General features: G+C 60.2%; 41 protein-coding genes (1 of these 41 cut by a window edge). 26 read left to right on the forward strand and 15 right to left on the reverse strand.

All coding sequences use genetic code 11. The features are described 5' to 3' along the window. Positions 1-936, reverse strand: partial view of an XdhC family protein gene (locus QMX89_RS05035; RefSeq protein ID WP_282347252.1) — the 5' portion only. 33 nt of this gene lie to the left of the window's left edge; 936 of the gene's 969 nt are visible here — the first part of the coding sequence; it begins with the start codon at positions 934-936; the stop codon falls past the left edge of the window. A 270-nt stretch (positions 937-1,206) separates the two neighbouring features. Here QMX89_RS05035 and QMX89_RS05040 point away from each other — a divergent pair, with 270 nt between their 5' ends. The 5 genes from QMX89_RS05040 (at position 1,207) to QMX89_RS05060 (ending at position 7,597) form a co-directional block, all read left to right on the forward strand. Then, positions 1,207-2,265, forward strand: coding sequence for an AraC family transcriptional regulator (locus tag QMX89_RS05040; RefSeq protein WP_282347253.1), 1,059 nt, complete (start codon positions 1,207-1,209; stop codon positions 2,263-2,265). Between the two features lie 108 nt (positions 2,266-2,373). Continuing rightward, positions 2,374-3,468 carry an NADH:flavin oxidoreductase/NADH oxidase gene (locus QMX89_RS05045; protein ID WP_282347254.1) on the forward strand — a complete coding sequence of 365 codons (1,095 nt, stop codon included), beginning with the start codon at positions 2,374-2,376 and terminating at the stop codon, positions 3,466-3,468. A 291-nt stretch (positions 3,469-3,759) separates the two neighbouring features. Beyond that, the gene (locus QMX89_RS05050) at positions 3,760-5,862 is read left to right on the forward strand and encodes an EAL domain-containing protein (RefSeq protein WP_282347255.1); all 2,103 of its coding nucleotides are present in this window, start codon (positions 3,760-3,762) and stop codon (positions 5,860-5,862) included. Positions 5,863-5,963: 101 nt separating this feature from the next. Next, on the forward strand, positions 5,964-6,722 hold the full coding sequence (locus QMX89_RS05055; protein ID WP_282347256.1) for an alpha/beta hydrolase: 759 nt from the start codon (positions 5,964-5,966) through the stop codon (positions 6,720-6,722). A 77-nt stretch (positions 6,723-6,799) separates the two neighbouring features. Beyond that, positions 6,800-7,597: an SDR family oxidoreductase gene (locus QMX89_RS05060; RefSeq protein WP_090358151.1), complete on the forward strand. Its 798-nt coding sequence runs from the start codon at positions 6,800-6,802 to the stop codon at positions 7,595-7,597. A 95-nt stretch (positions 7,598-7,692) separates the two neighbouring features. On the opposite strand, the gene dmeF is transcribed toward QMX89_RS05060, so the two are convergent. From dmeF to QMX89_RS05075, 3 genes are all read right to left on the reverse strand, one after another. Continuing rightward, a complete protein-coding gene (dmeF, locus tag QMX89_RS05065; protein ID WP_282347258.1) occupies positions 7,693-8,640 on the reverse strand; it encodes a CDF family Co(II)/Ni(II) efflux transporter DmeF in 948 nt (315 codons plus the stop codon). 7 nt (positions 8,641-8,647) lie between these two features. Beyond that, entirely contained in the window at positions 8,648-8,923 is a 276-nt protein-coding gene (locus QMX89_RS05070; protein WP_282347259.1) for a metal/formaldehyde-sensitive transcriptional repressor, read from the reverse strand. A gap of 121 nt (positions 8,924-9,044) precedes the next feature. Next, on the reverse strand, positions 9,045-9,974 hold the full coding sequence (locus QMX89_RS05075; RefSeq protein WP_049859681.1) for a LysR family transcriptional regulator: 930 nt from the start codon (positions 9,972-9,974) through the stop codon (positions 9,045-9,047). Between the two features lie 103 nt (positions 9,975-10,077). Here QMX89_RS05075 and araD1 point away from each other — a divergent pair, with 103 nt between their 5' ends. The 4 genes from araD1 (at position 10,078) to QMX89_RS05095 (ending at position 15,766) form a co-directional block, all read left to right on the forward strand. Beyond that, positions 10,078-11,076: an AraD1 family protein gene (gene araD1, locus QMX89_RS05080; protein WP_282347260.1), complete on the forward strand. Its 999-nt coding sequence runs from the start codon at positions 10,078-10,080 to the stop codon at positions 11,074-11,076. Between the two features lie 71 nt (positions 11,077-11,147). Beyond that, entirely contained in the window at positions 11,148-12,467 is a 1,320-nt protein-coding gene (locus QMX89_RS05085; protein ID WP_282347261.1) for an MFS transporter, read from the forward strand. A gap of 55 nt (positions 12,468-12,522) precedes the next feature. Beyond that, the gene (locus QMX89_RS05090; protein WP_282347262.1) at positions 12,523-14,076 is read left to right on the forward strand and encodes an altronate dehydratase family protein; all 1,554 of its coding nucleotides are present in this window, start codon (positions 12,523-12,525) and stop codon (positions 14,074-14,076) included. A gap of 109 nt (positions 14,077-14,185) precedes the next feature. Next, positions 14,186-15,766, forward strand: coding sequence for an aldehyde dehydrogenase (NADP(+)) (locus QMX89_RS05095; RefSeq protein WP_282347263.1), 1,581 nt, complete (start codon positions 14,186-14,188; stop codon positions 15,764-15,766). 65 nt (positions 15,767-15,831) lie between these two features. Here QMX89_RS05095 and QMX89_RS05100 read toward each other — a convergent pair whose 3' ends face one another. Continuing rightward, complete coding sequence (locus tag QMX89_RS05100; protein ID WP_282347264.1) at positions 15,832-18,018, reverse strand: beta-glucosidase; 2,187 nt, start codon at positions 18,016-18,018, stop codon at positions 15,832-15,834. Between the two features lie 518 nt (positions 18,019-18,536). On the opposite strand from QMX89_RS05100, the gene QMX89_RS05105 reads away from it, so the two are divergent. Both QMX89_RS05105 and QMX89_RS05110 read left to right on the forward strand, forming a co-directional pair. Further along, on the forward strand, positions 18,537-19,370 hold the full coding sequence (locus tag QMX89_RS05105; protein WP_282347265.1) for an enoyl-CoA hydratase/isomerase family protein: 834 nt from the start codon (positions 18,537-18,539) through the stop codon (positions 19,368-19,370). A 64-nt stretch (positions 19,371-19,434) separates the two neighbouring features. Continuing rightward, positions 19,435-19,728, forward strand: a complete 294-nt coding sequence (locus QMX89_RS05110) for a DUF1330 domain-containing protein (RefSeq protein ID WP_282347266.1) — start codon at positions 19,435-19,437, stop codon at positions 19,726-19,728. A 63-nt stretch (positions 19,729-19,791) separates the two neighbouring features. Here QMX89_RS05110 and QMX89_RS05115 read toward each other — a convergent pair whose 3' ends face one another. Continuing rightward, positions 19,792-20,625 (reverse strand): SDR family NAD(P)-dependent oxidoreductase, encoded by an 834-nt coding sequence (locus QMX89_RS05115; protein ID WP_282347267.1) that lies wholly within the window; start codon positions 20,623-20,625, stop codon positions 19,792-19,794. Between the two features lie 173 nt (positions 20,626-20,798). Here QMX89_RS05115 and QMX89_RS05120 point away from each other — a divergent pair, with 173 nt between their 5' ends. The 3 genes from QMX89_RS05120 to QMX89_RS05130 all read left to right on the forward strand — a co-directional run bounded on the left by QMX89_RS05120 (position 20,799) and on the right by QMX89_RS05130 (position 24,542). Further along, complete coding sequence (locus QMX89_RS05120; protein ID WP_282347269.1) at positions 20,799-21,707, forward strand: LysR family transcriptional regulator; 909 nt, start codon at positions 20,799-20,801, stop codon at positions 21,705-21,707. A gap of 169 nt (positions 21,708-21,876) precedes the next feature. Further along, positions 21,877-23,445, forward strand: coding sequence for a hypothetical protein (locus tag QMX89_RS05125; RefSeq protein WP_282347270.1), 1,569 nt, complete (start codon positions 21,877-21,879; stop codon positions 23,443-23,445). Continuing rightward, positions 23,442-24,542, forward strand: coding sequence for an HlyD family secretion protein (locus QMX89_RS05130; protein ID WP_282347271.1), 1,101 nt, complete (start codon positions 23,442-23,444; stop codon positions 24,540-24,542). The genes QMX89_RS05125 and QMX89_RS05130 overlap by 4 nt, the downstream gene beginning before the upstream one ends. Positions 24,543-24,616: 74 nt before the next feature. Here the strand turns inward: QMX89_RS05130 and QMX89_RS05135 are convergent, their stop codons facing one another. Continuing rightward, a complete protein-coding gene (locus QMX89_RS05135) occupies positions 24,617-25,390 on the reverse strand; it encodes an L-iditol 2-dehydrogenase (protein WP_282347272.1) in 774 nt (257 codons plus the stop codon). A gap of 161 nt (positions 25,391-25,551) precedes the next feature. Continuing rightward, on the reverse strand, positions 25,552-26,862 hold the full coding sequence (locus tag QMX89_RS05140) for a sugar ABC transporter substrate-binding protein (protein ID WP_282347273.1): 1,311 nt from the start codon (positions 26,860-26,862) through the stop codon (positions 25,552-25,554). Between the two features lie 306 nt (positions 26,863-27,168). Between QMX89_RS05140 and QMX89_RS05145 the strand changes: the two genes are divergently transcribed. Next, complete coding sequence (locus QMX89_RS05145; RefSeq protein ID WP_282347274.1) at positions 27,169-28,071, forward strand: AraC family transcriptional regulator; 903 nt, start codon at positions 27,169-27,171, stop codon at positions 28,069-28,071. On the opposite strand, the gene QMX89_RS05150 is transcribed toward QMX89_RS05145, so the two are convergent. After that, complete coding sequence (locus QMX89_RS05150; protein WP_282347275.1) at positions 28,066-28,650, reverse strand: AAA family ATPase; 585 nt, start codon at positions 28,648-28,650, stop codon at positions 28,066-28,068. The genes QMX89_RS05145 and QMX89_RS05150 overlap by 6 nt on opposite strands. A gap of 206 nt (positions 28,651-28,856) precedes the next feature. Continuing rightward, complete coding sequence (locus QMX89_RS05155; protein ID WP_282347276.1) at positions 28,857-29,735, reverse strand: MBL fold metallo-hydrolase; 879 nt, start codon at positions 29,733-29,735, stop codon at positions 28,857-28,859. A 104-nt stretch (positions 29,736-29,839) separates the two neighbouring features. Between QMX89_RS05155 and QMX89_RS05160 the strand changes: the two genes are divergently transcribed. From QMX89_RS05160 to QMX89_RS05185, 6 genes are all read left to right on the forward strand, one after another. Beyond that, on the forward strand, positions 29,840-30,754 hold the full coding sequence (locus QMX89_RS05160; protein ID WP_282347277.1) for a LysR family transcriptional regulator: 915 nt from the start codon (positions 29,840-29,842) through the stop codon (positions 30,752-30,754). Positions 30,755-31,033: 279 nt separating this feature from the next. Then, positions 31,034-31,960: a homocysteine S-methyltransferase family protein gene (locus tag QMX89_RS05165; protein ID WP_282347279.1), complete on the forward strand. Its 927-nt coding sequence runs from the start codon at positions 31,034-31,036 to the stop codon at positions 31,958-31,960. Continuing rightward, complete coding sequence (locus tag QMX89_RS05170) at positions 31,953-33,497, forward strand: ABC transporter substrate-binding protein (protein ID WP_282347280.1); 1,545 nt, start codon at positions 31,953-31,955, stop codon at positions 33,495-33,497. The genes QMX89_RS05165 and QMX89_RS05170 overlap by 8 nt, the downstream gene beginning before the upstream one ends. A gap of 5 nt (positions 33,498-33,502) precedes the next feature. Continuing rightward, positions 33,503-34,498 (forward strand): ABC transporter permease, encoded by a 996-nt coding sequence (locus QMX89_RS05175; protein WP_282347281.1) that lies wholly within the window; start codon positions 33,503-33,505, stop codon positions 34,496-34,498. A gap of 3 nt (positions 34,499-34,501) precedes the next feature. Continuing rightward, entirely contained in the window at positions 34,502-35,323 is an 822-nt protein-coding gene (locus QMX89_RS05180) for an ABC transporter permease (protein ID WP_282347282.1), read from the forward strand. Further along, a complete protein-coding gene (locus QMX89_RS05185) occupies positions 35,316-36,929 on the forward strand; it encodes an ABC transporter ATP-binding protein (protein ID WP_282347283.1) in 1,614 nt (537 codons plus the stop codon). Before QMX89_RS05180 ends, QMX89_RS05185 begins: the two co-directional genes overlap by 8 nt. Before the next feature lie 14 nt (positions 36,930-36,943). Here the strand turns inward: QMX89_RS05185 and QMX89_RS05190 are convergent, their stop codons facing one another. From QMX89_RS05190 to QMX89_RS05200, 3 genes are read right to left on the reverse strand one after another with little or no spacing between them, the layout of a single operon-like run. Further along, complete coding sequence (locus QMX89_RS05190) at positions 36,944-38,167, reverse strand: nucleoside permease (protein WP_282347284.1); 1,224 nt, start codon at positions 38,165-38,167, stop codon at positions 36,944-36,946. 52 nt (positions 38,168-38,219) lie between these two features. Then, positions 38,220-39,299 carry a sugar phosphate isomerase/epimerase gene (locus tag QMX89_RS05195; protein ID WP_282347285.1) on the reverse strand — a complete coding sequence of 360 codons (1,080 nt, stop codon included), beginning with the start codon at positions 39,297-39,299 and terminating at the stop codon, positions 38,220-38,222. Then, positions 39,296-40,468 carry a Gfo/Idh/MocA family oxidoreductase gene (locus tag QMX89_RS05200; protein ID WP_282347286.1) on the reverse strand — a complete coding sequence of 391 codons (1,173 nt, stop codon included), beginning with the start codon at positions 40,466-40,468 and terminating at the stop codon, positions 39,296-39,298. The genes QMX89_RS05195 and QMX89_RS05200 overlap by 4 nt, the downstream gene beginning before the upstream one ends. A gap of 193 nt (positions 40,469-40,661) precedes the next feature. Here QMX89_RS05200 and QMX89_RS05205 point away from each other — a divergent pair, with 193 nt between their 5' ends. Continuing rightward, on the forward strand, positions 40,662-41,663 hold the full coding sequence (locus tag QMX89_RS05205) for a LacI family DNA-binding transcriptional regulator (RefSeq protein ID WP_282347287.1): 1,002 nt from the start codon (positions 40,662-40,664) through the stop codon (positions 41,661-41,663). 9 nt (positions 41,664-41,672) lie between these two features. Here QMX89_RS05205 and QMX89_RS05210 read toward each other — a convergent pair whose 3' ends face one another. Beyond that, positions 41,673-41,825 carry a DUF2256 domain-containing protein gene (locus QMX89_RS05210; protein ID WP_282347288.1) on the reverse strand — a complete coding sequence of 51 codons (153 nt, stop codon included), beginning with the start codon at positions 41,823-41,825 and terminating at the stop codon, positions 41,673-41,675. 115 nt (positions 41,826-41,940) lie between these two features. Here QMX89_RS05210 and QMX89_RS05215 point away from each other — a divergent pair, with 115 nt between their 5' ends. The 3 genes from QMX89_RS05215 to QMX89_RS05225 all read left to right on the forward strand — a co-directional run bounded on the left by QMX89_RS05215 (position 41,941) and on the right by QMX89_RS05225 (position 44,549). Continuing rightward, positions 41,941-42,900 carry a DNA replication terminus site-binding protein gene (locus tag QMX89_RS05215; RefSeq protein ID WP_282347289.1) on the forward strand — a complete coding sequence of 320 codons (960 nt, stop codon included), beginning with the start codon at positions 41,941-41,943 and terminating at the stop codon, positions 42,898-42,900. Between the two features lie 308 nt (positions 42,901-43,208). After that, positions 43,209-43,523, forward strand: a complete 315-nt coding sequence (locus QMX89_RS05220; protein ID WP_282347290.1) for a hypothetical protein — start codon at positions 43,209-43,211, stop codon at positions 43,521-43,523. Positions 43,524-43,643: 120 nt separating this feature from the next. After that, on the forward strand, positions 43,644-44,549 hold the full coding sequence (locus QMX89_RS05225; protein WP_282347292.1) for a sensor domain-containing diguanylate cyclase: 906 nt from the start codon (positions 43,644-43,646) through the stop codon (positions 44,547-44,549). A gap of 106 nt (positions 44,550-44,655) precedes the next feature. Here the strand turns inward: QMX89_RS05225 and QMX89_RS05230 are convergent, their stop codons facing one another. Continuing rightward, positions 44,656-45,960 carry a PAS domain-containing protein gene (locus QMX89_RS05230; RefSeq protein WP_282347294.1) on the reverse strand — a complete coding sequence of 435 codons (1,305 nt, stop codon included), beginning with the start codon at positions 45,958-45,960 and terminating at the stop codon, positions 44,656-44,658. A 325-nt stretch (positions 45,961-46,285) separates the two neighbouring features. Here QMX89_RS05230 and QMX89_RS05235 point away from each other — a divergent pair, with 325 nt between their 5' ends. Continuing rightward, entirely contained in the window at positions 46,286-47,203 is a 918-nt protein-coding gene (locus QMX89_RS05235) for a carbohydrate kinase (protein WP_282347295.1), read from the forward strand. The last annotated feature ends 59 nt before the right edge of the window (positions 47,204-47,262 follow it).

A 47,262-nucleotide genomic window follows, 5' to 3' on the forward strand; every position in this document is an offset into this window, starting at 1 on the left:
CCGAACAATGTCAGCCATCACGGCCAAGGCAATCTCCGCCGGGGTCTTGCTACCTAGCCGCAAGCCCACCGGCGCGCTGATCCGCTCGATCGCCTCATCATCCAGGCCGCCGATGCGGCGCACGCGTTCCAGGCGTTTCTCGCTGGTGCGCTGCGAGCCCATGGCGCCGATGTAGAACGCCGGCGTTCTCACCGCCTCAAGTAGAGTCAGGTCGTCCAGGCGGGGATCGTGGGTCAGCGCGACGACGGCGGTACTGGCGTGGCAGCCGCCATTGGCGATGAAGGTCGCCGGGAGCTGCTCGATAACTTTGACCCCTTCAAGGTCAAAGCCAGCAAGCAACTCGGTGCGAGGGTCACAGACGATCACATCATAACCCAGAGAAACGGCAAAGCTTGCGCAGAACTCTGCGACGGGCGAGAGTCCCGCTATCAATAGCCGCCGGGCTGCGCCGATGCGAATCGCGATTTGCCGCTCGGACACCTCGACCGTTGAACCCTGTGCAGAGCAGATGTCGAGCGTCCGGTTAAGGGTGTCCAGAGAAACCGCGCGGATGATCCGCTGCTGACCTTGGAGCGCCTGCAACATCAGGGAAAAATGTTCGAGCGCCTCGCAGCCGGGGACGAACTGCTCAACCAGGACGTCCAGGACGCCACCGCAGGGTAGTTTCAAAGACGGCGCCAAACCCCCTTCCCCATAGCGAACGACCTGGTTGTCAGGCCCGAATTCGTTACGGCCAAGACGTTCCAGGAAATCATCTTCCACGCACCCACCGGACAGCGATCCGCAGAAACGCCCATCTGCCAAGGCAACCAGCATCGCACCCGGCCCGCGCGGCGCGGAGCCATACGTCGACAGAACGGTACACAGGCACACGGATTGTCCCTGCTCGAGCCATTGCTGTGCTTGCTGGACGACTTGGAGGTCGAGACTGTTCATGGGAGTTACGGTCCGCTGTGTTGGCAACATCCCCTGGCGAATGGGGCGTAATTACCCGGTTTAGTATGAGGGACAGTCGCCTCGCAGAATTGCCTGATCTACGCGGGTTCTTGCCTATTCCTTGGGACCTGGGGTCTGAGCTGACACCTCGTTGGGTCGGGCTTTACTATTCCGGTCTATGCTCGGAATAGGCAAAAAAGACGTCTGTTCAGGCAATTTGCCCCTCGATTGCCCTGCAATACTGGCGTCGATGAAACCCAGTCGTGCAACGTGGGCCTGATCCGTTTAGATGCTCTTGAACCAGCTGCGTTAATCAGGGCGTTCTGGCGCTTTCTTCAGCCTCTTTCCAGACCAAGCATGGAGGAAGAGCTTGTGGCTCACCGTGAACACCCCACCGATTGTATCGAGCTGCAAAGCAGCTCCTCCGGCAATGCCGAGCCGCTCGTGGCCAACGATACCCGCAGGCTGGCCCAGGCCCTTAGCCGGTGGGCACGCAACGACGGCGATCACGAAACGCCCGTACCTGGCCTCACGCTGCACCGCCGCCATAAACTCACCATGCCCCTGCACTGTATCTACGGTCTGGGCCTGGGCCTGACCGTGCAAGGGCGCAAACAGGTGATCGTCGGCGAAGATCTGATGACCTATGGGCCAGGGCAATCGATGGTCACCAGCATCGATATGCCGGTGATTTCCAATGTCATCCAGGCCAGCGTTGCACAGCCTTTTCTAGGCATGATGCTGACCTTCGAAAATGCGCTGGTCGTCGAAATCGCCGAGCGGCTGCAGTTGTCGCAGAGGCTCAAGGACGGGGCCTTCAAACCCTTGTCCGTGAATGATCTGGACAGCGGTGTGCTGGATGCGCTCGAACGCCTGATTGCACTGTTCGATCAGCCCGAACTGCTTAAATCACTGGCGCCATTGATCAAGGAAGAGATCATTATCAGGCTGATGAATGGCGCTCATGGGCCTCATATGCTCCATGTCGTCAGCGCAGGGTCGCCCAGCCAGAACATCGCCAAGGCCGTCGCCTGGCTCAAACTTCATTACAGCGAGGCGCTGCGCATGGATGATCTGGCGACCATTGCCCATATGAGCCCTTCCACTTTCCGACAGCACTTTCGTACCGTCACGGGAATGAGCCCCTTGCAGTATCAGAAACAACTGCGCCTGCAGGCCGCACGCCAGTTGATGTACAGCGAAAACATCGATGCCAGTAGCGCAGGCGGTCTGGTGGGCTATGAAAGTTCTTCCCAATTCAGTCGCGAATACAGCCGTCTGTTCGGCCATCCACCGCAGCGCGATATCAAGCGCATGCGGGTTCAATAAGTTCACGAATCGAAATAAATCGTTTTAGGCAATCATGACCCTGAATAGGGCAAGCCCGATTTCGTGATTCCTTCTAACGTGGGCTACCCCTTTATCGGAGCCCCTGTCATGGCCTCACTTTTCGATCCGCTCGCCGTAAATGGCGTCACGCTGCGTAACCGTATCGTCGCCTCGCCCATGTGCCAGTACCAGGCACGGGATGGACTGCTCAACGAATGGCACCAAGCCCACTACACGATGCTGGCACGTGGCGGTGCGGGGCTGGTGATCGTCGAAGCCACCGCCGTAACCCCCGAAGGTCGAATCACGCCAGGCGATGCGGGCTTGTGGAGCAACGAGCACGTACCCGGTTCTGCAGCCGTCGCCGCGTCGATCAAGGCGGCCGGCAGCGTTCCCGGCATTCAGATCGGGCATGCAGGCCGCAAGGCAGGCTGCACACCCCCTTGGGAAAGAGGCGCGCCGCTGGAACGCTCCGATCCGCAGGCATGGACACCGGTAGCCCCCAGCGCCCTGCCCTATGTGCCTGGCTCGGATTACGTACCGGCGGAACTGACTCAGGAACAGATCCTGGTGACTCAGCAAGACTTCGTCGACGCGGCCGTTCGTGCACGACAAGCCGGTTTCGAGTGGCTTGAACTGCACTTCGCACACGGCTTTCTCGGGCAAACGTTCCTGTCACCGCAATCGAACGTCCGTGAGGATCAGTACGGCGGTCCGTTGGAAAACCGTGCCCGGTTTCTGCTCGAAACCCTGAAAGCGGTGCGGGAGGTGTGGCCGGAACATCTGCCGTTGACCATGCGCCTGGGCGTGACCGAATTCGGCGAAAACACACATCAGTCGTTTTCCGAATCCCTGCAGCTTCTGAAGTGGGCAAAGGAAGCGGGGTTGGACCTGGTCGACGTAGGACTGGCCCTCACCAGCGCCAATGATCCGGTACCTTGGGGCCCCAACTTCATGGTCCCGTACGCTGAACGCGTGCGGCTGGAGACAGGCCTGCTGGTTGCGACGAGCTGGATGATCACTGACCCGAAAGAAGCTGACGCTTTCGTCCGTGAGCACAAGCTGGACCTGGTGTTCTTCGCTCGTACGCTACTGGCCAACCCACATTGGCCCTTCCATGCTGCTCGGGAGCTGGGGATAGAGAAACCCGAAGCGGTGCTGCCCACGCCCTATGCGTTCTGGTTGCAGAACTGGTCGGCCTGAGTGCGGTTCGAAAGCCCTGATGCCGTTGGGATCGGGGCTTTTTTGTTCCGTGACTTCAATGAATCAGGCGTTTGCTGCGACCGTCATCTCACGTGTCATGTCTGTGACCGTGATGCGCCCCGCCATGGATAATACGAAAGGCTCGCTCATCCAAGCCTCAATCCGAAATTGCCTATCTATTTAGCTCGGGAGGTGAGATGTTGTTGAAATGTGCGTCCCACCCTGCGTCGTATCCTGCCGCACAGGCATTTCTGATTTCATGCTTTTGAAATCGTGACGGGGCAAGGATGCATGACTATCTCAATCGTTATTCTTTGTGGAGCTCGAGAAAACACTCGATTTCTTCAACAGTTTTGCGATGCCGGCGAAGACTGGCAGATAAGCTTTTTCGACAATACCGCGTCGGTCGTCAGCTACCTGAAAGAGCATTCGGTCGAACTCATTATCGTCAGCATGACTCGCGGACGATTCAGAGATCTCGTAGGATTCGCTGCGTTTTATGAATTGGTGTCGGCCACACCCATCTTGATGAGTGGAACGGGAGCCCAGCGCATAGCCGCCGAGGCTTTCGTCGCTATGGGTGCGCAGGGTTTCAGCTCCACTGAGCCGAAAGAACAGGGTATCGGCGTCCAGCTGATTCGCGATCTGGTCTTGCGCTTTCGCATGCTCAGGCAAATGGAGCTGCGCGCGGTGCGAGCCGAGGTCACGCTCAATGCCATCAGCGATGGCGTGATCGGCGCCGATGCCAACGGCAACGTCGATTTCATGAATCCGGCTGCGGAAGTGCTGACTGGCTGGTCCAGCGCCGAGGCCAAAGGACAATCCATCACCAAAGTGATGTCCATTGATATCAACGACCCGCTTGGAGATGAGCTACATCCTGTGCAATTGGCTATGCAGCAGCGTTCGGCAGCGGGTCTGAGTGCGGGGGCGGTACTGATAAAACGTAATGGCAACCGGGTGGATATCGAAGATTCAGCTGCTCCAATCATTGATGATCGGGGTGATTTGACTGGCGCCGTGGTGGTGTTTCATGACGTCTCCGAGGCGCGCGCCATGAAAGTGAAAATGACGTACTTGGCCGAGCACGACTACCTGACTCGGTTGCCCAACCGAGTGTTGTTCCAGGATCGTCTGGAACAAGCCGTCCGCACCGCGCGGCGCGATAATCAGCGCTTGGCCGTGATGTTTATCGACCTCGACAATTTCAAGTACATCAACGATTCGCTCGGCCATACGGTAGGCGACCAACTTCTGTTCGCTGTGGCGACCGCCATGACCCGCAGCGTTCGGGCTTCGGATACCGTAAGTCGTCAGGGCGGCGATGAGTTTGTGGTGTTACTGCCAGCCTTGCAGGTGGACGATAACGTCGAAGTCATTGCCAAGAAGATTTTGGAAGCCATCAATGCGGGGCATCAGATAAACCAAAGTACGCTCCATATATCCGCCAGTATCGGTATCAGCTTTTTCCCCACCGATGCTTCCAACGTTGAAGACCTGATCAAGCATGCCGACACCGCGCTTTACGATGCCAAAGTAAAAGGCCGTAATCGCTATCAATTTTTCCAACCTACCATGAATGCCAATGTTGTGCAGCGTCAGGCCATCGAAGCTGACTTGCGCAATGCCCTGCGGCTTGACCAGTTCATGCTTTATTACCAACCCAAAGTGGATCTGAGTACAGGCCAAATAACTGGGGTGGAGGCCTTGTTGCGCTGGTCACATCCGCGCGAGGGCATAATCGCCCCTTCACGCTTCATCGCTATTGCCGAAGACAGCAGGTTGATCATTCCCATCGGTAACTGGGTGGTAAAGACGGCGTGTCGGCAAATTCGCCGATGGGAGCAGCAGGGGCTGAAAAATGTTTGCATTGCCGTCAACGTGTCGACGATCGAGTTGTCGCACGCCGGTTATGTGAATGACATCCAGTCGATTCTCCAGGAAACGGGGATCGCCCAAGGTACGCTGCAACTTGAGTTGACCGAAAGCGTGCTGATGTCTGACCTGCCCTTCAATCGCCGAATATTGGCGAGTCTCAAGAGCGCTGGCCTGAGTCTGGCGCTGGACGACTTTGGCACCGGTTACTCCAGCCTGGCGTATCTCACTCAACTGCCGTTCGACGTCTTGAAGATTGATCAATCCTTCATTCGACATGTTGATTCGCGCTCAGATAACGCTGCAGTGGTCGCCGCGATTCTCGCCATGGGCACGAGCCTGCAGCACTGTGTAGTAGCGGAGGGTATCGAGGATGTCCTGGAACTCGGTTTCTTGCAGCGCAATGGCTGTCATGAAGGGCAAGGCTATCTGTTCAGCCGGCCACTGAACGAGCTCCAGATGACCACGTTACTCATCGCCGGCAGCATAGACATGCCGTCGGCTCTCGACAGCCATTGATAATGCGTATCTGATTTTCCTGCTCTGGCGTGCCCTCGCAATCCGACTGAACTTTGCTTTCTTCGCCCCCCTCAATTGGCAAACCCTCACGAGTCATATCCATGCTTCCACACAGCAGACAAGGCCACGGGGCGCCCACCTTCGTGCTGATGCATTACCTGGGCGGGTCCCACCGTACCTGGTTTCCTACCCTTCCCTATCTCGACGGCGAACATGAGTGCATAGCGATCAACACGCCGGGATTCGGCGATGCGGCGCAGGTCGAGGGGTATAGCGTCGAAGCAATGGTCACGCACGTGGATCAATGCATCCGGGAACTGGGCCTGACGAACTGCGTGTTGGTGGGTCATTCGATGACAGGCAAGGTCGCCGTGGTGCTGGCGTCACGCCGGCCCGACTACCTGAGCGGGCTTGTACTGGTCGCGCCCTCGCCCCCCGGCCCACAGCCGATGAGCGATGCCGACCGAGACCAGCAACGCGCTTATGCCAAGACGCGTCCCGAGGCTGAAGCCTTCGTCGATGAATCCAGCACGTTGCGCCTACCTGACGACGTTCGCGAAGTCGCCATCGCCGATGCCCAACGGCTGAACCTCGATGCCTGGCGCGCTTGGGTCGATCACGGCAGTCGTGAAGACTGGACTGCCCGATTGGGGACGATCGATTACCCGGTGCTACTGGTCTGTGGCGAGCTCGATGAGCAGGTGCCGGGGCCCGAAGAGCAGCGCCTCACCACGCTGGCGGCCTTTACGCGCAGTACGTTGGAAGTCATTCCGAACGCGGGTCATCTGATGCCGATGCAGACGCCTCAAGCACTGGCGAAGTTGATGCTGACGTTCGCGAAGGAAAAGTGCAGCAAATGATCATCCTCTAGCTACACCCGGTTTGAAACATGCATTTGAACGCCGCCATGTCGGCATAATCGTTGAGCGAGGTGAATATGGATCTGGGAATCAAAGGCCGCGTTGCACTCATTACCGGTGCCAGCGGCGGCGTTGGCTTGGCGACTGCCAGACAGCTGCACGAAGAAGGCGTGCAACTGGTGTTGAGTGACATGGACCAGAAGAAGTTGGAAGAGGCTTACACCTGGTTGAAAGCCGACAGCGTGTTCGTGGCCGCCGACATGACTCAGCAGGACCAGGTCGCGCGCGTCGTCGAGGCTGGTCGAGACAAGTTCGGCAAGATCGACATCGTCGTTCACACCGCCGGCGTGACGGGTGCCAAGGGTGATCCGCTGGAGCTCTCGGACGAGGACTACCTGGAAGCCTGGAACACGGACTTCTTCTCTGCCGTGCGCGTCGCTCGGGCAACCATCCCTGATATGCGCACCCGCAACTGGGGCCGCTTCGTCTGCATCACGTCCGAAAACGCCGTGCAGCCGTACTGGGAAGAAGCGGTCTACAACACCGCCAAGGCCTCGCTGGGTGCGTTCATCAAGAACCTGTCGTACAAGGAAGCCGCTCACGGCGTGCTGTGCAATACCGTGGCTCCAGCGTTCATCGAGACACCCATGACCGACGGGATGATGAAGAAGCGCGCGGAAGAACTGGGCGTGTCCTTCGAAGAAGCCATTGAAAGCTTCCTCGAAGAAGAGCGTCCTGGCATCGTCCAGAAACGCCGTGGCAAGCCAGAAGAAGTGGCCGCCGCCATCGCGTTGCTGGTGTCTGAACGCGCGTCCTTCATCAACGGCAGCAACCTTCGTGTCGACGGCGGTTCGGTGCAGGCGCTGCAGAACTGACCGAGGTTGGATCGCTGGTTTAGTTCAGGACCGGATTCAGTAGCCCGCCAAGCGGGCTATGAATTCAAGTAGACGAAATCTGCGCCGCCCAGGTGTCATGCCAGTCGATATTCAACTGTCAGGTGACTGATCTCATGCACAGACTTCAGTGCGGCCCGAACGTCATCTGCAGAGCGTCCAGAATCGCCGTGCACGCTGACAATCGCCGCTCGCGCCTGCGGACCGACCCGCCAGACGTGCAGGTCAGTGATGTCAAAGCCTTCGCCCTGCTGCAGCAGTTCACGAATCTCCTGCGCCACCTGTTCATCTGTCCTGTCCAGCAGGACAGCCGCGGTGTCCCTCATCAATGAATACGCCCAACGGGCGATGACCACGGCACCTACCAGACCGATCAATGGGTCAAGCCACACCCAACCCAGGAACTTGCCGGCCAGCAATGCAGCGATGGCCAGCACCGACGTGACTGCATCAGCCATGACGTGCACGTAAGCCGAGCGCAGGTTGTTGTCCGTACCATGGGCCGGTTCGTGGTGATGATGATGATCATCGTGACCATGACCATGACCATGACCATGACCATGGCTGTTACCGCCGGCCGATAGCAGTAGCGCACTGATGATATTGACGATCAAGCCGACAACCGCAATAAGCGTCGCGGTGCCAAACTGAACCGACGTCGGTTGGAACAGGCGCATGACTGACTCGACGCCGATACCCGCCGAAACCAGACCCAGGACGAGCGCTGAGGCGAACCCACCGAGATCCCCTACCTTGCCCGTGCCGAAACTGAAGGCATCGTTGGCCGCGTGTTTGCGCGCAAATCCGTAGGCTGCCGCAGATATTCCCAAAGCAGCTGCATGGGTAGCCATATGGAAACCGTCGGCAAGCAATGCCATCGAACCGGTGACGTAGCCAGCTGCGATTTCGCCGATCATCATGACCACGGTGAGTGCCACAACCCACAGCGTACGCCGAGCGTTGTGATCATGGTCGACGCCGAGGAAGTCATGACTGTGGCTGTGCTGGAGCGAGGCATTGGTCATGGCGATGTCATTTCACATAGCGGCGAACGGCTTCGAGCAGTTCCTCGGTGCCTTTGGCTCGTTCTTCATCGCTCAAGCCAGGCTTGGCAACGTGCTCCCAGGCATGGTCTTCGAGGATTTCGTCAAGCAAACCGTTCATGGCGCCGCGGGTGGCTGCCACCAAATGAAGGGTCTTGGCACACTCGGCGTCGTCCTCGAGTGCCCGTTCGATGGCCTGGACCTGGCCAGCGATACGTTTGACCCGTTTGAGCAACTGTTCTTTCGCCGCTTTGGTGTGCGCCATACCCTACCCCCCTACCCTACAGTGGGAGGCATCATGCTCCGTATATGAGGCAGTCGCAAGTCACCGGCAAGGTCATTTCTAGCCATGTTCTGGATCACGCCCGGCGAACCTTCCTGAAGGGTCAGCGCAAACCCGCCCCGGTCATCTCCTCAATCAGCAAGACCATCGAGGCCGTGTATTCAACGTTGGCCCGGGTGACGATCTCATAAGGCTCGCTAGTTGATTCGATGGTCAGCGCCAGCTTGACCAACATGCCGTGGTCCAGCGCTGTTTGGGCGACGTCGTTTGGCATCACGGCCACCAGGTTGGGGTCTTTGAGCAACAAAGATAACGTCGTGAACGTCGAAGAGGTTTCGATCGCGTAGAGCGGGAAACTCAGGCCTACCTGACGAAACTCTCGCTCCAGTGTCAAGCGCATGGGCATGTTCACCGGGAAGACGACCCAGCGGCTGTCCATCAGGTCGGCCAATTGCAGATCCTGCGCATGCGCCAGGCGATGGGCGGGGCTGGTGACTACTACCAGAGATTCCTGGGCGCGGAAGCGCGTCGTATAGGCACCAGGGCGTGGGCTCACGCTGGTTCGGCAGATCGCGACGTCCAACCTCCCCTGATCCAGCAAGCTCAATAGTCGCGAACTGGTGTCCTCGACGATGCTGATCGACAGCTCCGGTTGTTTTTCACGCAATCGTCCCAGGCTATCTACCAGCGCCGGCACAGCCCCCATGATCGTGCCGATGGCCAGGCGGCCGCCTTGCCCTTTTAGGATCCCGACCATTTCTTCGCGAAGATGCTCCAGATCGGTGTGGATCAAACGCGCATAGCGAATGACGCAGCGCCCCAAATCGTTGGCCTCCAGACCTTTGCTGGTGCGTTCGAAGAGGCTAGAGCCGAAGACGGCCTCGATTTCCTGCAATGCCTTGGTGGCGCCCGGTTGCGACAACGCCATGATTTCGGAAGCTTTGCGCACAGAGCCATGCTCGTCGAGAGCAATCAACAGTCTCAGTTGTTTGAGCCGCAGGCGAGAGACGATCAATGAAACGGACGGGAGCATGGGTATACCTAAAAGTTATCGCTAGGGTCGTAACTCTCATTAGGCAACAAGGTCATGGAAATTTAAAGTGGGCCCAACGATAACAACAAATCAAGGACTCACCATGCGCTTGATCCAGTTTGAAGATGCCTCCGGCGAACGCCGCGTGGGCGCGGTCGAAGGTGACTCGATCCAAGTCATCAAAGGTACTGCCAGTACTCGCACCCTGGCTCTGGCCGCGATCGCCAACGGCCGCAGCCTGCAGCAGGAAATACAGAGCGTGGGCACCGCGCTGGGTGCAGAAAGTTATACCCAGCTGCTGGAGGCCTGCCGTGTGCTGCCGCCACTGGACCATGAAGACCCGGCTCACTGCCTGATCAGTGGCACTGGCCTCACGCATTTGGGTAGCGCTTCGACTCGCGACAAGATGCACCAGAACAAGCTTGACGATCAGGCCGCACTGACTGACACGGCACGGATGTTCCAATGGGGTATCGACGGTGGCCGCCCGGCAGCCGGTACCGTCGGCGCTCAGCCTGAATGGTTCTACAAGGGCGACGGCTCGATCGTGGTACGTCCAGGCCAGGCCTTCCAGTCACCTCCCTTCGCCGAGGATGCGGGCGAGGAACCCGAGCTGACCGGCCTCTACGTGATCGGTGAAGACGGCAAGCCATACCGGTTGGGTTTCGCATTGGGCAACGAGTTCTCGGACCACGTCATGGAGCGTCGCAACTACCTGTATCTGGCGCATTCGAAGTTGCGTAACTGCGCCTATGGGCCCGAGCTGCGTGTCGGTGAATTACCCCGCCACTTGGTCGGTACCAGCCGGATCTGGCGCGATGGCAAGGTGTTATGGGAAAAAGAATTCCTCAGTGGCGAGGACAACATGTGCCACAGCCTGACGAACCTTGAGTATCACCATTTCAAGTACAACCAGTTCCTGCGTCCAGGGGATGTGCATGTGCACTTCTTCGGCACGGCTACCCTGTCCGTCGCGGACAATGTGAAAACCCAGCCGGGCGATCGCTTCGAAGTCAGCATGAACGAGTTCGGCAAACCGCTGGTTAATACCATCGAAGTTGCCGCCTCGGCGTTCAGCGTTGGCGACGTGAAATCACTGTGACGGGTAGAAGTCCCTGAGGGGGGCCACCTGCAAATAACGCATTTCATAATAAACATAAGAGTGAGATGAATATGACCACTGGCAATGTACAGGTCGCTACGGCTGCTGCATCGACGAATGCGGCGAGTGCACGTCCAACCACGGTGCGCTGGCGGATATTCCTGCTGCTACTGCTCCTCTCGGCGATCAACTACATCGACCGCGCCTCGCTGTCGGTGGCGCTGCCGCTGATCTCCGCTGATTTCAACATGACGCCGGCGCTTGAAGGATTGATGCTCAGTGCGTTTTTCTGGTCGTATGCATTGATGCAGATTCCTGGCGGTATGCTGCTCGACCGCTTTCAGACCCGCAACATCGTCGGCATCGCAACCGTTGGCTGGGGGCTTTTCCAGGCCCTTGCAGGCGCCGCACACAATTGGGTCACCTTGCTGATCACGCGTATCGGGCTGGGCGTCGCCGAGTCGCCGATCATGCCCGCCGGAGCCAAGCTCAACGGTGCCTGGCTTACGCCCAACGAGCGTGGGCGCGGCGCAACCCTGGTCGATGGCGGCGCACCACTGGGTACTGCGTTCGGCGCCATTCTGATCGCAGGATTGATCACCTGGCTCGACTCGTGGCGCATCGCGTTCGTCATTGCCGGCGTTGGCACCATGGTCGCCGGGATATGGGCCTGGTGGTACATCAGAAACCATCCAAGTGAACACCCCAAGGTAAACGCCGCAGAGCTGGCTTACATTACCGAGGCCAATAAAGCGGCCCGAAAAGCTACGGGTGGGCGCAAAGCGGTCCTCAAGGAACTGCTCAAAAGCCGTTCGGTGCTGGCCATGTTTGCCGGGTATGCCTGCTACAACAGCGTGTTCTACGGGCTGCTCACCTGGATGCCGAGCTACTTGCACAAAGCTCACAACCTGGACATCAAGGCCATGGGCGGTGCGACCTTTCTGATCTTCATGTGCGGTTTCATCGGCGAATTGTTCGGCGGCTGGATCTCCGACAAATGGAAAGCGGCCGGCGGCCAACCTAATACCGTCATGCGCAGCATGTTCGCAGGTTCTGCAGCGATTGCCGCCATCTGCATTCTCGCCGTGGCTTACAGCAGCGACGCGCTGACCGTGATTTCGCTGCTGTGCGTGGCGCTGTTCTTCATTCGCTGGTGCGGCATGTACTGGTGCCTGCCAGCCATCCTCGGCGGCCAGTCCAAAGCCGGCGTGCTTGGCGGAAGCATGAACTTCTGCGGGAACATGGTCGGCGTGATCGTACCCATTTTGATCGGCTTGATCGTGCAATACACCGGCTCGTACTTCCTGGCACTGATTTTCTTCGTGGTCATGGCGTCGGGATTGATGCTTTTCTCCAGCCTTATCGATTATCGCGAGCGTGGATTGGCGTGAGCTGCCCTGCAGGCTCCATTCCCATTGCGCCCATTGCAAAAGCGAGGCAACCGTGATGCAACTCATAACTACAACAGGCAGCGAAACTGCTGCCAATGCCGTGATAAGACTCAACACGCTGGACGATGTGTTGATTGCGCGGCAACCGCTGGTCAAAGGTCTGGTGCTCAACGAAGGTATCGAGGTGTTGGAGCCTGTGCCTTCTGGACACAAAGTGGCGGCTCGGCCTATAGCCGTGGGTCAGCCAGTGCGCCGTTACGGGCAGATTATCGGTTTCGCGAGTCAGCCAATCGCCGCCGGACAACACGTGCACGTCCACAACGTGGTCATGGGCGATTTCTCTCGGGATTATGCCTTCGGTGTCGACGCCAAAGGCAGACCCTCGCCTACAGAAGCAACGTTCATGGGAATCGTACGCGCCGATGGCCGCGTGGCGACACGCAACTACATCGGCATCCTGACATCCGTCAACTGCTCGGCGACCGTGGCACGGGCTATTGCCGACTATTTCCGCCGCGACATCCACCCGGAAGCATTGATCGAGTACCCCAATGTCGACGGCGTCGTCGCACTGACCCACGGTGTGGGCTGCGCGGTGGACCCCGGTGGCGAGGCCTTGGCCATGTTGCGCAGGACGCTGGGCGGGTATGCCGTTCACCCCAACTTCGCCTCGGTGCTGATGATAGGCCTGGGTTGCGAGACCAACCAGATTCCGGATCTGCTGGCGGCCCAGGGCCTGACCAGCAGCGATTCGCTGCGTACATTCACCATTCAGGGCACAGGCGGCACGTCCAAAACCATTGCCAGCGGCATCGCCCAGGTCAAGTCGCTGTTGGCCGAAGCCAACCAGGTCAACCGCGAGCCAGTCAGCGCCAAGCACTTGGTCGTCGGCCTGCAGTGCGGTGGATCGGATGGATACTCCGGTATCACGGCCAACCCCGCATTGGGCAATGCAGTCGATCGTCTGGTGGCCGCAGGAGGCACCGCCATTCTGTCGGAGACACCAGAGGTGTATGGCGCCGAGCACCTGCTGACCCGCCGTGCCGTAAGTCGAAGCGTCGGGGAAAAGCTCATCGCACGGATTCAGTGGTGGGAAGCCTATTGCAAGCGCATGGATGCCGAGCTGAACAACAATCCTTCAGCAGGCAACAAGGCCGGTGGTTTGACCACGATTCTGGAAAAGTCCCTGGGAGCGGTGGCCAAGGCAGGCTCCACCGACCTGGTGGATGTCTACGAATACGCGGAAACGGTCAAGGCACACGGCTTGGTGTTCATGGACACGCCCGGCTATGACCCTATCTCGGCCACCGGCCAGGTCGCAGGCGGGGCCAACCTGATTGCCTTTACCACCGGGCGCGGTTCGGCGTATGGCTGTGCCCCCTCGCCCTCGATCAAGCTGGCCACCAACAGTCGTCTTTGGGAAACCCAGGAAGAAGACATGGACGTCAACTGCGGCGGGATTGCCGACGGTTCCATGACCATCGAAGAACGTGGCGAGTACATCTTCCGGATGATGCTGCGGATCGCCTCGGGTGACAAAAGCAAAAGCGAACAGCATGGCTACGGCCAGAACGAGTTCGTGCCATGGCAGATCGGTGCGATCACTTGAGACTTCGAGTGCGCTTCGACAATCCGGCCACCACCGCTCGGCAGGGCACGGTGCCGCGTTCCGAAGCGGTTTTCGACACGTCCCCAATCATCAAATCAGGAGCCCTGACATGACCCGGATTATCGGTCTGAACTACATCGGCGGACAGCGACTGGGCGCCGGCAGCGTGCAACTGCAAAGTTTCGATGCGACCACGGATGAGGCGCTGCCAGGCCATTTCACACAGGCCACGCAAGGGGAAGTCGACGCGGCTGCCAAAGCCGCCGCCGATGCCTACCTGCGCTATCGTAATCTGCCCGCCTTCCGGCGCGCTGACTTCCTGAATGCAATCGCCGACGAACTGGACGCCTTGGGTGAGGATTTCATCGCCACCGTGTGCCGGGAGACGGCGTTACCCACCGGGCGCATACAAGGTGAGCGTGGCCGCACCAGCGGGCAAATGCGGCTGTTCGCCAACGTGCTGCGACGAGGGGACTTCTATGGGGCGCGCATAGACCGCGCCCTCCCGGATCGAAAACCATTGCCCCGTCCAGATCTGCGCCAGTTCCGAATCGCTGTGGGGCCGGTTGCCGTGTTCGGCGCGAGCAACTTTCCGTTGGCCTTCTCCACGGCCGGTGGGGACACCGCTTCTGCGCTGGCGGCGGGCTGCCCGGTGGTGGTCAAGGCCCACAGCGGCCACATGGCCACCGCCGAATGGGTCGCGGACGCGATCATGCGTGCCGCGCAGCGCACCGATATGCCTGCCGGAGTGTTCAATATGATCTATGGCGGAGGCGTTGGTGAATGGCTGGTCAAGCATCCGTCCATCAAAGCTGTGGGGTTTACCGGCTCTCTCAAAGGTGGCAATGCCTTGTGCAAGATGGCTGCGGAGCGTTCCCAGCCGATTCCGGTCTTTGCGGAAATGTCGAGCATCAACCCGGTGATCATTCTTCCCGAGGCGCTAAATGCCCGTGGCGAGACCATCGCCAGCGAACTTGCGGGTTCGGTCACCTTGGGGTGCGGGCAATTTTGCACGAATCCGGGGTTGATCATCGGTGTGCAATCAGCCGGTTTCACCGCCTTCCTTGAGCGCTTCACGGCGCAAATGAAGAGGCAAGCGGCTCAGACCATGCTCAATATCGGTGCTTTGGCAAGCTACGGCAAGGGACTGCAACACTTGCTGGCCCACTCAGGCGTAAAACAGCTGGCGGGCAGTCCGCAACAAGGTAGACAGGCCCAGCCACACTTGTTCAAAGCGGACGTCAGCCTGCTGCTGGAGCGTGATGAACTGCTTCAAGAAGAAGTATTCGGGCCCGCCACGATCGTCATCGAAGCCGCCGATGATGCGCAACTAGGTGCTGCGCTCGATGGTCTGCGTGGGCAATTGACCGCCACCGTTATCGGTGAGGCCGATGAACTGTTGAGATATCGATGGCTGACTGAGCTTTTGCAGGAGAAAGTTGGCCGGATTCTATTGAATGGCTACCCCACCGGGGTTGAAGTGACTGACACCATGGTGCATGGCGGACCCTACCCAGCGACGTCGGACGCGCGCGGGACGTCGGTGGGGACATTGGCCATTGATCGGTTCCTGCGCCCGATCTGCTTTCAGAATTACCCGGACGCCCTGCTGCCACCGGCGCTGCAAAACGCCAACCCTTTGGGCATTCAACGGTTGATCGATGGGAAACATACCGATGTAGCACTTTGACGGTCAGGTCGAGCCGGCAATAAGAACCGCCTGTCCAAGGCGGTGCTTGTCAGGGCTGCCACGCCTCATGGCGCGATGAAACGGTCCTCGCCCACCACAATATCCTGATAGGCATCCTCTGCCTCGGCATGCTGTGCAGCCCATACCCGATAAGTGCCTTTGCCTATCTTGAAGCAACCTCCATCAGGTCCTTCCTCGTACCTGGCGAACACCCGTGGTTCCAGTTCCAGCTCGGCAATACTGTGCTGCCCGGCATCCAGGTCAACTTTGGCGAACCCCGCCAGCCTGCGAACGAAACCCTCTTCGCCCAGCCTGGCCACGTAGCACTGGACGACCAACTTGCCCGCCCGCTTGCCGCTGTTCATAACCTGCACAGACGCCTTGATGTGCTCCCCGTATGCCACGTTCAGGCCGGAAATCTCATACTGGGTATAGGACAACCCAAACCCGAATGGGAACAATGGCTTGAGCCGCTCGCGCGCGAACCAGCGATAGCCGACATCCGAACCATCAATGTCGTAATCGATCGGAATGATGCCGCCCTTGCGCGGCATACCGGGGTTGGAAGTGGTGGTTTCGGGGTCTATCTGCTCGGGTCTGGGCAATTGGGCTTCGCTGGCTGGGAAGGTCAGCGGCAGACGGCCGGAGGGATTGACCCTGCCAAACAGCACCCCGGCGATGGCAGCCGCGGCGCCTGAACCTGGGTACCACGCCGCCAGAATCGCACCCACCTCATCTTTCCAGGGCATGAGCACCGGCCCGCCGGACTGAATGACCACGACGGTAGCTCTGTTTGCCGCTGCGACCGCGCCAATCAGCGCGTCCTGGTTACCCGGCAGACCGAGGCCTACGGCATCCAGGCCTTCGGAACGCCACTCCTGAGCGAATACGATCACCACGTCGCTGCGGCCGGCCTCGACCACCGCTCGGTTGATGTCGCTACCGTCGAGGAAGGTCACCTCCTCGGCTGAACTTTCCTCGGCGATGGCGGCGACCAAAGGAGCAGGTTGATAGACCTTGTCCACACCAACACCCATGATCGTAGTGCCTTCCTTCTTCAGGCTGCCCAGCGGCGTGACGGCCGAGGATCCGCCACCACAGAGCACACCGTGGTCAGCGTGCTCACCGATGACCAGTATCCGTTTGCGCTTCAGCGGGATCGGCAACCACCCGGCATCGTTCTTCAGTAGCACGATGCCTTCTTCAGCCTGACGTTGCGCGATCAGCTTGTGAGCGCTGAAATCGATCGGCTGAGGCTTCGACTCAGCCCCGGCCTGGTCGAGGATACCCACTGCCAGTAGGCTGGTGAGGATCCGGGTGACCATGTCGTCGATACGCGATTGCGGCACCCGGCCGTCTGTGACTGCGTCGCGCAGAGCCTGGCCGAAATACTCCTGGTCGTCCAGGTTGGCGCCCGACTGCACATCGAGTCCGGCCAGCGCGGCCTTGACCGTGGAATGGGTCGCGCCCCAGTCAGACATCACCCAGCCTGGGTAATGCCACTGCCCCTTGAGTACGTGGTTCAGGAGAAACTCGTTCTCCGACGCGTAGTCGCCGTTGATCAGGTTATATCCCGGCATCACCGCGCCAGGGCTACCCAACTCGATGGCGATCTGGAACGCAAGGAGGTCCGATTCGCGCATGGCAGGCTCCGACAGATTGGAGCTGACCATCACTCGCCCAGTCTCCTGCCCGTTGGCGATGAAATGCTTCACCGTGGACACCACACCCTGCGCCTGGATGCCGGCGACCGAGTGGCCACCTATTACACCGGAGAGCAGTGGATCCTCGGAAACGTATTCGAAGTTTCGGCCGCAGCGTGGCTCACGGATCAGATTGATGCCGCCCGCCAATTGCACGTTGAATCCTTTCGCGCGCGCTTCGCGACCGACCAGAGCGCCGCTTTCATAGGCCAACCGGGTGTTGAAAGACGCACCCAAGGCCAATGAACTGGGCAAGCCGGTGGCGTGATCGCCCGGACGCACATTACCGATGTTACTGATGCCAAGGCTCGCGTCAGCCTGCTGCATGGCCGGGATGCCCAGGCGCGGGATGGCTGGGTAATAAGCGGCGGAGCCAATGGCACCTGCAGGCTTCTGCGTGTCCCCGACGGGAATGGCCATCGGGCCGGACAGCCAGGAAAACTTCTCGTCTTCGCTCATTTCGGCGACCAGAAGCTGAGCCTGCGCACGCAGGGTTTGAGCATCGACAAAGATGGCAGGGTGCAAACTGTTCTGCGGTGTACTTTTCATAAGGCGAATTCCAACTGGCCTTCCAGGCTTGCAGGGTGAATGTGGTGAGCCGTTTGAAGGTGGCTCGATGGCCCGATTGAATGCCTAGGCGTGCCCCGCATCACTCGCAGGATCTTCACCAACGCACCGGGCATTTTAGATTGCCGGCAATGACGGACTTAAAAAGTGACCGTAGTGAAGAAGAACCGTTTCAGCTAATTTCCAGCGATTTGTCTGCGATTCAGTCGGTGCAACGCTTTGAGTGCTCAGCACTGCATTATTTCCGGGACGCACGTGTCAGTGCTGCTGTGCCTGAAGCGTAATCAATACCAATCGTCTACGTTCTGCAGTGGTACAGACACGGATGCAAGGGCGGTCGTGTTGCGCACTCGAAGCACCGCGATTGATGACAATAAAGTCACTGGTATTGTGCGGTTTGACCGGCTTAATCGCCCGCACTGAACGACGTAGCATGAATCCGTCCAACCGACGTCTGCCGACCTGCATCGGCAGCCTGCCACTGCAAACGAGAGTGCCCCATGAATACGGAAAAACGCCTCAACATCATCCACGAGTCGAAATCATACTGGCGTGTGGTGTTCAGTAATCCGCCGCTGAACCTGTTCGACCCCTCGACGTTCGCCGAGCTGAATGTATTGATGGACGACATCGAGCAAGACGAAGATCTGAAAGTGGTCGTGTTCGAAAGCGGCGACGAGGATTTTTTCATGAATCATCATGACGTCGAAAACCGCACCACGGTTCCAGACCAGCCTGGTGCCATGCCCTTCTTCGGGAACTGGCCGCGTTTCGTGACGCGTCTGGCTCAATCTTCCGTCATCAGCATCGCCAAGGTGCGCGGACGTGCTCGCGCGCAGGGCTTTGAATTTGCACTTGCCTGCGATATGCGTTTCGCTTCCAGGGAACGTGCCCGGTTTGCGCTGATCGAGGTGGGTGGATCATCGATTCCCGGTGGCGGCGGCGTGGAGTGGCTGAGTGCGCTGGTGGGCCGCTCGCGTACGCTGGAGATCGTCTGCAGCTCCGAGGATTTCGATGCTGACATTGGCGAGCGTTACGGTTTCGTCAATCGGGCGCTGCCAGATGCCGAACTGGATGCTTTTGTCGATGCGCTTGCGACCCGGATGAGTCGCTTCGAGAAACGAGCACTTGAAACCGGAAAGAAAATGGTCAACGGACGGGCGGGGGTTCCGTCGGAAGGCGACTTGTGGACGTCCAATCATATTCTTCAGGGTGTGGATCTGTGGCCTGAGGCGCAAGATGCCTTCAAGCACATGCTCGATGCCGGACTGGGCAAGGTCGGTGATTTTGAGCTCAATTTTGCCGAGCGCCTTGGCGACTTGCCTCCGCGGTGAACGCCTTTCCAGTACGTATGAAGGCGGGCCGGTCTGGTGGCCGGCCCGCAGCGAGGTTTCGAGCATGAGCGCTTATATGATCTATGTCCGTGACAGCATCACGGATCCGGCCGAATTCGCGAAGTATGAGGAACTGGCCCCCGCGGCTTCGGCAGGCCATCCAGTTACCCCTCTGGCATTTTACGGTCGAGTGGAAACACTGGAGGGCCCGTCTGTCGATGGCGCGGTTGTCGTTGAATTTCCATCGATAACCGAAGCGAAAGCGGCCTATGAAAGCCCCGTGTACCAGAAGGCACTTGAGCACCGCTTGCGCGGTGCCAAGTACCGAGTATTCATCGTCGAGGGCATTGCGCCCTGATCGATGCTTTTGTAACACCCAACCAGACTGCGGAACCGCTCGTGCGGCCGGTTCCGCAGCGACTCAGCCCTGAGCGGCTACCGAAACTTCTCGCCAAGTCTCCCAAGTGGCCATGCGCTTTTGTTGGGTGGCCGACAACTCATCTATAGCCGTACCGCCCAACGCAATACGCAACGGTGGTTCCTGGCTGTCCACCACCTTCAAGATGGCGTCGGCGGTAGCTTGAGGGTTGCCCATGGCGTAATTACTGAACGCTTCAGCCAGTCCTTCACGTACAGGCTGATAGACCGCTAGCGGCTCGGAGTATCTGGCAGACGAGGAATCGTTGAAATCGGTTGCGTAGCCCGCGGGTTCGATGAGTGTCGTTTTGATACCGAAGCCAGCCGTTTCCTGTGCCAGCGCCTCAAGCAACCCTTCGACGGCGAATTTGGAAGCGCTGTAGATGCCGAAACTGGGAATCGAGAACACCCCCAAGACACTGGAAACTGCTAGAAAATGGCCGCACCGTTGATCACGAAACAAAGCGGTGGCGGCCTGTGCGAGCCAAAGCGTTCCGAAGAAATTGGTCTCCAGTTGTGATCTGGCTTCAGCCTCGCTGACCTCCTCTACCGCACCCTGATGACCGTAACCTGCGTTGCTCAACACTACATCGACTCGCCCGAACTGTTCCTTGGCCTGCGCTATAGCGTCGAATACCGCTGTGCGATCAGTGACGTCCAGTCTTATTGGCATTACAGCGTCGCCAAACCGCTCGACGAGGCTTGCCAAGCTATCGATATTTCTCGCAGTGGCAGCCACCTTATCGCCGCGCACAAGTGCCGCCATCGCCCATATTCGGCCAAAGCCGCGGGAGGCGCCGGTGATGAACCATACTTTTGCGGATGGGTTTGCCTTCATGGGTCTGATGTCCTCTAAGCGTGGTAACTGAAAGTTGTTGAAAGTCACTTACCTGCGGGCAAGTCTTGTATCGATCAGTAACGCCTGCATGTTAGCGAGTTGACTCCAGGCCTATAAGATCGCTAAGGTGAACAACACTAGTGACAGCCAAGTCATCAATAGGAAAGCAGCGCGTGGAAACCTTGGGTGGTATCGGGATTTTCGTAGAGACAGCTCAAACTCAGAGCTTCATCGCCACTGGCCGGCAGTTGGGTATCTCTGCTTCGGCTGTCAGCAAGAGTATTTCCAGGTTGGAAGAGCGCGTTGGCGTTCGGCTTTTCCAGCGCAGTACTCGCACGGTCAGGTTGACCATCGAAGGCGAAGTATTTCTGGAGCGCTGCAAGCGTATCCTCAGCGAGATCCAAGCCGCTGAAGATGACCTTTCGGCCATGACTCAGTTTCCTCGCGGGCGTTTGCGGGTGGGCCTGGCACTGGCCGCAGGCCTGCCATTGCCGTGTCTGGCCGCATTCATGGAGCGATACCCGGAAATCGAGCTCGATCTGGACTTCACCGATCGCCTGGTAGACGTCATCGACGAGGGTTTCGATGTCGTCATCAGGGGCAGCGACCTCAGCGATTCACGCCTCATGTCTCGGCCTCTTGGCCCCTATCGGCCTTGCTTGGTGGCCGCTCCCGGTTACCTGGAGAAGCAGGGTCGTCCTAGCAAACCATCAGACCTGATGGAACACGCTTGTCTGCATTACCGCTGGCGCAACTCCGGCAAACTGTACCAATGGCCGTTCAAGAAAAAAACGTCTCAGCACAATGGCGTCGCGCTGCCGATCGCCATGGTCTGCAGCGATCTCGAAGCGCTGCTGTACTTGACCATCGCTGGTCGTGGTATCGCCTGCCTTCCTGACTTCGCCGTGAAGGATGCGCTAGCCGAAGGGAGTCTCGAGTTGCTGCTTGATACGCATCTGACCGGTGGCGGCACCTTTCACGTTGTCTGGCCCAGCAGCAGGCAGATGGCACCCAAGGTGCGCGTTTTCGTCGACTTCATGGTCGAGCATTTCGCCACTGGCCTTGTGCAGAAGAAAGCCTGACCGACTCAGACCAAAGATCTCGTCACGCCACACTTGTCTCTTGCCTTGTCACTGCATACGGACACGGCCACGCGACGTTCCGCCGCGCACCGGCAGCCACACCGCCTCGAACTAAATCGCTTCAGCTGAACCAAAGTTCAGATCGTTCAAGTTCCCGAAGCCCACCTGCATGTCCACTGACCACGCTTACCATTTCACCGAGGACCAGCGCCCGAACGTTGCCGGTGCGCCCTATCTTCCGCCGCACACCCTCGGCCGCAGGGTGGCCTATGTGATCGTTGCGCTGCTGATGAGCCTGTCAGGCACGTTCGGCAACAGCTTGATCACCGAAAACCTGGCGCAACTGGCCGGCGGCTATTCGGCGTATTCAGCCCAGATGGTCTGGCTCACCGGGGTGTTCGTCGGCGTCGGTGCCTGCAGCAACCTGTTCGTGATCAAGGGGCGGCAGCAGTTCGGGTTGCCGCTCATGCTGTTCGGCGCCCTGGGGCTCTACGCGCTGGCCGCGGCGGCGGATGTGCTGTTCGCCAATCTGACTACCGCGATACTGTCCCGCGCTGCGAACGGGCTGGCCACCTCGACGGCGGTGGCTTCAAGTGTGTATTACCTCATGTCGGCGCTACCCCAGAGCAAACGGATTCTGGCGGTGGCGACGCCTATCGCCTGTGTTCAGTTGGCTCAGCCACTGGCACGCCTGGTGCCGGTCGACTTTCTCATTGCCGACGGCAACACCACTCTGCGTCTATTGGTGCTGCTGATACCTGTCCTGCAGATCGTGATCTTGGCCCTGAATCCACTACCACCCACCTACCGCATCAAGACCTTCGAGTGGGTGGATCTGATCACGGGTGTGTTCGTGGCATGTGGCGCCGTCATGTTGGGATGCGCGCTGGCTACCGCGTCCACCTATTGGTGGAACGACGCGCCATTCGTTGGCGAGTTGATGCTGGGCGCCGTACTGACCATCGGTGCAGCCCTGCTGGTCGAGGCGTGCCGCAAGCGTCCCGAGATCGACATCGGCTGGTTGAGCAATCGCCATATTTGTACGTTCATGGGTATCGCGCTGCTGGAACGTGTCTCGCTGGCGGTGCAGACCAGCAGTGTGCCCGGCCTGTTCGCCCTGCGCAGCCTAAACAACGATCAGTACCATGCCCTGTTCGGCTGGGTGTCCGTGGCGATGCTGGCAGGCATCGTGATCATGCTGGCGACGTTGAACCCGCGTTCGTTGCTGTATCAGATGGTCGCCGCGCTGGGCTGCATTGCCATGGGCGCGCTGCTGGCGTGCTTCAGCAACGGCTCGGTTCGCCCGCAGGATCTGATCGTGTCCCAGTGCCTGATCGGCTTCGGTGCCACGCTGTTCGTCGGCCCGGCGCTGCTCTACAGCGTCTCGCAGGTACTGAAGCAGGGTCCGCAGGTACTGGTGCCGACCGTGTTGATCTTCGCCGCCACACAGAACCTGGGCAGTGTGATTGGCTCGGCCCTGCTGAACAGCGTCCAGTATGCGACGCAACGGTATGCGATCTCCGGTTATGCCAACCGCCTGAGCGCAACCGATCCGCGCGTCGATCCGTCAGCGCTTTCCACACTGACCAGCGAGGTGAGCCGCCAGGCCAGTGTGATCGGCTACCTGAACAGCTTTCGCCTGGTACTGGTGATTGCACTGGCCGCCACGCTGGTGGTGCTGGCCGCCGCCGCTTATTCCAGCTACTCCAATCGCCATCCAAAGAGGAAACCCACGTGAGCAAGGACTCTCCTTCCGAATCGTCACCGTCCGAGTCGTCCGACGATACCTGGAAGCCTGCCAAGCCCAGCCTGATCCAGCTCGGTGCAATTGCCCTGGTTGCGTTGCTGGCGGTGACGTTGGTGCTTTACATATGGCGTTTCTTCCCCTTCAGCGATGACGGTCCCTACACCGATAACGCTTACGTGCGTGGCTATGTCACGACTCTGGCACCGGAGGTGTCCGGGCACCTCACCAACGTGCTGGTCAAGGACTATGAAACCGTCCACGAAGGCCAGCTGCTGGCGCAGATCGACCCTGCCAGTTACGCCGCCAGTGTCGAGCAGGCGGTCGCCGACCTCGACGCCGCCAAGAGCGACCTGGCCAATAATGCCCAGTCTCAAGCGTCCGCCGTGGCGACCTTGAGCGCACGCCAGGCGGCACTCGGCACCGCCAATGCAGAATTGCTTCGCGCCCAAGGGGATTACGCCCGTAGCGAAGCGCTGGTCAAGGAAGGTGGGGTGTCCATCCAGGAGAGGGACACCGCGCTGGCGGCGTTGCGCAGTGCCAAAGGCGCGCTTGCCGAAGCGCAGGCCAATATCAAGGTGGCGCGCGCCGACGTGCGTACCCAAGAGGTGGCGGCACAGGGGTTGAGTGCCAAAGTGCAGCAGGCCAAAGCGGCGCTGGACTCGGCCCGGATACAGCTCTCCAGGACACGAATCGTGGCGCCGGCCGACGGTCAGCTCGGCCGTGTCGAATCCCATGTGGGACGCTACGTCGGCGCCGGTACTGCATTGTTCAGCCTCGTCGAAACGGACCGCTGGGTGATTGCCGATTACAAGGAAGCGCAGACCCATGGCATCACCCTCGGTCAGACCGCGCATTTCGAGGTCGATGCCCTTCCCGGCACGACGTTCAGCGGCATCGTTGAGCGGATGGCACCGGCCACCGGCCTGGAATTCTCGGCAATGACCGCCGACAACGGCACCGGTAATTTCGTCAAGGTGCCCCAGCGCCTGGGTGTACGCATCGCCATCGATCGTGATCAGCCGCTGTTCGAGCGCCTGCGGCCGGGTATGTCGGTGGAGATAAGGGTGGATACTGATAGCAGCGAATGACCCGAAGATCATGCGCACCGGATGTTCGGCGCGCAGGATCAGGCCCCGGACAGAAGCTGGCTCCTGCGGAGCAGTCAACTCATCCAGTTGCCACCGTCGACGTTGTAGGTTTGCGCAACGATGTAATCGCTCTCCGGGCCAGCCAGGAATACCGCCATCCCGACCAGGTCTTCGGCCGTGCCCATTCGGCCGAAGGGAACTTCGAGGCCAACCAGGCGTTTCTTTTCGCCCCGAGGACGGTTCTCGTGCTTGGCGAACAAGGCATCGACACCATCCCAATGCTCGCCGTCCACGACACCGGGGGCGATGGCATTGACGTTGATCTTGTCTTTGATGAGGTTGAGTCCTGCCGACTGGGTCAGGCTGATCACCGCCGCCTTGGTCGCGCAATAGACACCCACCAACGCCTCACCTCGGCGACCGGCCTGGCTGGCCATGTTGATGATCTTGCCGCCATGCCCCTGCGCGATCATCTGCCTGGCGGCGGCCTGGAGCGTGAATAAGGTGCCGCTGACATTGATGGCAAACAGCTTGTCGTAGCTGGCCCTTGTGATCTCGGTGATCGGCGCCAGATCGAACAGCGCCGCGTTGTTCACCAGGATGTCCAGCTTGCCGACCTGGGTGACCACCGCCGCCATGGCGGCATCGATGGATGCCTGGTCGGTGACATCCATTTCAACCGCATACGCCTGCGGTCCCAGTTCGGCGGCGGTCGCCCGGGCACGTTCCAGATCGATGTCGGCGATCGCGACCGTGGCGCCTTCGTGAATGTACGCTTGGGCGAATGTACGACCGATGCCCCGTGCCGAACCGGTAATCAGGGCGCTTTTTCCTTCGAGACGTTTCATTGGGTCTACCTTGAGAGTAATTTGTTGGCGGTGCTGGTCGCTCCTACAAGGATCGTGCAGTACCTGTAGAGCGGTCAGTGGCCGCGAAGGCGTCCATGAAATCACCACTTACCTGTGCGGCGGTGACCGCCGGCGTCGGGCCGGCGGGTATCGTGGGCGGATTACTTCTTGGGGTAGCCCGCGCGCTTCATCTCGCGTTCGGTAGTGGACTGAGCAGATGCCAGTGTCTGATCCACCGACATCTGGCCGGTCAGCGCTGCAGTGAACAGCTTGCCCACGGAGGTGCCGATCGACTGAAACTCCGGAATCACCACGTACTGGATGCCCACGTACGGCACCGGCTTGGCTGACGGGTTGGAAGGATCGGCGTGCTTCATCATCTGCAAGGTGACTTCGGCGAATGGGGCCGCCTTCAGGTAGGCATCACTGTAGGTCGAAAGGCGCGTGCCAGGCGGAACGTTGGTGATGCCATCCTTCTCGGTGACCAACTGGATGTAGGCTTTGGACGTTGCCCAGGTGACGAACGTCTTGGCAGCCTCCTTGTGCTTGGAGGTGGCGGGAATGGCCAGCGACCAGGCGTACAACCAGGACGAGCCTTTGTCGGTGACCTCGGTGGGCGCAGGCGCGAAGCCCACGCTGTCGACCACCCTGCTCTGCTCCTTGTCGGTGGTGAACGAACCCGCCACGCTGGCATCCACCCAGATCGCACACTTGCCGCTGTTGAACAACGCCAGCGTTTCGTTGAAACCGTTGCTGGATACGCCGGGAGGGCCGTATTTCTTCAGCGTATCGACGTAGAAATTCGCCGCAGCTTTCCACTCTGGGCTATCGAGTTCGGGCTGCCATTGCTCGTTGAACCAGCGCGCCCCAAAGGCGTTGGCCATGGTGCTGAGCAATGCCATGTTTTCACCCCAGCCAGCTTTGCCTCGCAGGCACATGCCGTACTGATCCTTGGACGGCTCATTGAGCTTGGCGGCAAATTCACCCAATTGCGACCAAGTCGGTTTTTCTGGCATGGTCAGGCCCGCGGCCTTGAACAGATCGGTGCGGTAGTAGGTGACGGTGCTTTCGCCATAGAACGGCAACGCGTAGAGGGTATCGTTGACCGAAAGACCCTGGCGGACCGCAGGGAAGATGTCATCGACATCATAGTCGGCCGGCAGATTCTGCATGGGCTCCAGCCAGTTCTTGGCCCCCCACAGTGGTGTCTCGTAGGTGCCGATGGTCAACACGTCGAACTGGCCACCCTGGGTAGCAATGTCGGTTGTCAGGCGCTGGCGCAGCACGTTCTCTTCGAGAACAACCCAGTTGAGCTTGATATCGGGATTCTGCTGCTCGAAGATTTTCGACAGCCGCTGCATGCGGATCATGTCGCCGTTGTTGACCGTCGCGATCGTCAGGGTCTCGGCAGCATGGCTGGCGAAGGCGACTGACAGACCAGCCGAAAGAATTAGCGCAGGGGTAATCTTCATGGGGCTCTCCGCTCCAGGCCGATTCGACCGGAGCTGTTATTGTTGTTGTCGACCATCGCCGCGCGGATCGTGCCGTGGCCGCAGCGCTGTACGAGCCGATTAGATCACCCCCCAATATTCCCGCTCAAACGAATGGCGAACGTCGTTTCGATACTTTTTTGACCGTCCTATCCATCGACGCGTGCGATCAAAAAACTATCGAACAGGCGCACCGCAGGAACTAGCTGCTCAGGGCAGACTCAGCGTATGGTGCGTGAATTGGAGCCGCTGTACCCGATCCGCACCACAAACAAAAAGGGGCACTCGATGCCTGATAACCGCGCTGCCCTGTTCGAGCATCGGCCAGCCGATCTCGAGGTCATCCTGCCTGGCCCTGACCAGAGTTTCCGCTGGTATGAGCACGACTACCCCTACGAGCTCGCCCGCTGGAACCATCATCCCGAGTATGAAATCCATCTGATCCGAGCAGGCAGCGGCAAGCTTCTGGCGGGTGACTACATTGGCCCCTTCGGCGCAGGGCATGTGGCCCTGATCGGGCCGGACCTTCCCCATGACTGGATGGGCGACGTTGCGCCCGGTGAACGCATCTGCGGCCGTGACGTGGTCCTGCAGTTCGATGGCGCCGCCCTGCTCAACCTGCGTGGCTCGCTGCCTGAACTTTCAGAGCTGAACGGCCTGTTGGCACAGGCACGACGCGGCATCGAATTTACCGGCAGCACTGCCTTGCAAGCGGCCACCTTGCTGGAGGGCATTGGTAAAGCCGAAGGGCTGCAGCGGCTGATTGCGTTCCTGCAATTGCTGTCCACGTTGGCCAGAGCGCCCAAGCGCGACGTTCGAGTGTTGGCCAGCGCCTTTTACTCGCCATCGCTGGACGCACGCAGTTCGCAACGTATCAATCAGGCATTCGACTACCTGATCAACGAGCTCACGACCGATCTGCGCCTGTCGACCATCGCCGCGCGCGTCGGCATGAGCGAGGCAGGCTTCTCGCGCTTCTTCAAACGCATCACCGGCCACGGTTTCATCGACCTGATGCGCAAACTCCGAATCCAGCGCGCGTGTCGGCTGCTCGTCCAGACCCAGCTCTCCGTGGCGGAAATCTGCTTTGAAGTGGGCTACGAAAATGTCTCCAACTTCAATCGCCACTTCCGCCACGAAATGGCCCAGACGCCCAGTGACTATCGGCGCACTCGGCCGCACGCTCTATAGCGACGCGGGCAAGCTTGCGGTTTGTTCAATGGTCTGTACCCAAACGAACCCTTCCTCCTGCGTAGGGGGTTCGAGCATCTGGAACACGCTGTTCAAGGCTTCCTCGGGAACGCGCTTGTCAGCAGTGCGTTGGGCATTCCGGGCTCGGGCAAGCTCCAGGGAAGCCTTGACGAATACGGCGATGACTGGAACCTGATGCGTGCGGGCAATGGCGAGCAGCTTTTCCCGGTGCCGTTGTGCAGGTAGCGCCGCATCGAACACCACTGCCCGCTCACCCAACCGGCCATGATTCTCGGACACCCAGCGAGACTTACCCGCCCCCTGCACGCCCATCACCAGATAAACATGGGTGCCTTTGGCCACTTTCGACAGCACTTCGTTCAAGCGCGCATAGGCGAGCTCCCACGCACGACGATTCCTTTCCGGCGTGAACTGCCTGCCGGACTCGGTTTCCAGATAATCATCGGGATTGATCACTATTGGAAGACCGGCGCCGCCGCCATTGGTGTTATGGAATTGCTCCTCGGATCCGAACGCACAGACATGGGTCAGGCCCGACAGGGCGAAAGTTCGTGTCATTGAAGATGATACCTCCCATGAGCGGGACAACGTTGCGTTTAAATGTACAGAAAGCATGTACAAAAAACATGCCGTCCCGACGCCCATCAAATCGGCGAAGCATCTCCTGTCTACTGTCCCAAATCCAATATCTGAACCACACTTTGTTTCGCCAAACACACCTAGCCAGGTCAACGTGCTGTGGCGCTAATAGGTCCGCTCGCCAACTACCACTTCATTTCCCCCTTGGCGACCTTGGCGCTGAGTTCCAGTGACGACTCATCGCCCAACGCCGGGTAATGCGCCTTCATCGCCGCGACCAATGCATTCGAGTCCTTGGCTTTGACTGTTTCGGCATCGAAAGTTTTTATGTAGTCCGCCGTGAAGCGTGCCGCGTCGATTGACTTGCGTTCACCGGGCAGAAAGTGGCCGGGGATGACGGTCACAGGTTGGAGTTTCTCGATATGGGCCAGCGTGGCCAGCCAGTCGGCGTGAGATTTCGCACTTTGTGTGTCGGCCATCCAGACGTGGATGTTGTTGGAAAGCACGACGCCGCCGAGTACCGTTTTGGTTGACGGTATCCAGACGAAGGTATGCTCGGGCTGCGGGCCGTCCAGGCCGATGATCTGCAGCTGTCGACCTTCCAGTTCGAGACGGTTGCCTTCCAGCACCTGCGGCACGATGAGTTTTCCTGGAGCACCGTCCCCCATTTGGGGGCCCCAATAGGCCAGCTTGCTGTCCTTGGTTTGCTTGATGTGCGCGACGGTCTGCGCGGTCGCCAGCACTCTTGCCTTGGGAAAGGCCTCGGTGATGGTTTGCAGGCCGAAGTAGTAATCGGGATCGCCGTGACTGATGTAGATGGCAGCCAGTGTTTTCCCGCTCTGGTGGATGCGTTTGACCAGCTCTTCGGCCTGCGGCCGGGCAAATTGTGCGTCGACCAAAACGGCTTCTTTCTCGCCGGTGACGATTACCGAGGACACCGGAAAAATCGCCTCCGGGCCCGGATTGTAGACCTCTACGCGCAGAGGTTCTGCGGCCATGGCCGCGCCTGCGCCTCCCAGCAGGATCAGGCTGGCAAACACACGTCGTGCGATGAAGTGGATCATGGACATTCCATCTCGAAGGTTTAGGTGGATGGAGGTTAGATGAGATTTATCGCTCGAAAAACAGTAGATTTGCTGCATATTTGTTTCGAGAAATAGATCTAATCATGGATAAGTTGTTGGCGATGGAAGCCTTCGTCACCGTCGTGGACTGCGGCAGTCAGACGGCTGCCGCCGATAAGCTCGGGCTCTCACGGCCGGTTATTTCCAGGTTTCTGGCCGAGCTTGAGGACTGGACAGGCGCCAGGCTCATGCACCGCACAACACGGCGCCTGACCCTGACCGCAGTGGGCGCGCAAATGCTTCCACTGTGCCGACGAATGCTCGACCTGGCCGAGGACATGCAGGCGATCGCGACTCATCCCGAAGACGAGCCCGAAGGGCTGCTGCGCATCACGGCCAGCACCTCGTTCGGACAGGCCCAGCTCACTGGGGCCGTCACCGAATTCGTCGCACGCTACCCCAAGGTACGGATCGACATGCAACTGCTCGATCGCACGGTCAATCTGGTCGACGAGCGCGTGGATCTGGCGATTCGCATCACCAACGAGCTTGACCCCAACCTCATCGCACGGCGCCTGACCACCTGCCGCTCGGTGATCTGCGCCGCGCCCAGCTATCTGAAAACCCACGTTGAGCCTAAAACGATCGAAGACCTTTCCCTGCATAACTGTCTGACGCATTCCTATCACGGCAGCAGCCTGTGGCACTTCACCCGCGACGGGGAGCCCAGCAGTGTTGCGGTCAATGGCAATGTCAGCACCAACGACTCCGTCACGACCTTGCAGGCCGCCTTGTGTGGGTCAGGCGTTGCGCTGTTGCCGACCTACCTGGCAGCGCCCCTTGTTCGCAAGGGAGAGTTGGTCGCCCTGCTGCCCGACTACCAACCCATGACGTTGAGCATTCATGCCGTGTATGCGTCTCGCAGGCATGTATCGGCGGTATTGCGCGCGATGCTGGACTTTCTGGTCGGACGGTTTCCGGAAGAGCCTGCGTGGGATAGCGCAGTGGACGCACGCTAATCGTTAATAGCGAAAATATGATCTGCTACATCGCAAAGTGTTGAATCACTGTTGCCCAGCAAACAGTACTTCAATATATAGCTAAAACTCAGCTCGCTATTCCACCACCGAAGTTGCAGCAGCATTTATATTTCTATTCAATCTAAGCACGCCTTGTATGGCGGCGGCTTCAACACACTATCGCTGCTCTTTGTGTCGGATCCCTGCGCGCTAATACAGCACTCATCTTTCAGTGCGGCAGGACCGACCTACTTCTTATCTGGATCTCGGATACCAACAATGGCCAAACAGCTTCAAATTCTCGACGGCGGTATGGGCCGTGAGTTGTCGCGCAATGGCGCACCGTTTCGGCAGCCGGAATGGTCGGCACTGGCGTTGATCGAGGCACCTGAATATGTGCGGCAGGCCCACGACGCTTTCATCAAGGCCGGTGCGCAGATCATCACGACCAACAGCTACGCCGTGGTGCCCTTTCACATCGGCGATGCGCGCTTCGAACGCGACGGTGCGGCCCTGGCGCGCCTGGCGGGTGCCATCGCTCGCGATGCGGCCGATGCCAGCGCGCAGAGCGTTCGGGTTGCGGGTTCGTTGCCTCCCGCGCTGGGCTCGTATCGTCCGGATCTGTTCGAGCCGGTGCAGGCGGCCAGGATTCTTCAGGTGCTGATCGATGCCCTGAGTGATCAGGTCGATCTGTGGCTGGCCGAGACCCAGAGTTCCATTGCCGAGGTGCGGCTGGTCGCCGAGTTGCTCAAGGACGACCCACGGCCGCGCTGGTTTTCCTTCACCCTGGATGATGCACTCAATGCTCAAGGCAAGGCTCAACTGCGATCCGGGGAAAGCATCACTGCAGCCGTCGCGGCTGCGACGCAGCTGAACGCGGCGGCCATTCTGTTCAATTGCAGCCCGCCTGAAGTCATGAGTGCGGCCCTGCTCGAAGCGGGCGCCCAGAGCAATTCCGCGCTGGGCATCTATGCCAACGCCTTCGAACCTTCCGATCAGAAACGTGGTGCCAACGTCGGCCTCAGTGCGATGCGGCGGGACACCGAGCCGAGCAACTATCTGCGTTGGGCTCAGGAGTGGGTCGCCCAAGGGGCAAGTATCGTCGGCGGTTGCTGTGGCATCGGCCCGGAACACATTCACGCGCTGTCGACCGCCCTGGTTGACGCAGACCTTGCCCCCGCTGCACAGGATGCCTTGCATGTTTGATCGTCGTTCTTTTATCAAGGGCACCGGCGCGGCGGCCATGACGGCGGCGATGGCCTCTGCTTGGCCTTTGCGAGGCTTCGCACAGGACAGCCTGGAACCGAAAAAAGGCGGGCACCTGGTGGTCGGGTTGGACAACGCCTCCACCACCGACCGCCTCGACCCTGCCTTCTGGTTCGAAAGCTGGATGTACGTCACCGGCAGCCAGCTGTTCAACGCGCTGGTGGAAGTCGATGACACCGGAGCCATCGTTCCCTCACTCGCCGAATCCTGGTCCAGCGCCGACGGTGGTCGCAAGTGGGTGTTGAACATCCGTAAAGGCGTGCAATTCCATGACGGCCGGTCGTTGAGCGCAAAGGACGTTGTGTGGTCGCTCAATCATCACCGCGACGAGAAATCGTCGTCGCCCGTCAAGGTGTATCTGGAGCCGGTCAGGGACCTGCGGGCCAGCGCCGAGCACGAAGTCACCATCACGCTGGCAGATCCGAACGTCGAGTTCATCGCATTGCTTTCGGCGGTCCATTTCGTGATCACTGCCGAAAACGAACCTTTCGAAAAAGCCATCGGTACCGGGGCCTTCATCCTGGAAAACTTCCAGCCAGGCGTGCGCATGCTGGTCAAGCGCAACCCCAACCACTGGAACCCTTCCCGCGGCCACGTCGATTCGGTCGAAACCCTGGCCATGAATGATTCGACCGCAAGGGTGGCGGCGCTGGTCAGCGGTTCGGTGCAGATCATCAATCGAGTCAACCCACGCATTGTCGGCCGCATCGAAAAGATGCCGTCGATCCAGCTGATCCGCGACAAGGACAGCCAGATCTTCACGCTGCCGGGCCTGGCCAATGTCGCGCCGTTCGATTCCCTTGATGGGCGGCTGGCGCTCAAGTACGCCGTGGATCGGCAACAGCTGATCGACACGGTGCTGGGCGGTTATGGCTCGGTGGGCAACGACAACCCGGTCTTCCCGTCGAATCGGTATTTCGCCAAGGACATTCCGCAACGGCCCTACGATCCCGATCGCGCGCGCTTTCACTGGCAAAAGGCGGGCTTCGCCGGACCGCTCACGCTGCACGCGGCAGACGCCGGCTTTCCGGGGGCGGTGGATGCCGCTCAGTTGTATCAGCAGTCGGCGCAGAAAGCCGGCATTCCCCTGGCCATCGAGCGCGTACCGAACGACGCCTTCTGGACCGATACCTGGCTGAAGAAGCCATTCTGCACCTCCAACTGGGGCGCGCGGCCCACTGCCGATGCCCTGCTGTCCATGGTGTTCACCAGCAATGCGCCGTGGAACGAATCGGCCTGGCGGGTCCCGGCGTTCGATCAACTGGTCAAGGCTGCGCGCGGCGAAACCGATGAAGACAAGCGCCGCCAGATCTACCATGACATCCAGCTGATGCTGGTGGATCAGAGCAGTGAAGTCATCCCGCTGTACGCCGACGCGCTGGCGGCCACGCGCAGCAATGTAAAGGGCTTCAAATCGGTGCCTGGGGTGCCGCTGAGCGGCAACCGCGCCGCCGAAAAAGTCTGGCTGGAAGGATAGCCATCATGCCTGCGACATTGCCGGTTAGCGTAGGCGCAGAAGGGCAAAGCGTGTTGGCGAGCATGATCGTGCGACGGCTGGCGGTCGGCCTGGCGATGCTGCTGGCCACTTCGCTGTTGATCTTCATCGGCCTGAACCTGCTGCCCGGCGATACCGCCACCGCGATCCTCGGTCAGTCCGCGACCCCTGCGGCCATCCAGGCGCTGAAGCAGCAACTGGGGCTGGATCAGCCGGCGGGCTGGCGGTATCTGCACTGGTTGGGCGGAATCCTGCAGGGCGATTTCGGCATCAGCCTGACTTCACGGGAAAACATTTCCGTCGCGCTCTCGGAACGGCTGCAGAACACCTTGTTCCTGGCCGGCAGCACGGCGCTGGTGGCGGTGCCCCTGGCGCTGCTCATGGGTCTGGTTTCAGTCCGCTTTCACGGTGGCTGGATCGACGGACTGCTGAACCTGTTCAGTCGTATGACCGTGGCCTTGCCGGAGTTTTTCTCAGGTTATTTGCTGATCTTCGTTTTCTCCATGACCCTTGCCTGGCTGCCCAGCAACAGCAGCGTGCAACTGGGCATGCCGTTGTCGGAGCGGTTGCTGGCGATCGTGCTTCCCGGTGCCACGCTGGTGCTGGCCGTGCTCGGCCACATGAGCAACATGACCCGCGCAGCATTGCTCAGCGCCCAGCGCAGCAGCTATGTCGACACCGCCGTGCTCAAGGGCCTCTCGCCGATGCGGGTGTTGTGGTGCCATGTGCTACCCAACGCCTGGGGACCGATCATCAATGTCATCGTGTTGAACCTGGCCTATTTGATGGTGGGTGTGGTGATCGTGGAGAACGTTTTCGTGTATCCCGGCCTGGGCCAATACCTGGTCGACAGCATCGCCAAGCGCGACGTGCCCGTCGTACAGGGCTGTGCATTGGTCCTGGCGGCCATCTACATCCTGCTCAATCTGTTCGCCGATGTGATTGCGCTGTTGACCAATCCCCGTCTACGCCACGGAAACTAGTCCATGCTCGCTCCAAGAATCGTTCACCTGCCCGGCATCGTCGGATTGATCCTGTTCGTGGTTGTCGCCCTCCTCGCGCCCTGGCTGGCGCCTCACTCCCCCGATCAGGTGATCGGCTCCGCATGGGACCTGCCGTCGGCGCTGGCACCGCTGGGCACCGACAACTTGGGTCGCGACCTGCTGTCACGGTTGATCTGGGGTACGCGCACATCATTGTCGGTGACCGCCGCTGCGGCGGTGGTGGCCTTCGTGTGTGGCACGACGCTGGGTTTCATCGCCGGCGCTGCAGGGGGGTGGATCGACCAACTGATCTCGCGGGTCAACGATGTGCTCATGGCCATACCGACGCTGGTTCTGGCGCTGGTCATTCTGGCAACGCTGCCCAAGACCCTCGGCGTGATCATTCTGGTGCTCGGGGTGCTGGAGGCCACCCGTATCCTGCGCGTGGCCCGTGCCGTGGCCGTGGACATCGCCGCCATGGAGTTCATTGATGTGGCGCGCATGCGCGGTGAGCGCCTGGGCTGGATTCTGTTGCGAGAGATTCTGCCCAATGCGTTGCCGATTCTGATTGCGGAGTTCGCCCTGCGCTTTGTGTTCATTCTGCTGTTTCTTTCCGCGCTGTCGTTCCTGGGTCTCGGTATCCAGCCACCCACCGCCGACTGGGGCGGCCTGGCCCGTGATAACAAGGACGGCGTCCTGTTCGGGGTCTGGGCAGCGCTGGTACCCGGCGCGGCGATCGCCGCGTTGGCGCTGTGCATCAATAGCCTGGCCGACTGGCTGCTGGGGACCAACACCCGCCAATGGGGAGCGCGCAACCATGGTTGATTTCACACCGGTTGCAACGGCGCCGCTGTTGCGTGTCGAACAGCTGCGAATCGCTGCCAAGGGCGAGCCTGGACGGCTTTTGGTCGACGACGTCTGCTTCAGCCTTGAGGCAGGCGAAGTACTGGGTTTGATTAGCGAATCGGGGGCGGGCAAGTCGACCATCGGGCAGGCTCTGCTGGCTCATCTGTGCGAAGGCATGGCAGTTGCTGGCGGACGTATCCTGTTCGAAGGGCGCGACCTTCTGCATCTGTCGGAACCTGAGTTGCGCCGGATTCGCGGCAAACGCATTGCCTACGTCGCTCAATCCGCCGGATCGGCGTTCAATCCAGCCCTTACCATCGGAGCCCAGGTGATCGAGGCCGCGCAGCTGCACGGGCTGATGGACGCTCAAACCGCCAAGGCGCGGGCACTGGAGCTGTTCGCTCAGTTCTCGCTGCCGCAGCCTGAGGCGTTCTTTTCACGCTACCCGCACCAGGTCTCGGGTGGGCAACTGCAGCGGGCGATGATTGCCATGGCCCTGTGCAGTTCGCCGCAGTTGATCGTTTTCGACGAACCGACCACGGCACTGGACGTCGTCACCCAACTGGGGATTCTGCAAGCGATCGCTCAGGTGATTCGCCAGGCAGGTGTTGCGGCGATCTATATCAGCCACGATCTGGCAGTGGTCGCACAACTGGCTGACCAGATCATGGTGCTGCGTCATGGGCGATGTGTGGAGCATGGCACCACCGAGCAGATCCTCCAGCGTCCGGCGCAGGGCTACACCCAGGATCTGCTCAGCGCCGGGCGCGCGGGTCGCACCTTGGGTAGCACAGATGCCGCAGCAGCTGAGCTGCTGGTCATCCGCTCGCTGACCGCAAGTTACCGGCAGCGACCGGTGCTCGACGACCTCTCATTGAGCCTTTGCCAAGGACGCACGCTGGCGCTGATCGGTGAATCCGGATCAGGCAAGTCGACCTTGGGCAGAGCCATCTGTGGCCTGCTCGGCGACGTGGGCGGGTCGATGACGCTCAACGGCCAGCCGTTGCCCCCAAGCCTGAGTCGGCGGACCCGTGAGCATCTGCAACAGATCCAGATGGTCCATCAGATTCCTGACAACGCACTCAACCCCAGACTCTGCATCGGCGATCAACTGGAGCGCGCCGTGCAGACATTCACCAGGCTGAGCCGACCGCTACGGCAACGGCGCGTGGCCGAACTGCTTGAACAGGTCGGCCTGCCTGCGGACACTGCGAAGCGACTTCCGCACACCCTTTCCGGTGGGCAGAAACAACGCGTCTGCATCGCCCGCGCCCTGGCTGCAGAACCCGCTCTGATCATCTGCGATGAACCGACCTCGGCCCTCGACCCACTGGTTGCCCTGGACGTGTTGGCATTGCTGCGACGGCTGCAAACTGAAACAGGCGTGTCCTATCTGTTCATCACCCATGACCTGCACGTCGCCAGGGAAATTGCCCACGAGGTCGCCGTGCTGCACGACGGACGCATTGTTCGGCACGGCCGTACGGCCGAGGCCCTCAGCGCACCGCTGGACGACTACACCCGGCGCCTGGTCGAAGCCGTGCCGCAGATGCGGCAGGACTGGTTGATGCAAATGGCCGGGTGACTGTTCCCTGACGTTCATAACCCCTGCACGCGCCGCTCGGGCCGGAACATCAGGCAAAACCCTACAAGCACCACGGCTGCGAACCCGGCCGGAAACAGCCAGATACTCCGCCAGTCATGCAGCATTCCCGATGCGTAGTGGTCGGTCACCTTCCCTGCCACCCAGAACCCGATCAGCATGCCCAGCCCATAGGTGGCCAGCGTGATCAACCCCTGCGCCGAGCTGCGAAAGCGCTCGGGGGTTTTGGCGTCGGTGTAGATCTGCCCGCAGACGAAGAAAAAGTCGTAGCACACGCCATGCAGCGCGATGCCGATCAGCAGCAGCGCGACCGCTTCACCGCCGCTGCCGTAGGCGAACAACACGTAGCGCAGCACCCAGGCGAGCATGCCCACCAGCAGCGCGATCTTGATCCCGAAACGGGCAATGAACAACGGTAGCAGTAGCATGAACAGCACTTCGGACACCTGCCCGATCGCCATTTTTGCCGTGGGATTGGCAACACCGATCTCGGCCAGGAACGGATTGGCGTTCTGATAATAGAACGCCAGCGGTATGCAGATCAGGATCGAGGCCAGGAAGAAAATCAGATAGCTGCGATCCTTCAGCAACCCGAGTGCATCCAGGCCCAACACCTGGCGCAGTCCCCGGCGCTCGCTGCTGGCTTGCAGGGGCGCGGTGATGGGCAATGTGAAGCTGTAGAGACCAAGCAGCAGCGAAGCGATGGCCGACATCAGGAAGGTGTTGCGCAATGCTCCGCCCGCGATGCCTGGCGCCGAATCCCACGCGAACACCATGCTGATGACCAGACCGGCCACGATCCAGCCGATCGTGCCCCATACTCGGATGCGGGAAAATTCCCGCGCCGGATCCTGCATCTGCCGGAAGGCGACCGAGTTCACCAGGGCCAGGGTGGGCATGTAGGCAATCATGTAGGCCAGGACATAGGGATAGAACGTGGCGAAATCCGCTGCTCGATACAGCTGATACAACAGCACCGCGCCCAGCAGGTGAAGCACGGCCAGGATGCGCTCGGCGTTGAACCAGCGGTCGGCGATCAGGCCAATGACGAAAGGCGCAATGATCGCTCCCCATGACTGCGTCGAGAACGCCAGGCCGATCTGCCCGCCGCTTGCCCCTAGTCCCGTCGCCAGGAAGGTACCCAGGGTGACGAACCAGCCGCCCCAGATGAAGAACTGCAGGAACATCATCACGCTCAATCGCGCGTTCATGGTTTTCATTGCACTCACCGTTTTATTGTTATGGCAGGTGTCGGTCGAAGGCTCGCAGGTTTCAGTCTTCAGGCAGGCCCAGTAATCGCCGGTTGGAATGAACATCGGCAGACACACCGGCGAAATCGTCGAAGGCCCGTTGGGTGCGTGTGATCATGTGGCGCTCGATGAACGCAGCGCCCTCACCCGCGCCTTGGGCCGAGTCCTTCAGGCAGCATTCCCACTCCAGCACGGCCCAGCCGTTGAAACCGTATTGGGTCAATTTGCTGAAGATCGATTTGAAATCCACCTGGCCGTCGCCCAGGGAGCGGAAGCGTCCAGGCCGGTCGACCCAATCCTGATAACCCCCGTAGACACCCGCCCGGGCGTCGGGACGAAACTCGGCATCCTTGACATGGAACATGCGGATGCGCGCGTGATAGCGGTCGATGAAGCCCAGATAGTCCATCTGCTGCAGCAGCAGGTGGCTGGGGTCGTAGAGAATGGCGGCCCGCGGATGCTGGTCGACCGCCTGCAGAAAACGCTCGAACGAAGCGCCATCGTGCAGATCTTCGCCAGGATGGATCTCGTAGCACAGGTCGACGCCAGCGTCTTCGAAGCAATCGAGGATAGGCACCCAGCGCTTGGCGAGTTCGGCGAACCCTTGTTCGACCAGACCCTTTGGCCGCTGCGGCCACGGGTAGACATAGGGCCACAGCAGCGCACCGGAAAAGGTCGCGTGGGCTTTCAGACCCAGCCGCTGGCTGGCACGGGCAGCAAGCTTGAGCTGGTCGCTGGCCCATTGCGTTCGGGCCTCGGGCCGACCGCGCACGTGGACCGGCGCAAACTCGTCGAACACCGCATCGAAAGCCGGATGCACCGCCACCAGTTGACCTTGCAGGTGGGTGGACAGCTCGCTGATCTGCACGCCGGCGTTTGCGCAAATGGCGTTGAGTTCGTCGCAGTACATCTGACTGTGCGCGGCTCGTTCCAGATCGATGTAGCGAGTGCCCAGCGTGGGCAATTGAATGGCCTTGTACCCCTGGGATGCGGCCCAGCTGGCGATGTTGGCCAGGCTGTCGAAAGGCGCTTGGTCCGACATGAACTGGGCCAGAAATATGCCCGGTCCACGCAGTCCGTGTTCGGTTGCAACGTTCATCATGAAAGGCTCCGTGAGTGCAGAGGACAGACCAGTTCGGTCCACTTGGCATCGCTGCGATGACTGGCGATGGCGGTTTCGATGAAGGCCATTCCACGCAGACCCACCTCCATGCCCGGCACGCCCGGCGCCTGGTTGCCGCCGCCACCAGCCTGGATGGCGTCGGCGAAATCCACGTAGAGATTGGCCATCGCCTCCAGATAACCCTCGGGATGACCGGCCGGCAGACGCATCCGTCGTGTGGCCACAGTGCTGAGCCACGGCTGCCCGAGGCCCGAGCGCAGCACACGCATGGGCTGATCAAGCGAGCGATGGATCAGGCTGGACGGCTCTTCCTGACGCCATTCCAGTCCGCCTTGCTCACCGTAGATGCGGATTTTCAGTGGGTTCTCCTCGCCAGCGCAGACCTGGCTGGCAATGAGCACGCCGCTCGCACCGCCGTTCATCTTGAACAGCATGCTGGCATCGTCGTCCAGCCGACGGCCCTCGATGTGAGAGCCCAGCATGGCACTGAGTGAGTGCACCTGCTGATCGGCGATGAACTCGGCAAGACAGAACGCGTGGGTGCCGATGTCGCCGATGCAGCCGCCGATACCGGACTGCTCCGGGTTGTCACGCCAGTCGGCCTGCTTGTTGCCATCGCGGGCGATGTCTTGGCTCAACCAGCCTTGGGGGTATTCGACGATGACTTTGCGCACCTTGCCAATTACACCGTTGCGCACCAACTCACGGGCTTCCCACACCATGGGGTAACCCAGGTAAACGTGGGCCAGACCGTACAGGCGATCGCTGCCATGCAGCACGCGATCGAGCGCCTGCAACTCGGCCAGGTTCAAGGCGGCGGGTTTTTCGCTGAACACGTGAAAGCCTGCCTGAATGGCCCGCCGAGCGACCGGGGCATGAAGATGATTCGGTGTGACGTTCACCACCAGTTGCATGCGCTGGTCACTGGGCAGCCGTGATTCGGCTTCGATCATCTGTTGCCAGTCCGCGTAGGTACGCGCCGGCTGGAGACCCAAGGCATTGCCCGTCCGCTGGTTGTTCGAAGGATCGCGACTGAAGGCGCCGCACACCAGTTCGAAACGCCCGTCCAGCGCGGCGGCCTGACGGTGTGCCTTGGCGATGAAAGAACCCTCTCCACCGCCGACGAACCCCATTCTTGTCTTGTGCATGAAACCCAGCCTCAAAGCAGGTACCTGTCTGAGCTACGATACGCAACCAGTCGATGTAACCGGTTACATCCTTACATCGAATCTAGGCGCCAAACTGTGCTCTGTCAAACGGACAGCCGCTGAAAATCGGTCCCGGACCCTACCGCGAACTGCGGTAAGCTTCGCTTAGGTATTCCCGAGAAACGAGGTGGACTTGTCGAACATTCGTGAAGTGGCGCGCCTGGCCGGGGTTTCGGTGGCGACGGTATCGCGCACCCTGAAGTCCCCGGAGCGAGTGCTGCCCGAGACCCGTGACCGGGTCAACGTCGCCGTGGAACAGGCCGGCTACCGACCCAACCTGATGGCCGTGCAGTTTCGCTCGCGGCGCACGTTCAACCTGGTCGTTCTGGTGCCGAACATTGCCAACGGTTTTTTTGCCCGCGTCATCAGCGGCGCCCAGAAAGCCGCCCAGGCCGCCGGCTATCGCGTGCTGCTGTGCGACACCCTGGGGTGCGAAGCCACCGAGCGCGAATTTGCCGAGCTGGTACACGCCCATCAAGCCGACGGGGTTCTGCAGTTGCGCGCCTACGACCCGTTCGTTTCAACCAGCGGGCTCTCGGACGTGCCGCCCATCGTCAACGCCTGCGAGGTGCTGAAAAGCGGTCGTCATCCAACCGTCAGCCTGGATAACCGAGCGGCTGCCAAAGCCGTCACCCAGCACCTGCTCGACCTGGGCCACCGACGCATCGGCTTGATCAACGGACCGGCCGACAGCCCGCTGACTCACGACCGCCGCGCGGGCTACGAAGCAGCGCTGCGCGAAGCCGACATCGCACCCGACCCGGCAATGATCTGCCCAGGCGATTTCAGTCTGAAAGCCGGCTATGACGGTGCGCTGCAGTTGCTGGCTGGGCCCGAGCGCCCCACCGCACTGTTCTGCGAAAGCGATGAAATGGCCATCGGCGCCTTGAAACGGATCAGGGAAATGGGCTTGCGTGTACCTCAAGACGTTTCACTGGCCGGGTTCGACGACATCGAACTGGCCGCCTATTGCGATCCGCCGCTGACGACCATCGCCCAGCCGGCCGAACAGTTCGGCCAGCAGGCGGTAGAGATGTTGATCAGCCTGATCGAGAAACGCCCGCTGCCGGCACGGCACGTGACATTGCCCTATCAGCTGACGATCCGGCAGAGCACCGCTCGGGTAGCGGGCTGATGATGCCCGTTATTGATTCGATGCAGGCCCGGACTTTTTCTGCCGTCGACACCGCTCCGAGCAATAACGAACTTCATCCCAGCATCTTTCCCATTTCTTGCGCCAGGTGAAGGGCAGACCGCATGTGGCGCAGTGCTTTACCGGTAGTTCACTCTTCTTCAAACACTGTCTCCATCGACCAGCACCGAAATCATCCTGATACGAAAATCATCAGAGGCTGTATAAAACCACAGTACCTCGCTAGAATGCGCCATCCGCCCATCACCTGGACAAACGCATGGACCTGCATCTTAGCCAAACGAGCGCGGCCATCGCCATGGTCAACCGGCTCCAGTCCGAGTTGATGGAGCTGGGCGAAGTGCTGCGGGCCGTCAGGGATCAAGCCCATGTCGATGCCATGTTCGGCCTGGATTTCCGGCCCGAGGATGCGGTGCGCAACGAACCGATAGAAGTTCGTACGCTCCACGGCGATGAGGCGGTACAAGCGGCGTTCGAAGCACTCACCAGTATCTGGGTCAAAGTTGGCCAGCACCCACGGGAAACGCTGCGTGTACCCGGTGTGATCGCCCTGCCCCGCGCGGCCATCGACAAGATCCTGCAGACGAACGTCACTCGTAGCGAGCTGGGCAAGTTGATCGGGGCCATCGAAAAGACCAACGACCGCCGCAATGTCTGGGGCCGCTTCAAGGGCCGCGGGAACGGCATCGTTCCCAAACAGGCTTTGCGCTTGACCCATGTGCTTACCGATCCCCAGGTCATCAACTTCTACTGGGATGACACCGGCTCTTCCGGCGCACGCAAGATGGCCGGCGACTTGATTGAAGAATGGAAAGAGTTGCTCGATCAATACCGCGACAAACAAGCGACCGTGCACCACTCCTCGGAAGCTGCGGCCGAGAACGCCCTGCTCTACGGCATCGACATGCTGGCCAAGCTCGACCCGAGCGAACAGGTCGCGATTCGTCGATTGGTGCAGCCTCATATTCGCGCGCGGGTTCGCAATGCAGACGCGAAAGTGAAGCCGATCATTGCACCGGTCCCCTTCGTCTACGAACTAGGCCAGCCAGCGCCGAAGGTCAAACCGCTTCAAAGTTACGAGCCGAAGATCCTGGTGAAGAAAAACACCCGCCTCGCATTGCTGGAGGATGATCCGTACGTGGAAGCGATGAACCTGTTCCGCTACAAGGAAGAGCATCGTGTGTATGGACCGATGCCCAGGAAGTCGGAAGAGCCTTGAGAAAGGTTGGGGACTGGGAACAGAACTCAAGCGCCTCTTCCGTTGTTAACCAGGCTGTGAACGCGGTGCGTGGGTTATTCAAAATTGCAGCCGATGTCATGATGTTATTGTTGTTGAGCCAAGGTGATTAATGCAGCGCGGGGCTTAGTTGATACATCCCAATTGCGTGTTGCCAGCCTTGCTGCGGTCTCTGCCGGTCAGCTTTCTTGAATAGTGAATCGGCATGCTGTCCACTCTCGATGTGATGAGCCGTTCAATACGCCAAAGTCCTGTAACATGCCCTTCTTTTTTCAAGTGGCAGCCTTCTGGTGTCCGTAACTCCTCTCACCGCACGCGAAACCTGCCAGTTGCTTCGAGACATCGCCTTGGGGACTCGCACGTTATACCGTCTGGGCGACGCGTGCTGGGCCAACACCCTCGACTCAACGCTGACGGTCGGTGCCGATGGGTGGCTCATCACCTTCCATCAGCACGACGACGGTCGCTTCCATTGCGAGCGTTGCCAGAGCCCTGAAGGCCGACTGTATGCCTTCGACTCGGCCCAGCGTTACGGCACCGATCCTATCGAGCTGTTGAGCACCTGGGAGCATGCTCGATTGGCGCAATTGCTGGCTGAAGTCTGAGCCGAGCCTTCGACAGCCGGTCTTCAGACCCCATAGCCGCAGCCGATACCCTTTCATCAAGCTACCCTGCCCCGCTGGTAACACCCCACCATGCCTCCGAATGCCGATCACGTAGATTTTTTGTCCCTCCTCAATGCCATTCAGGAGTTCATCGTCGTCAAGGACGGCGCCGGACGATGGCTGTTCTGCAACAAGACGGCCCTTGCCGCCTACGAAATGAGCAGCTTCGACTACGTCGGCATAACCGATGCCGAACTGCTCACCTTGCAACCGAAGTTTGCCGAGGGTTTCGCGCGCAACGTCGAGACAGACGAGTTGGCCTGGCGCAACCGCCGCGCAACGATCGTCGAAAAATCCTTCATGGGTCAGGATAACCGCATCAATACCTGGGAGGTCATCAAGACGCCCTCCTTCAATGCCGACGGCACGCGCTACCGGCTGCTGATCGTCAGCCGCAACATCACCGAACGCAAGCTTGCCGAGAAGGCCCTGCAAGCCAGCGAAGAACGCTTCAAGAACCTCGCCCACCTGGATGCCTTGACCGGTATATCCAACCGCAGGGGGATTCTCGACCTGATCGCCCATGCATTGGCTCAAACCACGACGCCTGCCAGCGCCCCACTGCCTTCGGCGCTCATCTACATGGACCTGGATCGCTTCAAGCTGATCAACGACCAGCGGGGTCACGAGCTCGGCGACGAGTTGCTGATCGCTTTCGCCCGGCGCACCCGCCTCTGCCTGCGCGAGGGCGATCTGTTCGGTCGCATCGGTGGCGACGAGTTCGTCGCGTTTCTACCGCACACCGATCAGGCACAGGCGCTTCAGGTTGCCACCCGCCTGTGCGAATCCCTGAGCCATCGGTGGAACGTGAAGGGCCAGGAAATCCACACCACCTCCTCGATAGGCATCGCGTTCTTCCCCGAAGCGGGCGAGGACGTGCACACGCTGCTGCGCCATGCGGATGAGGCGCTGTACCAGGCCAAGCGCGCGGGCAGATCGCAGATCAAGGTGTATTCGGCGCAGTGATCACGAAGGCGACAGAGGGGTCGGATACCCAAGCCGCACGCCTGTCATGATGTTATCAGTCTGAATTGGTTTCGGGCGCCTTACACAGGCGCCCGGCCACGAGGTTTTACCGCGAAATCATCCCGGCAGCCTGCTCGGTCGCTTCGGTCGTCCGCGTCGCCAGCTTGCGCACCTCGTCCGCGACCACGGCGAACCCGCGCCCGGCTTCGCCCGCGCGCGCTGCTTCGATGGCCGCGTTCAGCGCCAGCAGGTTGGTCTGATTGGCGATGCTCTGGATGGTGGACACGATCTGCGACAGCTGCGCGATATTGTCTTCCAGGGTGCGCTGGTGCTCCACCTCCGCTTCGCGCAACGCCTGCTGCTCGTGCAGCAGATTGACGTCCACCAGCGCGCCGACCACGCGCAGGGGTGCGCCCTGCGCATCCCGACGAGTCTGGCCGCGAGCACGGAACCAGCGATACTCGCCGGTTTTCATCTTCAGCCGGTACTCGATGTCGAACGGCGTCTTGCCCGAGCGATCGTTCAGGTGGCTGCCGAAAGCGGCCAGGCTGCGTTCCTTGTCATCGGGGTGCAGTCTGGAGGCCCAGCTGTCGAGTACATCGGGAAACTCTTCGACGGTTTCGAAGCCCAGCAGCCTGCGGAATTGCGTCGACCACCAGAAGGGATTCTTCGGGTTGACCGGATCCCCAGCGATCACCTCCATGTCCCAGAGGCCATCGGAAAGCATCTCCCGAGCCAGTTCGAACCGCGTGATGATCACTTCGTGCTCATGGTCCCGTTGCAGCTCATCGTGAATGTCGCGCAACGAGCCGGCGACCCGCACAGGCCGGCCCTGGGCATCGCGCAGGGTCTCGCCCTGGGCGTAGAACCAGCGGTAGCTGCCGTCTTTCATCGCCAGGCGATTCTTGACCTTGTATGGCGTGTGGCCTGACTTGTCGTTGAGGTGACGTGCGAAGGCATCCAGCGTCGCTTGTTTGTCCTGCGGATGCAGGCGATCTGCCCAACTGGCCAGCACGTTCGGGAAATCACGCTCGTCATTGAAACCCAGCAGGTTGCGCAACTGCTGCGACCACCAGAAGCGATTGTTGGGATTGACCGGGTCGCCGGCCACGACCTCCATGTCCCACAAGCCTTCGCTGGAGGCGCGGTTGACCAGGTCGAATCTGACCTCGTGGGCACGAGCCGCTTGTTCGGTTTCGCGCAACAGTTCGCGGGCGGTTTCGAGTTCCGCTTCGAGGGCGGCAATCCGTGTGTCGGCGTGGCTGCGGGATTGATTGACGGCCTCCAGCGCGCGATTGACCGCCGGGGCGGCGGCACACCCTCGCAGCTGAGGTTCGGTACCCTGAGTGAGGGCGGACAGCAATTGTTGCAAGGCGCGCCGATCGCGGCGCAAAGGAAACAGGACAGGCATGAATAGAGCTCTATACAGGTGGCGGGCCTGATCCATGGCACCTCGCCATCTGTATCGTCACAGAACTGGAAAACTGTATAGGTTTTTTGGATTCTTTGCCGTGAGTTCAGAAAGCAGTAAAAGCAGTCGCCCTTTGGCATGAGCATGCAAGCGGCAGTCAATGCGGTGATTGGCAAAAAAGTATCAGCACGGTGCAAGAACCGGGCTACCAGCGCCCCGGCCTTTCAGAGTATGTTGCCGAAACTTTGCGGATGCCCGCGGCGATGTTGCCCGGCTCCACGCTCGATCCATTCGAGCGATGCCCCACATAACAAGAGGAAGCTGGATGAACAGGCAACTGCCCGCAGTCGTGGTGTTTGGTGAAGCACTCACCGACCTGGTCCAACACGCACCCGGGCGCTGGCAGGGCTATCCGGGTGGCGCGCCGTGGAACGTGGCGCGGGCCATGAGTCGCCTTGGGGTCTCGACGGCGTTCGCCGGTTCGATCAGTACCGATTCGCTGGGGGATGAGCTGTTCAAGCAGTCCGAAGCCGCAGGCCTGGACATGCGTTTCCTGCAGCGTATCGACGTCGATCCGTTGGTGGCGATCGTGCCCTCCAGCCACCCTCCCCGTTATTTTTTCGCCGGCGAGGCCGATCTGCATTTCGACGTTCAGCTTCTGCCGGCGGGCTGGCTGGAAGCTGCGCAGCTCTGCCATTTCAGCTGCATCAGCCTGGCGCGCCAGCCACTGGGTGACAGGCTGGTGGAAGTCGCCCGGCAGGTGAGGCGACACGGCAAGCTGATCAGTTACGACCCCAACTGGCGCAACCTGATGGACAGCCGGTACCGTGAAGTGACCTTTCCGGCCATGGTGGAACTGGCGGACATCATCAAGCTGTCGGATGAAGACTTGCGTCAGATCTATCCCGGCCTGAGCGAAGAACAGGCCCTGCAGCAGCTGCGCGAGATGAACGCGAACGCTCAGGTACTGTTCACCCGTGGTGCCGAGGGCATGGTGTTGTTCACCTTGGGCAGCAAGGTCGAACAGGCAGCCATCGCCGTCGAGGTGGCCGACACCGTGGGTGCCGGCGACGCGAGCATGGCAGGCTGGCTGGCTTCGGGCCTGTTGGGCATCGAAGCCGCGCAGGCGCGCCTGGCCTTCTCTGCGGCATGTGCTTCGGTGTCGTGCGCCAATGCGGGCGCTTATGCACCCAATCGTGAAGAAGTCGAACAGCTTTTGGCGCGTTCAGGTGAATCGCGCTGAACCCTTCGCGGCCACGGACCGCTCCTACGGGAGGGCTGCAGATTACCGTAGGAGCGGTC

Source organism: Pseudomonas sp. PS01301 (assembly GCF_029960215.1).
Classification (GTDB): Bacteria; Pseudomonadota; Gammaproteobacteria; order Pseudomonadales; family Pseudomonadaceae; genus Aquipseudomonas; species Aquipseudomonas coleopterorum.

What these genes read in the sequence shown, in the direction of transcription:
- QMX89_RS05145 (WP_282347274.1), top strand. Translation starts at nt 27,169, where the DNA reads ATGCCTGATAACCGCGCTGCCCTGTTCGAGCATCGGCCAGCCGATCTC.
- QMX89_RS05075 (WP_049859681.1), bottom strand. Translation starts at nt 9,974, where the DNA reads ATGCTCCCGTCCGTTTCATTGATCGTCTCTCGCCTGCGGCTCAAACAA.
- QMX89_RS05070 (WP_282347259.1), bottom strand. Translation starts at nt 8,923, where the DNA reads ATGGCGCACACCAAAGCGGCGAAAGAACAGTTGCTCAAACGGGTCAAA.
- QMX89_RS05105 (WP_282347265.1), top strand. Translation starts at nt 18,537, where the DNA reads ATGAATACGGAAAAACGCCTCAACATCATCCACGAGTCGAAATCATAC.
- QMX89_RS05140 (WP_282347273.1), bottom strand. Translation starts at nt 26,862, where the DNA reads ATGAAGATTACCCCTGCGCTAATTCTTTCGGCTGGTCTGTCAGTCGCC.
- QMX89_RS05095 (WP_282347263.1), top strand. Translation starts at nt 14,186, where the DNA reads ATGACCCGGATTATCGGTCTGAACTACATCGGCGGACAGCGACTGGGC.
- QMX89_RS05195 (WP_282347285.1), bottom strand. Translation starts at nt 39,299, where the DNA reads ATGATGAACGTTGCAACCGAACACGGACTGCGTGGACCGGGCATATTT.
- QMX89_RS05060 (WP_090358151.1), top strand. Translation starts at nt 6,800, where the DNA reads ATGGATCTGGGAATCAAAGGCCGCGTTGCACTCATTACCGGTGCCAGC.
- QMX89_RS05100 (WP_282347264.1), bottom strand. Translation starts at nt 18,018, where the DNA reads ATGAAAAGTACACCGCAGAACAGTTTGCACCCTGCCATCTTTGTCGAT.
- QMX89_RS05110 (WP_282347266.1), top strand. Translation starts at nt 19,435, where the DNA reads ATGAGCGCTTATATGATCTATGTCCGTGACAGCATCACGGATCCGGCC.
- QMX89_RS05155 (WP_282347276.1), bottom strand. Translation starts at nt 29,735, where the DNA reads ATGATCCACTTCATCGCACGACGTGTGTTTGCCAGCCTGATCCTGCTG.
- QMX89_RS05165 (WP_282347279.1), top strand. Translation starts at nt 31,034, where the DNA reads ATGGCCAAACAGCTTCAAATTCTCGACGGCGGTATGGGCCGTGAGTTG.
- QMX89_RS05115 (WP_282347267.1), bottom strand. Translation starts at nt 20,625, where the DNA reads ATGAAGGCAAACCCATCCGCAAAAGTATGGTTCATCACCGGCGCCTCC.
- dmeF (WP_282347258.1), bottom strand. Translation starts at nt 8,640, where the DNA reads ATGACCAATGCCTCGCTCCAGCACAGCCACAGTCATGACTTCCTCGGC.
- QMX89_RS05190 (WP_282347284.1), bottom strand. Translation starts at nt 38,167, where the DNA reads ATGAAAACCATGAACGCGCGATTGAGCGTGATGATGTTCCTGCAGTTC.
- QMX89_RS05180 (WP_282347282.1), top strand. Translation starts at nt 34,502, where the DNA reads ATGCTCGCTCCAAGAATCGTTCACCTGCCCGGCATCGTCGGATTGATC.
- QMX89_RS05160 (WP_282347277.1), top strand. Translation starts at nt 29,840, where the DNA reads ATGGATAAGTTGTTGGCGATGGAAGCCTTCGTCACCGTCGTGGACTGC.
- QMX89_RS05135 (WP_282347272.1), bottom strand. Translation starts at nt 25,390, where the DNA reads ATGAAACGTCTCGAAGGAAAAAGCGCCCTGATTACCGGTTCGGCACGG.
- QMX89_RS05150 (WP_282347275.1), bottom strand. Translation starts at nt 28,650, where the DNA reads ATGACACGAACTTTCGCCCTGTCGGGCCTGACCCATGTCTGTGCGTTC.
- araD1 (WP_282347260.1), top strand. Translation starts at nt 10,078, where the DNA reads ATGCGCTTGATCCAGTTTGAAGATGCCTCCGGCGAACGCCGCGTGGGC.
- QMX89_RS05125 (WP_282347270.1), top strand. Translation starts at nt 21,877, where the DNA reads ATGTCCACTGACCACGCTTACCATTTCACCGAGGACCAGCGCCCGAAC.
- QMX89_RS05045 (WP_282347254.1), top strand. Translation starts at nt 2,374, where the DNA reads ATGGCCTCACTTTTCGATCCGCTCGCCGTAAATGGCGTCACGCTGCGT.
- QMX89_RS05050 (WP_282347255.1), top strand. Translation starts at nt 3,760, where the DNA reads ATGACTATCTCAATCGTTATTCTTTGTGGAGCTCGAGAAAACACTCGA.
- QMX89_RS05175 (WP_282347281.1), top strand. Translation starts at nt 33,503, where the DNA reads ATGCCTGCGACATTGCCGGTTAGCGTAGGCGCAGAAGGGCAAAGCGTG.
- QMX89_RS05185 (WP_282347283.1), top strand. Translation starts at nt 35,316, where the DNA reads ATGGTTGATTTCACACCGGTTGCAACGGCGCCGCTGTTGCGTGTCGAA.
- QMX89_RS05200 (WP_282347286.1), bottom strand. Translation starts at nt 40,468, where the DNA reads ATGCACAAGACAAGAATGGGGTTCGTCGGCGGTGGAGAGGGTTCTTTC.
- QMX89_RS05090 (WP_282347262.1), top strand. Translation starts at nt 12,523, where the DNA reads ATGCAACTCATAACTACAACAGGCAGCGAAACTGCTGCCAATGCCGTG.
- QMX89_RS05170 (WP_282347280.1), top strand. Translation starts at nt 31,953, where the DNA reads ATGTTTGATCGTCGTTCTTTTATCAAGGGCACCGGCGCGGCGGCCATG.
- QMX89_RS05215 (WP_282347289.1), top strand. Translation starts at nt 41,941, where the DNA reads ATGGACCTGCATCTTAGCCAAACGAGCGCGGCCATCGCCATGGTCAAC.
- QMX89_RS05085 (WP_282347261.1), top strand. Translation starts at nt 11,148, where the DNA reads ATGACCACTGGCAATGTACAGGTCGCTACGGCTGCTGCATCGACGAAT.
- QMX89_RS05235 (WP_282347295.1), top strand. Translation starts at nt 46,286, where the DNA reads ATGAACAGGCAACTGCCCGCAGTCGTGGTGTTTGGTGAAGCACTCACC.
- QMX89_RS05230 (WP_282347294.1), bottom strand. Translation starts at nt 45,960, where the DNA reads ATGCCTGTCCTGTTTCCTTTGCGCCGCGATCGGCGCGCCTTGCAACAA.
- QMX89_RS05055 (WP_282347256.1), top strand. Translation starts at nt 5,964, where the DNA reads ATGCTTCCACACAGCAGACAAGGCCACGGGGCGCCCACCTTCGTGCTG.